41 protein-coding genes and 2 rRNA genes (2 of these 43 only partly in view) are annotated in these 53251 nt (G+C 71.2%); 23 read left to right on the forward strand and 20 right to left on the reverse strand.

Going from position 1 to position 53251, the window contains the following annotated elements; all coding sequences use genetic code 11:
* Nucleotides 1-864, forward strand: partial view of a protein kinase domain-containing protein gene (locus tag ACQEVJ_RS33800; RefSeq protein WP_433108192.1) — the final stretch only. It extends 1374 nt beyond the left edge of the window; the window shows 864 of its 2238 coding nt (coding positions 1375-2238); its start codon lies off the left edge, out of view; it ends in the stop codon at nucleotides 862-864.
* 15 nt (nucleotides 865-879) lie between these two features.
* Here ACQEVJ_RS33800 and ACQEVJ_RS33805 read toward each other — a convergent pair whose 3' ends face one another.
* Complete coding sequence (locus tag ACQEVJ_RS33805; protein WP_433108194.1) at nucleotides 880-3129, reverse strand: MMPL family transporter; 2250 nt, start codon at nucleotides 3127-3129, stop codon at nucleotides 880-882.
* Between the two features lie 107 nt (nucleotides 3130-3236).
* Here ACQEVJ_RS33805 and ACQEVJ_RS33810 point away from each other — a divergent pair, with 107 nt between their 5' ends.
* The 6 genes from ACQEVJ_RS33810 (at nucleotide 3237) to ACQEVJ_RS33835 (ending at nucleotide 12703) form a co-directional block, all read left to right on the forward strand.
* Nucleotides 3237-3776 (forward strand): TetR/AcrR family transcriptional regulator, encoded by a 540-nt coding sequence (locus tag ACQEVJ_RS33810; protein ID WP_433108196.1) that lies wholly within the window; start codon nucleotides 3237-3239, stop codon nucleotides 3774-3776.
* Nucleotides 3777-3895: 119 nt separating this feature from the next.
* Nucleotides 3896-6502 carry an ATP-binding protein gene (locus ACQEVJ_RS33815; RefSeq protein WP_433108198.1) on the forward strand — a complete coding sequence of 869 codons (2607 nt, stop codon included), beginning with the start codon at nucleotides 3896-3898 and terminating at the stop codon, nucleotides 6500-6502.
* Between the two features lie 339 nt (nucleotides 6503-6841).
* Nucleotides 6842-9415, forward strand: a complete 2574-nt coding sequence (locus tag ACQEVJ_RS33820; protein ID WP_433108200.1) for a DUF222 domain-containing protein — start codon at nucleotides 6842-6844, stop codon at nucleotides 9413-9415.
* A gap of 589 nt (nucleotides 9416-10004) precedes the next feature.
* Nucleotides 10005-11327: an alkyl sulfatase dimerization domain-containing protein gene (locus tag ACQEVJ_RS33825; RefSeq protein ID WP_433108202.1), complete on the forward strand. Its 1323-nt coding sequence runs from the start codon at nucleotides 10005-10007 to the stop codon at nucleotides 11325-11327.
* A 123-nt stretch (nucleotides 11328-11450) separates the two neighbouring features.
* A complete protein-coding gene (locus tag ACQEVJ_RS33830) occupies nucleotides 11451-12278 on the forward strand; it encodes a HipA family kinase (protein WP_433108205.1) in 828 nt (275 codons plus the stop codon).
* Nucleotides 12275-12703, forward strand: coding sequence for a DUF3037 domain-containing protein (locus ACQEVJ_RS33835; RefSeq protein ID WP_433108207.1), 429 nt, complete (start codon nucleotides 12275-12277; stop codon nucleotides 12701-12703). Before ACQEVJ_RS33830 ends, ACQEVJ_RS33835 begins: the two co-directional genes overlap by 4 nt.
* Here ACQEVJ_RS33835 and ACQEVJ_RS33840 read toward each other — a convergent pair.
* From ACQEVJ_RS33840 to ispG, 3 genes are all read right to left on the reverse strand, one after another.
* Entirely contained in the window at nucleotides 12684-13526 is an 843-nt protein-coding gene (locus tag ACQEVJ_RS33840; RefSeq protein WP_433113126.1) for a GNAT family N-acetyltransferase, read from the reverse strand. The two genes, ACQEVJ_RS33835 and ACQEVJ_RS33840, sit on opposite strands and share 20 nt — an antisense overlap.
* A 56-nt stretch (nucleotides 13527-13582) precedes the next feature.
* Nucleotides 13583-15244 (reverse strand): alpha/beta hydrolase, encoded by a 1662-nt coding sequence (locus ACQEVJ_RS33845; RefSeq protein ID WP_433108209.1) that lies wholly within the window; start codon nucleotides 15242-15244, stop codon nucleotides 13583-13585.
* A 123-nt stretch (nucleotides 15245-15367) separates the two neighbouring features.
* Complete coding sequence (ispG, locus tag ACQEVJ_RS33850; protein WP_433108211.1) at nucleotides 15368-16534, reverse strand: flavodoxin-dependent (E)-4-hydroxy-3-methylbut-2-enyl-diphosphate synthase; 1167 nt, start codon at nucleotides 16532-16534, stop codon at nucleotides 15368-15370.
* 367 nt (nucleotides 16535-16901) lie between these two features.
* On the opposite strand from ispG, the gene ACQEVJ_RS33855 reads away from it, so the two are divergent.
* Entirely contained in the window at nucleotides 16902-18038 is a 1137-nt protein-coding gene (locus ACQEVJ_RS33855; RefSeq protein WP_433108213.1) for a lytic polysaccharide monooxygenase auxiliary activity family 9 protein, read from the forward strand.
* Between the two features lie 49 nt (nucleotides 18039-18087).
* On the opposite strand, the gene dxr is transcribed toward ACQEVJ_RS33855, so the two are convergent.
* On the reverse strand, nucleotides 18088-19269 hold the full coding sequence (gene dxr, locus ACQEVJ_RS33860; protein ID WP_433108215.1) for a 1-deoxy-D-xylulose-5-phosphate reductoisomerase: 1182 nt from the start codon (nucleotides 19267-19269) through the stop codon (nucleotides 18088-18090).
* A 220-nt stretch (nucleotides 19270-19489) separates the two neighbouring features.
* On the opposite strand from dxr, the gene ACQEVJ_RS33865 reads away from it, so the two are divergent.
* A complete protein-coding gene (locus tag ACQEVJ_RS33865; RefSeq protein WP_433108217.1) occupies nucleotides 19490-20650 on the forward strand; it encodes a trypsin-like serine peptidase in 1161 nt (386 codons plus the stop codon).
* 51 nt (nucleotides 20651-20701) lie between these two features.
* The gene (locus tag ACQEVJ_RS33870; RefSeq protein ID WP_433108219.1) at nucleotides 20702-21778 is read left to right on the forward strand and encodes a trypsin-like serine peptidase; all 1077 of its coding nucleotides are present in this window, start codon (nucleotides 20702-20704) and stop codon (nucleotides 21776-21778) included.
* Between the two features lie 4 nt (nucleotides 21779-21782).
* Here the strand turns inward: ACQEVJ_RS33870 and ppk2 are convergent, their stop codons facing one another.
* Together ppk2 and ACQEVJ_RS33880 are read right to left on the reverse strand one after the other, a co-directional pair.
* The gene (gene ppk2 / locus ACQEVJ_RS33875) at nucleotides 21783-22721 is read right to left on the reverse strand and encodes a polyphosphate kinase 2 (protein ID WP_433108221.1); all 939 of its coding nucleotides are present in this window, start codon (nucleotides 22719-22721) and stop codon (nucleotides 21783-21785) included.
* Nucleotides 22722-22814: 93 nt separating this feature from the next.
* Complete coding sequence (locus tag ACQEVJ_RS33880) at nucleotides 22815-23780, reverse strand: aldo/keto reductase (RefSeq protein ID WP_433108222.1); 966 nt, start codon at nucleotides 23778-23780, stop codon at nucleotides 22815-22817.
* 94 nt (nucleotides 23781-23874) lie between these two features.
* On the opposite strand from ACQEVJ_RS33880, the gene ACQEVJ_RS33885 reads away from it, so the two are divergent.
* The gene (locus tag ACQEVJ_RS33885) at nucleotides 23875-24441 is read left to right on the forward strand and encodes a TetR/AcrR family transcriptional regulator (RefSeq protein WP_433108224.1); all 567 of its coding nucleotides are present in this window, start codon (nucleotides 23875-23877) and stop codon (nucleotides 24439-24441) included.
* A 1-nt stretch (nucleotide 24442) separates the two neighbouring features.
* Here the strand turns inward: ACQEVJ_RS33885 and ACQEVJ_RS33890 are convergent, their stop codons facing one another.
* A complete protein-coding gene (locus ACQEVJ_RS33890; protein ID WP_433108226.1) occupies nucleotides 24443-25531 on the reverse strand; it encodes a sensor histidine kinase in 1089 nt (362 codons plus the stop codon).
* Nucleotides 25528-26181 carry a response regulator transcription factor gene (locus ACQEVJ_RS33895; protein WP_433108228.1) on the reverse strand — a complete coding sequence of 218 codons (654 nt, stop codon included), beginning with the start codon at nucleotides 26179-26181 and terminating at the stop codon, nucleotides 25528-25530. Before ACQEVJ_RS33895 ends, ACQEVJ_RS33890 begins: the two co-directional genes overlap by 4 nt.
* A gap of 88 nt (nucleotides 26182-26269) precedes the next feature.
* Here ACQEVJ_RS33895 and ACQEVJ_RS33900 point away from each other — a divergent pair, with 88 nt between their 5' ends.
* Nucleotides 26270-27649: a S41 family peptidase gene (locus ACQEVJ_RS33900; protein WP_433108230.1), complete on the forward strand. Its 1380-nt coding sequence runs from the start codon at nucleotides 26270-26272 to the stop codon at nucleotides 27647-27649.
* An 87-nt stretch (nucleotides 27650-27736) separates the two neighbouring features.
* Here the strand turns inward: ACQEVJ_RS33900 and ACQEVJ_RS33905 are convergent, their stop codons facing one another.
* Nucleotides 27737-29182, reverse strand: coding sequence for an aldehyde dehydrogenase family protein (locus ACQEVJ_RS33905; protein WP_433108232.1), 1446 nt, complete (start codon nucleotides 29180-29182; stop codon nucleotides 27737-27739).
* A 218-nt stretch (nucleotides 29183-29400) separates the two neighbouring features.
* Here ACQEVJ_RS33905 and ACQEVJ_RS33910 point away from each other — a divergent pair, with 218 nt between their 5' ends.
* Nucleotides 29401-30030 carry a TetR/AcrR family transcriptional regulator gene (locus ACQEVJ_RS33910; protein WP_433108234.1) on the forward strand — a complete coding sequence of 210 codons (630 nt, stop codon included), beginning with the start codon at nucleotides 29401-29403 and terminating at the stop codon, nucleotides 30028-30030.
* 6 nt (nucleotides 30031-30036) lie between these two features.
* Here the strand turns inward: ACQEVJ_RS33910 and ACQEVJ_RS33915 are convergent, their stop codons facing one another.
* Nucleotides 30037-31875: a PucR family transcriptional regulator gene (locus ACQEVJ_RS33915; protein ID WP_433108236.1), complete on the reverse strand. Its 1839-nt coding sequence runs from the start codon at nucleotides 31873-31875 to the stop codon at nucleotides 30037-30039.
* A gap of 108 nt (nucleotides 31876-31983) precedes the next feature.
* On the opposite strand from ACQEVJ_RS33915, the gene gabT reads away from it, so the two are divergent.
* The 3 genes from gabT to ACQEVJ_RS33930 all read left to right on the forward strand — a co-directional run bounded on the left by gabT (nucleotide 31984) and on the right by ACQEVJ_RS33930 (nucleotide 35099).
* Nucleotides 31984-33333, forward strand: coding sequence for a 4-aminobutyrate--2-oxoglutarate transaminase (gene gabT / locus ACQEVJ_RS33920; protein ID WP_433108238.1), 1350 nt, complete (start codon nucleotides 31984-31986; stop codon nucleotides 33331-33333).
* Nucleotides 33334-33503: 170 nt separating this feature from the next.
* The gene (locus ACQEVJ_RS33925) at nucleotides 33504-33752 is read left to right on the forward strand and encodes a hypothetical protein (protein ID WP_139576006.1); all 249 of its coding nucleotides are present in this window, start codon (nucleotides 33504-33506) and stop codon (nucleotides 33750-33752) included.
* 195 nt (nucleotides 33753-33947) lie between these two features.
* The gene (locus tag ACQEVJ_RS33930; RefSeq protein WP_433108240.1) at nucleotides 33948-35099 is read left to right on the forward strand and encodes a hypothetical protein; all 1152 of its coding nucleotides are present in this window, start codon (nucleotides 33948-33950) and stop codon (nucleotides 35097-35099) included.
* Nucleotides 35100-35104: 5 nt separating this feature from the next.
* Here the strand turns inward: ACQEVJ_RS33930 and ACQEVJ_RS33935 are convergent, their stop codons facing one another.
* Nucleotides 35105-35695: a TetR/AcrR family transcriptional regulator gene (locus ACQEVJ_RS33935; RefSeq protein ID WP_433108242.1), complete on the reverse strand. Its 591-nt coding sequence runs from the start codon at nucleotides 35693-35695 to the stop codon at nucleotides 35105-35107.
* Nucleotides 35696-35781: 86 nt separating this feature from the next.
* On the opposite strand from ACQEVJ_RS33935, the gene ACQEVJ_RS33940 reads away from it, so the two are divergent.
* Entirely contained in the window at nucleotides 35782-36393 is a 612-nt protein-coding gene (locus ACQEVJ_RS33940) for a hypothetical protein (RefSeq protein ID WP_433108244.1), read from the forward strand.
* A 95-nt stretch (nucleotides 36394-36488) separates the two neighbouring features.
* Here ACQEVJ_RS33940 and ACQEVJ_RS33945 read toward each other — a convergent pair whose 3' ends face one another.
* The 4 genes from ACQEVJ_RS33945 to ACQEVJ_RS33960 all read right to left on the reverse strand — a co-directional run bounded on the left by ACQEVJ_RS33945 (nucleotide 36489) and on the right by ACQEVJ_RS33960 (nucleotide 42094).
* Nucleotides 36489-37688, reverse strand: a complete 1200-nt coding sequence (locus ACQEVJ_RS33945) for an extracellular solute-binding protein (RefSeq protein WP_433108246.1) — start codon at nucleotides 37686-37688, stop codon at nucleotides 36489-36491.
* Between the two features lie 73 nt (nucleotides 37689-37761).
* Nucleotides 37762-39273 (reverse strand): CoA-acylating methylmalonate-semialdehyde dehydrogenase, encoded by a 1512-nt coding sequence (locus tag ACQEVJ_RS33950; RefSeq protein WP_433108248.1) that lies wholly within the window; start codon nucleotides 39271-39273, stop codon nucleotides 37762-37764.
* Complete coding sequence (locus ACQEVJ_RS33955) at nucleotides 39260-40555, reverse strand: aspartate aminotransferase family protein (RefSeq protein ID WP_433108250.1); 1296 nt, start codon at nucleotides 40553-40555, stop codon at nucleotides 39260-39262. The genes ACQEVJ_RS33950 and ACQEVJ_RS33955 overlap by 14 nt, the downstream gene beginning before the upstream one ends.
* Before the next feature lie 69 nt (nucleotides 40556-40624).
* Nucleotides 40625-42094 carry an MFS transporter gene (locus ACQEVJ_RS33960; protein ID WP_433108252.1) on the reverse strand — a complete coding sequence of 490 codons (1470 nt, stop codon included), beginning with the start codon at nucleotides 42092-42094 and terminating at the stop codon, nucleotides 40625-40627.
* A gap of 83 nt (nucleotides 42095-42177) precedes the next feature.
* Between ACQEVJ_RS33960 and ACQEVJ_RS33965 the strand changes: the two genes are divergently transcribed.
* From ACQEVJ_RS33965 to ACQEVJ_RS33985, 5 genes are all read left to right on the forward strand, one after another.
* Nucleotides 42178-42888: a TetR/AcrR family transcriptional regulator C-terminal domain-containing protein gene (locus ACQEVJ_RS33965; protein WP_433108254.1), complete on the forward strand. Its 711-nt coding sequence runs from the start codon at nucleotides 42178-42180 to the stop codon at nucleotides 42886-42888.
* 73 nt (nucleotides 42889-42961) lie between these two features.
* On the forward strand, nucleotides 42962-44572 hold the full coding sequence (locus ACQEVJ_RS33970; RefSeq protein ID WP_433108256.1) for a PucR family transcriptional regulator: 1611 nt from the start codon (nucleotides 42962-42964) through the stop codon (nucleotides 44570-44572).
* 17 nt (nucleotides 44573-44589) lie between these two features.
* Nucleotides 44590-45663 (forward strand): P1 family peptidase, encoded by a 1074-nt coding sequence (locus ACQEVJ_RS33975; protein ID WP_433108258.1) that lies wholly within the window; start codon nucleotides 44590-44592, stop codon nucleotides 45661-45663.
* Between the two features lie 96 nt (nucleotides 45664-45759).
* Nucleotides 45760-45963 carry a hypothetical protein gene (locus tag ACQEVJ_RS33980; RefSeq protein ID WP_363647822.1) on the forward strand — a complete coding sequence of 68 codons (204 nt, stop codon included), beginning with the start codon at nucleotides 45760-45762 and terminating at the stop codon, nucleotides 45961-45963.
* Between the two features lie 140 nt (nucleotides 45964-46103).
* Entirely contained in the window at nucleotides 46104-47573 is a 1470-nt protein-coding gene (locus tag ACQEVJ_RS33985; protein ID WP_433108261.1) for a phosphodiester glycosidase family protein, read from the forward strand.
* A gap of 6 nt (nucleotides 47574-47579) precedes the next feature.
* Here ACQEVJ_RS33985 and ACQEVJ_RS33990 read toward each other — a convergent pair whose 3' ends face one another.
* Complete coding sequence (locus tag ACQEVJ_RS33990) at nucleotides 47580-48440, reverse strand: phenylalanine 4-monooxygenase (RefSeq protein ID WP_433108263.1); 861 nt, start codon at nucleotides 48438-48440, stop codon at nucleotides 47580-47582.
* Between the two features lie 161 nt (nucleotides 48441-48601).
* Here ACQEVJ_RS33990 and ACQEVJ_RS33995 point away from each other — a divergent pair, with 161 nt between their 5' ends.
* Entirely contained in the window at nucleotides 48602-49075 is a 474-nt protein-coding gene (locus tag ACQEVJ_RS33995) for an Lrp/AsnC family transcriptional regulator (RefSeq protein ID WP_433108265.1), read from the forward strand.
* Between the two features lie 6 nt (nucleotides 49076-49081).
* Here the strand turns inward: ACQEVJ_RS33995 and ACQEVJ_RS34000 are convergent, their stop codons facing one another.
* The 3 genes from ACQEVJ_RS34000 to ACQEVJ_RS34010 all read right to left on the reverse strand — a co-directional run.
* A complete protein-coding gene (locus tag ACQEVJ_RS34000) occupies nucleotides 49082-49732 on the reverse strand; it encodes a formylglycine-generating enzyme family protein (protein WP_433113129.1) in 651 nt (216 codons plus the stop codon).
* 674 nt (nucleotides 49733-50406) lie between these two features.
* Nucleotides 50407-50523 (reverse strand): 5S ribosomal RNA (gene rrf / locus ACQEVJ_RS34005).
* Nucleotides 50524-50594: 71 nt separating this feature from the next.
* Nucleotides 50595-53251, reverse strand: a 23S ribosomal RNA gene (locus tag ACQEVJ_RS34010); it runs 448 nt beyond the window's last position.

Below are 53251 nucleotides of genomic sequence, written 5' to 3' on the forward strand. Positions count from 1 at the left end.
GCGTTCGACGGCCAGGCGGTCACGGTCGACGTGCGGGCGAGCACGGCGGCCCGGGTCCTGCTCACCGCGCGTTTCGCCTCCGGGCCGTCGCCGGACGCGCTCGCCGCCGCGCCGCCGCAGACGATCGCGCTGCGGGGCGCCACGTCCTACCACATGGGCCTGCAGCAGCCCTTCCCCTCCCTGGCCTGCGGGACCACGGCCTACCGGCGGGTCGAGGTGTCCACGGTCCCCGCCGCGCACGGAGGAACCCGTACGCGCACACTGAAACTCACCGGACCGCCCTGCCCGGCGCCCGCCGTCGAGGGCGTGGCGATCGACGATTGGGACGGCAGGACGGCGGCCGTGACGGTGCGGGCCTCGGGCAGGGGCCCGGTCAGGGTCTCCACCGTCTTCGCGCGCGACGGCCGCGAGGCGGCGGCCGACACCCGCACGCTCTCGGGACGCACGTCCTACTCGTTCACCGTGGCCGCCGACCTCGGCGCCGTGGAGTGCGGGAAGAGGGCCGTGCTCGGGGTGCGCGTCACGACCGAGCCGGCCGGTCCGGGCGGGCCGCGCGAGGCCGAGGTACGGGTCGCCGGTCCCCGGTGCCCGAAGCCGCAGGAGTCGCCCTCAGGTCCGACGAAGGAAAGTCCGGGCCCGACGAAGGACCCGGGCCCGGCGACGAGCCCCGAGCCGCCCGAGTCCCGCAGCCCCCAACCGCGCGATCCCGAGCCGCAGAGCCCCGAACCACGCAGCCCCGAACCGCGCAGTCCCGAACCGCGCAGTCCCGAACCGCGCAGTCCCGAGCCGGACAGCCCGGCGCCGGGCGGCCCGGGGACCCAGGACGGTCCGAGGGCACAGGACGGCCCGCCCGTCGTCCGCTGAGCGGCAGGGGCGGAGTCAGGGGCGGGCGTGCCTGCCCGCACCGACCAGTTCGGGCTCCGCCTCGGCGGTCTCGCCGTCCTCCTCGTGGCCCTCGATCGACAGGTTCGGCAGGATCCGGTCGAGCCAGCGCGGGATCCACCAGTTGAGCCGGTCGAGCAGCACCATCGTGGCGGGCACGAGGAAGCCCCTGATCAGGGTCGCGTCGACCGTGATGGCCACGGCCAGCCCGACGCCGAACACCTTGACCAGAGGATCGGGGTAGGCGATGAACGCGGTGAACACGGCCACCATGATCAGGGCGGCCGAGGTGATGACGCGGCCGGTCGACCCCAGTCCCTCGGCCACCGCGCTCCGGTTGTCCCCGCTGCGCGAGTAGGCCTGCCGTACGGAGGTCAGCAGGAAGACCTCGTAGTCCATCGACAGACCGAACAGCACGGCGAACAGTATGAGCGGCACGTACGTGTCGATGGGCACCGAGAAGAACAGCGTGGCGAGGTAGGACCCATCGGCCGAGGGCGGGGGGGCCATGCCGACCAGGCGGCTGCCCAGGCCATGGGAGAACACCACGGCCAGGGCGCCGAAGGCGGCGCCGAGCGAGACGAGGTTCATCACCGCCGCCTTGATCGCGACCAGGGGCGCACGGAAGGCCAGCAGCAGGAGCAGGGCGCTGAGCAGCACGACGATGCCGACGACCAGCGGTGTCCTGCCCATGATGCGGTCGCCCGCGTCCGCCATCCCGGCCACCTCGCCGCCGACGTGGACGTGCGCCCCCGGCACCTCGATGGCCCGCACCCGCTTCACCACGTCGAGGGCCCGCGGGTCGCTTGGCGCGTAATCGGGGACGGCCTGGATGAGCACGGAGCGGCCGTCCTCGTTGACCTTCGGCGGAGCGACGAACGCGACGCCCTCGGTGTGCTCGACCCGCTGCCGCAGCACCTGCACGACCGGGTCGGGCGGCGTCGAGTCGGCGATCTTCTGGTCCAGTTCGGCCACGACGACGAGCCCGCCGTTGGCCCCGGGGCCGAAGCCCGCCTCGATCAGCTCGTACGCCCGGCGGGCCGGGGTGCCCTTGTCGCCGTACCCGTCGTCGAGCGGACCGAGCTTGAGCGTGACCGCGGGGGCGGCCAGCGCCGCAAGCACGACCGCGGTGACGGCGAGCACCCGCCAGGGGCGTCGCGCCACCCAGGCGCCCAGCTTGGCCCAGCCCGTGGCCGGGCCGTCGCGGCGGGCGGTGCGCCCGGAGAACGGCAGCCGCAGCGCGTTGATCCGATGCCCGAGGAGGCCGAGCAGCGCCGGCACCAGCGTGATCGAGGTGAGCACGGCGCACACGACCGAGACGCCGGTGATCCAGCCGAGCGTGCTCAGCAGCGGGAACCCGGTGAACATCAGCGCGCTCAGCGCGATCACGACCGTGCCGCCGGCGAACAGCACGGCCCCGCCCGACGAGGCCGCCGTACGGCGGACCGCCTCCCGCACCGGCACGCCCTCGGCCAGCAGCGTCCGGTGCCGCGACAGCAGGAACAGCGCGTAGTCGATGCCGACGCCGAGGCCGATCATCGTGGCCAGGATCGACGCGGTCGAGGGCACGTCCACGATGTGCCCGAGCAGCCCGATGAGGCCGAGGCCCACACCGATGCTGATCAGCGCGGTGAAGATCGGCACGAGCGCGGCGACCAGCGTCCCGAAGGCGAACAGCAGCACCAGCAGCGCGACGACGACGCCGGCGACCTCGCTGGCACCGGTCTTGATCTGCTTGTCGGCGGGCGTGGAGCTATCGGAGGGGACGACCTCGATGCCCGCCCGCACCGCCGGCGCGGCGGCGGCGGCGAGCTGCTCGGAGGTCTGGGCGATCTTGGTGGTGTCCTGCCCCTTCAGCCGTACGGTGATCATCCCGATCCGGAGGCTGGACGACATTCCGCCCACGCGGTACGGCGTCTCCACCTCGGCGACGTGCGGCATGCGCCGCAGGGCGTCCATCGACTGCTCGACGGCCTGTTTGCGAGACTTGTCGATCAGCGTGCCGTTCGCGGTGTAGAGAACGAGCTGCACCGTCCCGCCGGGGTCGAATCCCGGTCCGAAGCCCTCGCGCATGAGCTCGTGCGCCCGCTGCGCGTCGGTGCCGGGGATCGACACGTTGTTGTTGACCGGCCGGCCCCACACCAAGGTGCCCGCCGTCAGCAGGCCCGCCGCCAGCACCCACAATGTCAGCACGATCCAGCCGTGGCGCGCGCACCATCCGCCGAGTCGCCCCAGAAGCCCGCTCATCGTCGTCCGTCCCGGGTAACATGTCCTACGGCCGTCCTGTACGGCCGTACAAAACGAGAGTAAAAGAGATTGATCGGCGGGCGAGCGGGGCGCCGGAAAATGAGACGATGACCACACTCGACCAGGGCAACGCGACCCGGTCCCGCATCCTGGCCGCGGCCCGCGACCTGTTCGCCGAGCGGGGGTACGCCGCGGTGTCGCTCGCCGACATCGCGGCGGCGGTCGGCCTGACCAAGACAGCGGTCGCCTACCACTTCCATCCCAAGGACCGGCTGGCGGCCGAGATCATCGCCCCGGCGGCCGACGACCTGCTCGCGCTGCTCGGCGCCGAGTTTCCCGGCCATCGGGAGTTCCTGCGCGCGTTCACCGCATTCGCCGTACGGCACCGCGCGGTGATCCGGCTGCTCACCGAGGACATCGGCGGCGCCGACAGCGCCCCTCCCGGATCTCCGGGCGAGGCGATCAGGGAGTTCGGCCGGGAGCTGTTCGCCCGCCTGGCCGGGCCCGACCCCTCCCCCGGCACGCGCGTACGCGCCTGGGCCGCCCTCGGCGCGGTGCAGTCCGGTGTGGTGAAGACCATGGACGTGCCGGCCGAGGTGGTCGAGGAGACGCTGACCGCCGCCGCCGTGGCCATGTTCGAATATTGATATACGGATCCCCTTGCGATCGCCCTCTGAGCGCGTCACATTTCGTGTGAACGTTCAACCTTTCCGCCGCGTCCTAGGACACACCAGCGGGACGGATGCGAAGGGAGTGACGGCCAGCCGTGGACGTACCGGCCGTCAGGGAGGGCCGCGCGGGCACGCTCGGCCAGGTGGTCTCGGCCCTGTCGAAGACACCGCGGACCGTCCTCGTCCTCGGCGAGCCCGGCATCGGGAAGACCCATCTCCTCGGTGAGGCCGCGACCCGGCTGAAGGGCTTCCGCGTGCTGCGCGGCCAGGCCCGCGAACTGGACGGCGGACGCGCCTACGCCCCGCTCGTCGAGGCGCTCGGGGCATTGGGCGGCGAGGCGGCCGACGTCCTGTCCGATCTGCTCGACGCGATGGACCAGGCCGCCCTCGGACACCCGGCCGCCGCGCCCGGCGCGATGGCCGCCCGGCTGCTGGAGTCACTGCCCGGCCCCACCCTCCTCGCCATCGACGACCTGCACCTGGCCGACGCCGACACGCTGAGCGTGCTGCGGGCCCTGCCACGCCGGCACGACGCCGTCGCGATCCTCGGCACCGCCCGCCACCCTCCCCGGCTCGATGTGGACCTGTCGATCCGGCTCCAGCCGCTGACCATGACCGAGGTCGCCGACCTGGTCACCACGCTGCTCGGCCGTACGCCGAGCGACACGGTCCTGCGGCGGATCCACGTCGCGAGCCGGGGCAACCCGTGGTTCGTGCAGGAGGCCGTGCTGGCCCTGGTGCAGGGCGGCGCCGTACGGTCGGCGGATCCGGGGGCGCGGCGCGGCGCGATCCTGAGCCGGCTGTTCCAGCGCGACCGGGGCGGACGCGACCTCGCCCGCGTGCTGGCCGCGTTGTCGCGCACCCGGGAGGCCGCCGATCTCCCCGCGCTCGCCGAACTGGCCGGGCTCGAATCGGCTCAGGCCGAGCGCGCCTTCGACGCGCTGGTCAGGGACGGCGTGGTCACCAGGAACGGCGACGGCTACGCGCTGGCGCACCCGCTGGTGGCCGAGGCGCTCTACGACGACCTCGGCGCCTCCGGCCGGCGCGAGGTGCACCGCCGCATCGCCGACATGCTCGAACACGAGGGGCTGACCGGCACCAGGCGGGTCCTGGAGTGGGCCACCCACCTGGCCGAGGCCGGGCCGCCCGCCGAGGCCCTGCCCGCGGTGCTGCGCGCGGCGGAGCTGACCCGCTGGACCGCGCCGCTGTCGGCCGCGCACTGGTACGGCAAGGCCGCCGAGCTGTCCCCCGAGCCCGGCGAGCTGCTGGCCCGGCAGGCTCTCGCCTATTGGAAGGGCTCGCGGCCCGCCCTCGCCCTGAACTCCGCCCAGCGCGCGATCGCCATGCTGCCCGCCGGGCGCCGCCGCACCCGCGCCGCGTACACCGCGGTCGGCGCGGCCTACGCGATGGGGTGGTACGAGGTGGCCCTCGACGTGGCCCGCCGCCATATCCCCAGGGCCGACGACGCCTCTGCGCTGCTCGCCCAGCAGGCGCTGGTCAGCGCTGAGATGGGCCGCCCCAGCAGGGAGGCCGCCCGGCGGGCCTGGGAGGGCCTGGCCGACTGCCCGCCGCAGGACCGCGCGACCACGGTCGGCTACCTGGCCATCCACGCGCTCGTGCAGGGCGACTGGGCCGAGACGCGGCGGGCGGTCGACGACCTGCTCACCTTCGCGGCCGCGCTGCCGCCGGGCGCCCGGCTCGCGTCGCTGGAGTCGGCGGCGCACGTGCTGGCGATCGCCGGGTTGCGCTCCCGCGCCGTCGAGGTGCTCGACCAGGCCGAGCAGATCCACCGTGGCCTCGGCTGGCACGACATCGCCGGGCAGCACGTACGGACCATGGCCGTGATCCGGCGGATGGGCGGCGAATGGGCACGGGCGCTGGAGGAGATCGCGGTCGCGGGCCGGGCACTGGCCGAGGCGGGCCTGCTGGAGAACCTGGCCCTGCTGCGCAACATGGAGCTGGACATCCTGCTCGACCAGGGCAGGCTGGACGAGGCCGCACGGGTCCTCGCCGAACCTCCGCCCGGCTCCGCGCTGCAGCAGGGCATGCGATGCGTGTTCCGCGCGCGCCTGGCACTCGGCCGGGGCGACATCGCCGCCGCACGGCGCGAACTCGACCGCGCCCTCGCGTACGAGGTGCCCGAGGTGGTGCACCGGGCCCTGGCGGTCAAGGTGCTGGTGACGGGAGCGGCGGGCGACGACGCGGGCTGCCGGGCGGCGGCCTCCCGGCTGGACGATCGGTCGGCGAACGGCACCCCCCGGGCCCGGCTCGCCGCCGACCTCGCGGTGGGCTGGGCGTTCCGGGACCACGCTCGGACGGGCGCGGCGTTGGACCAGGCCCGCGCCGACGGCCTGCCGTTCGAGGAGGCCCGGGCCCGGCTGGTCCTCGGCGCGCTCGGCGACACGACGCAGCTTCCCCGCGCGCACGCGATCTTCACCAGGCTCGGCGCGGCACCCTGGGCCGCGCTGTCCGAACGCCGCCTGCGGGAGGCCGGGCTGGTCCCAGAACCGGCGGGCCGCCTCACCCCCGGCGAGCGCCGCGTCATCGAACTGGTCGCCGACGGGCTGAGCAACCCGCAGATCGCCGAGGAGCTGCACTACAGCCGCAAGACCGTGGAGGTCTATCTCACCCGGGTCTACGCGAAGACCGGCCTGCGGTCGCGCGTCGAACTCGCCCTGGCCGTCGAACGCGGCGAGCTATGACGACGGACCGGTTGTGACTCCACGTTCCCGCAGGTGGGGACTTGGAATCGAGAATGCGTTCGAGATAGGATTGGGGCAGCCGTTACAGGTGAGCCTAGTGGGCGGGCCGTCGCTGGCCGTACGCCGCGTGTTGAGCTGAGTCTGCGTGAAGGAAGTCCCGGTCCGGGCGGCCGGGAGCCGATCAGTCGCCTTCGTCTCCGCTCCCGGGGGTCACGCGCCGTGTCCGCGCCGCCATCGCCGTCCGCTCTCGCGCGGCCGTCTTCTCGTAGTGGAGGCGGAGCGCCGACGGCGATTCCCGAAGGGCTGGCGGCGATACCGCCCGGGGCCGAGCTCGCCCAGATGCTGGCCGGCATCGATGTGGAGCGGGTGTCGGGGTTCGACACCGTCGAGGTGCTCAAGGCCGCCTACCGCCAGTCCTGCCACGACCGGGCGCGGTTCCTGCACGCACTGCTGGAGGTAGGGCTGCGCGAGCAGTTCTCCGGCGACAGCGTGGTCCGACTGGAAGTGCCTGACGAGTTCGCGCCCGATGAAGCGCGGGCGGCGCTGGTGTGGTCCCGCCGCCGGACGGATTCGGCGTTCGACCTGGCGTGGAACCTGCACCGCCGCCTTCCTGTTCTCGGCGAGGCCATGCTCGCGGGGGAGCTGGACGAGCCGCGGGCGATGGCTTTCATCCGGTGGACGAGCGGTTTGACCGACGCCCAGGCCGAGTGGGTCTGCGAGCATCTGATCACTCGCGCCCCGGACTGGACGGTGGGAGAGCTCATCGAGCACATCCAGCGTCTGGTGCTGGCCATCGACCCCGATTGGGCGGAGAAGCGCTATCGGGAGGCGGTGCGCAGGCGCCGCGTGGTCGGCATGCGCAACGACGACGGCACCGCGACGGTTTCGGGTCTGGATCTGCCGCTTGATCGGGCGGTGGCGGGCTGCGAGCGCATCGACGAGCTGGCCCGTGCCTGCAAACGCGCCGGAGACCACCGCCCCGTCGACCACATCCGTGCCGACCTTTTCCTCGGCAGCCTGGACGGCAGCTTCGAGGGCCTGTCCGATCCCGAGATCATCACTCACGTCCGCACCCACCCTTTCGTGGACGCCACCCCCTCCGACACCCCAGCCGGCTCCCCCGATATCCGCCCCACCGACCAGCCCACCGAGCCCGCCGAGCCCGCCGAGCCCGCCGAGCCCGCCGACAAGTCCGATGACACGCCCGACGACGCAGCCGACGACGAGACCCCTGACGAGTCCAGCAGCGCGAGGCACCCTGGGACCCGCAGCGAGACCGGCGACTCGACCGGCAAGGGAACCCGCACCGAGGCGCGCAGCAAAGCGTGCGGTGGGGCGTGCGGTGGGACCGGCGAGGATGCGTCCGGCGAACCCGCCGAGAAGCCCGGCATGTGCACCGACGGTCCAACCGGTGACGAGAACGATGACGAGACCGGTGACGAGAACGGCGAGACCGACGGCCGTTGCCAGGACCCGCTGGACGACCCGCCTGGCAACCGGCTCGGCGATCCCTCACAGGACCGCGCCGGTAGCCACGCCGATGACCGCGCTGGCGACCCTTCCGACAAGGCCGACGACGCGGCCGGCAAGACCCCTGCCGACGAGACCCCTGCCGACGAGACCCCTGCCGACGAGACCCCTGCCGACGACGAGAACGTGCCCGCTGGCACTCGCAACGATCCTCCCAGGCAGGAGGGCGGACAGAATCGCGGACACGAGTCCGGACAGGAGCACCGACAGCAACACGGACACGAGCCCGGGCAGGAACCCTGGCACGACCGGAGACACGAGCACGGTCAGGGACACAGGCACGGGCTGGGGCTGGGGCAGTGGCTTGAGCATGCCGATGGTCGACCACTCGCGGCGCAGGCATCCTCGGCGCAGGCATCCTCGGCGCAGGCATCGCCAGTGTGGGCATCCTCGGTGCGAGCGTCGTTGGTACAGACATGGTTGGCGCAGACATGGTTGGCGCAGACGTGGTCGGTGCCGGAGATACGGGTGGAGCTCACTACCCTGCTCGGCCTCGATGAGCACCCGGCCCACCTGCCCGGCTGGGGCGCGGTCCACGCTGCTCAGGCCCGCCGGATCGTCGCCTCCATGCTCACCGGGCAATGGCGCTATGCCGTCTGTGCCGACAACGGGCATCTGCTGCTGACGGGCATCACCAGCCGGCGCCCCTGCCCTCCCGCGCAACGGCCCGCACGCGATGCGCGACGCGGCGGCATCGTCGAGCTCCAAGTCACCCTCACCCAACTTCGCGAACTGGCCGCCGCGCCCGCCGCCACCGGCGCCTGGGCTCCGCTGATCGCCGACCTGGCCCGCCATGTCCACACCCGGCTGCCCGAGGCCGAGCAGCCGGAAACCGGCCGCCTCGGCACTCATCCACGCGGCGCGCCCGAGTCCGCCGGATCGGCCGATCGGCGGCATGCCGGTGCGGCCTTACGCCGATACGTCCAGATTCGGGGCCGGGTTTGCTCCTGGCCGGGCTGCCGCATGCCCGCCAGCCGGACCGACCAGGACCACATCCATGCCTGGGCCGACGACGGCGCCACCACTGCCGACAACCTGCACCTGGCCTGCCGCCACGATCACCGCGCCCGACACCTCGGCGGCTGGCGGGTCACCTCGGCAGGCCCCCACCTGATCGTCTGGACCAGCCCGCTCGGACACTCCTACCTCAGCCCGCTACCGAAGATCATCCAGCCTGCCCCCGAACCCCGGCCCCGCAACTGGCCCGACGCCCCACCTGGACGCCTGCCCGCCGACCTCCCCGGAGCACCGGAAACGACTATGGCTCCACCAAGCCCTCCTCCCAACCACGCCGACAGACGTCACGGCACAACCAGCGGTGAGACGGACGGCGAAGCCGGAGAAACATCCTTCACGAGCGACCTCGAGGTACCGCCGTTTTGAACGCCACTTGTCTTTGGCGCCGCTTGTCTTTGGCACCGCACCTCGGGACAGCGGTGCCGACGGCTCGGCCCCGTGACCCACCCGGCGCTGCCCGCCCTCCCAGCGCTGCCCCACCCGGCGCTGCCCCACCCGGCGCTGCCCCGGCCTGCGCTGACCCGCACGGCCGGCCGCGAGGGGCGAAGCTCGCAGCGCGGGGGCGGTGCGCGGATGCACCGGGCGTGTTGCGGAACCCGCCAGCGCGCCGGGCGTGTTGCCACGCGCGGGTGCGCTGGGCGTGTTGCCACGCGCGCGGGTGCGCGGGGTGTGTGTTGCGGCGCGCATGGGTGGGCCAGACGGGGTTGCGGGGCAGCGCGGGTGGGGAGCGATGAGGGTCGCAGCGGTGAACGAGCCGGACCACCGACACCGAAACCGCCACCGGCACCGACGCCGAAACCGCCACGGGCACGGGCACGGGCACCGCCACCGCCACGGGCACCGCCACCGCCACGGGCACCGGCACCGGCACCGGCACCGGCACCGGCATGGTCGGCACGGACATTAGGGATCTCCCTACTGTGCACCGTCCGCCCGGAGGATCAGGCTCTTGACCATGGAATCACCGATCCTTTTGTACGCCGACGAGGTCTGGCGTGGTTCGGTGCGGCCCGAGGACGTGCCCTACGCGGAGCTGCGCCGCGACGGAGTGCAGGAGATCGCCTACGGCGTGGCGATGTGGCCGGCGTGCGGCAACGTGTACGTGGTCCGTGGCGAGGACGGGCTGGGTCTCTTCGACACGGGCGACACCCGTGAGGCCGAGCAGTCGTACCGCGCCATCAGGAAGTGGTCGGCCGAACCGCTCAAATACGCGATCTTCTCCCGCAGCAGGGCCGACCGGCTGGCCGGGATGGAGGAGTTCGACGCCGAGCCGGGCCCCCGCCCGCTGGTGGTGGCTCAGGAGGGGCTGGCCCGCAGGCTCGCCCAGCAGGGCAGGACGGCCGGCTACAACGCGGTCGTCGACCTGCGCGAGCAGGGCTTCCCCCGGATGGTCTGGCCGCCGCCGCAACGGCTCCCCGACCTGACCTACCGCGACCGGCTGTCCCTGTCGCTGGGAGACGTCACCTTCCAGCTCACCCACGCTCGCGGCGACACCGACGACGCCACCTGGGCGTTCCTGCCCGAACGGGGCGTGCTGCTGACCGGCGACCTGTTCGCCTGGACGGTCCCGGGGGCGGGCGACCCGCAGCGGATCCAGCGTTATCCGGACGACTGGGCGGTGACGCTGCGGACCATGGCCGCACTCGACGCCGACCTGCTGCTCCCCGGGCGCGGGCTGCCGGTCCGCGGGCCCGCCCGGGTACGCCGGGCGCTCACCGACACCGCCGACTATCTCGACAGCCTGGTGGAGCAGACGCTCGACCTGATGAACGCCGGCGCCCGCCTGGACGAGATCCTGCACTCGGTCAAGCCGCCGCCCACGCTCGCCGGGCGGCCCTACCTGCGCGAGCGCCACGACGAGCCCGAGTTCATCGTCCGCAACATCTGGCGGCTGCACGGCGGCTGGCACGACGGCAACCCCGCCAATCTCAAGCCCGCGCCGGACGCCGTGTTCGCCCGCGCGGTCGCCGAACTGTCGGCGGGCGCGGCGTCGGTCGCGGGCCGGGCCGTCGCCGCGGCGGCCGACGGCGACCTGCGCCTGGCCTGCCAGCTCGCCGAGCTCGCCGCGCAGGCCGAGCCGGAGAACCGGAGGGTGCACGAGATCAGGGCCCTCGTCTACGCGATGCGGGTTCAGCAGGAGCGCGGCTCGATCGCGCGCGGCGTGTACGCGTGGGCCGCCGCCGAGTCACGCAGCAAGACCACCGGCATGGATCTGCTCGACGTCTACCAGGACGTCGCCGAGGGCCGGATGTGGTGGCTGCCGAGCAAGGCCAACTGAGCCGGCCGAACTGAGCTCGCCGAACTGAGCCAGCCAACTGGGTCGGCCGAACGGGGGCCGGCCGAACGGCCGGCGGGCGCGTGGAGGGGAACGCCCGCTGGCCCTGCCGGTAGCCTTCCTCTCGTGCTCGAACAGATCACGGCGACCCGGTACGTCGCGCCCCTGCGCGAGGGCGGGTCGCTGCCCGGAGTCGTCGAAGCCGACGACCTCGGCACGTACGTCGTGAAGTTCCGCGGTGCCGGGCAGGGCCGGCGGGTGCTCGTCGCCGAGATCGTCTGCGCCGAACTCGCCAGGCGGCTCGGCTTCGCCACGCCGGAGCTCAAGGTCATCGACCTCGACCCGCAGCTCGGCGTCCGCGAGCCCGACGAGGAGATCCAGGACCTGCTCACGGCGAGCGCCGGGCACAACCTCGCGATCGACTTCCTGCCCGGAGCGCTCGGCTTCGACCCGCTCGCCTGGGAGCCCGACGCCGAGTTCGCCTCCCGGGTGCTGTGGTTCGACGCGTTCGTCCACAACGTCGACCGGAGCTGGCGCAACCCGAACCTGCTCGTCTGGCACGGCGGGGTGTGGCTGATCGACCACGGCGCGGCCCTGTGGTTCCACCACAACTGGCCGACGGCCGACCCGCGCCGCCGGTTCGACGGCCGCGACCACGTGCTCGCGCCGTTCGCGACGAAGCTGGAGCAGGCCGACGCCGACCTGGCCGAGCTCGTCACCCGCCCACTGCTCGACGAGGTGACCGCGCTGGTGCCGGACGAGTGGCTGGAGGACGAGCCGGGCTTCGCGGACGCGCAGGCCGTACGGCAGGCCTACACCGAGCACCTGCTCGCCCGGGTCGCCGAACCCCGCGACTGGCTGCCGGACCCCACCACCGCCACCGCTTCCGCACAGCGCCAACGAGGCGCGACGATCGGCGGTTTCTGGCGCGCGGCGCGAGAGGGCGGCCGATGAGCGACCTGGACGTCTACGAGTACGCGGTGATCCGCGTGGTGCCCAGCGTGGAGCGGGGCGAACTGGTCAACGCGGGGGTCATCCTCTACTGCCAGCCGCGCGGCTACCTGTGCGCGCGGATCGAGCTGGACGAGGCCCGGCTGCTCGCGCTGGGCACGCCGGTGGACCTGCCCGGCGTACGGCTGGCCCTGGCCGCCTACGAGCGGGCGTGCGGCGAGGAGGCGGGGCCCCTGTGCGGGGAGCCGCTGGGCGCCCGGTTCCGCTGGCTCACCGCGCCGCGCAGCACGGTGGTGCAGACCGGGCCGGTGCACGCCGGGCTGACCGGCGACCCGGCGGCCGAGCTGGACCACCTGCTGACCCGGCTGGTGCGACCGGCGCAGGACCAGAGCGATCGGAACAGCGCGTTCAGAACAGCACGGACATGAACGTGTCGACCTCCTGGAAGCCCACCTTGCGGTAGACGGCCCTGGCCGGGAGGTTGAAGTCGTTCACGTAGAGGGTGACGACGGGGGCGAAGTACTTCAGCGCCTGCTCGACCACGGCGGCCATACCGGCCGCGGCGTGGCCGTGCCCGCGCAGGTCGGGGTGGACCCACACGCCCTGGATCTGGCACGCCTGCGGCGTCACCGCGCCGATCTCGGCCTTGAAGACCACCTGGCCGTCGTCGATGCGCGCGTACGACCGCCCGATGCGGATGAGCTCGGCGACCCTGGACCGATAGAGCGCTCCACCGTCGCCGTTGTCCGGCGAGATGCCCACCTCTTCGGTGAACATCGCCACGCAGGCGGGCAGCAGGATGCCGAACTCCTCGGGACGGACCCTCCGTACGAGCGGGTCCGGCTCGACGGCGGGCGCGGAATTCGTGGCCATGACCGGCTGGGCCCACCGGATCGCCCGGGCGCCGCCCCAGTGCGGCTCCAGCCGCTCCCAGAGCTGTTCCACTGCGCCGGCCGGGCCGACGATGGACGAACAGCGACGGCCCTGCTTGCGTGCCCGGTCGGCGAAGGCGTGTACGGCCTCGCGGGTGGCGTTCACGGGAACCAGGTTTGCGCCCGCGTAGCACAGGGACACCAGCCCTCCGCGTGGACCGTAGCCCCACATCTGACCGCCGAGCCGTGAAGGGCTGAGGCCGACGGCCCTGACCCGGGCCGCTACGAACACATTGGCGACCGGATCGGTGTCGAGGAGAGCCAGCACCTCGTCACGATCGCTGTCGTCGAGCACGCGCGACGCCGATGTTCGCAGCATCACGGGCTTAGCCTACGCGAACGGTTCGCGTTTGGGAGGTATCGGCCCAGCCGGGCTCACCGCCGTACGGCGGAGAGGTGGGACGCCGTTCCCGGCGCACCCGCCGCGACCTTCATCAGCGTGGCACGCGGCTCGGGTTCGCCCGGGCAGGTCGCGTCGGCGCCCCGCTTGCCCTTGCGCTGCGGCAACAGCGCCGCGTCGCGCAGGTAGGCCGCCAGTTGGCGGTCGACGCACGCGTTCCCGGCGAGCGACACGCCGTGGTTGCCACCGCCCGAGGTGAGCAGGCGCGCGGTCGGGAACAGGCGGCGCATGCGCAGCGCCCCCTCGTACGGCGTGGCGGCGTCGCGCTCGGCCTGGATCAGCAGGACGGACGGCAGGTGCGACGTGCCCACCTTGACCGGCGTGCCGCCCTTCTCCGGCCAGAAGGCGCACGGCGCGTTGTAGACGGCGTTGGGCCAGGCCATGAACGGCGCCTCGGTGTGGGCCCGGCGGGTGTCGGCCCGCCAGCGGTCCCAGGATCGGGGCCAGGCCGCGTCCCGGCACTCGACGCCCAGGTAGACCGCGTAGGAGTTCTCCTCCTCCGCGTCGATCTCGGCCTCCAGGTGGAACAGTTTCACCATGACCGAGGGGTCGCCGTCGCGGACGTAGGCGGAGAAGGCGGCGCCCAGGTATGGCCAGAGCCGGTCGCTGTAGGCGCCGTTGGAGAAGACGTCGTCCAGTTCGCTCGGACCCACGACCCCGCCCGCGGGCTTGTCGTGCAGGCGGGAGCGCATGGAGTACCACGCGAAGGACACCGCCGCCTGCGTCGCGCCCAGCTTGTAGACGTCGTCGTGTTCGGCCACCCAGGCGAGGAAGTCGCGGTGCCGCCGGTCGAAGCTGTGGTCCTGGGCGATGTTGGCGTCGTACCAGACGCCGTCGGGGTCCACCACGCTGTCGAGCACCAACCGGCGCACCCGCTGCGGGAACAGGGTGGCGTAGACCGCCCCCAGATAGGTGCCGTACGAGTAGCCGAGGTAGCTGATCTTCTCCTCGCCGAGCGCCGCGCGCACCGCGTCCATGTCCCGTGCGGAGTTCTCCGTGGTCAGGTAGGGCAGGAACCAGGCCCAGCGGTTGCCGCAGCCCTCGGCGTACTGCTTGGCCCGGCCGACCAGCACCTGCTCCTCGGCGTCGTTCCTCGGCACGTTGTCCGGGCGGGGCGCCGCGTAGAAGCGGGCCGGGTCCACGCACGACATGGCGGGCTGGCTGGGTGCCACCCCGCGCGGGGCGAAACCGACGATGTCGAACCGCGCCGCGACGTCCTTGGGCAGCCGTGCCGCGACGTACCTGGCCAGGCTGAGCCCCTCGCCGCCCGGCCCGCCGGGGTTCACCAGCAGCGAGCCGAGGTGGTTGCCGTCACGTGAGGCGCTGCCCTTGATCCGGTTGAGCGCCAGGGTGATCTGCTGGCCGTACGGCTCGCGGTAGTCGAGCGGGACGCGCAGCTCCGCGCACTCCTGCGCCGGTTCCCCCCGGTCGCCCCGGCGGGCCGGCCGGGCCGAGCCGAGGCCGAGCAGGCCGCCGGAGGCCGACTTGGTCTCCGGCGGGCACTGCTTCCATTCGAGCGGACGCTGCGGCGGCCCCCAGTGCCCCGTCCGGTCCGCCCCGGCGGCTACCCCTTCCGGTCCGACCAGCCCGGCGACCAGCGTCGCCACGCCCGCGACCACACCAACGACCCGCTTCACCGGCATTGCTCCTCTGCTTCCTAACAGCAGAGGACAGCTTCGCGATGTGATCGGCCGGGTACGGTCCGTACTACCCGATCATTGCCATTGTGTAGTCAGAGCATTGCTAACTGTAATGCGGGGTCAGCCGACGACGACCTCCGGACCGGCGGCCTCGTCCTCGTCGAGGTCCACGTCGACGCCCATCTCCTCGGCCAGGCGCAGGGCCTCCTCGATGAGGGTCTCGACGATCTGCGACTCGGCGACGGTCTTGATGACCTCGCCCTTCACGAAGATCTGGCCCTTGCCGTTGCCGGAGGCGACGCCGAGGTCGGCCTCCCTGGCCTCGCCGGGACCGTTGACCACACAGCCCATCACGGCCACGCGCAGCGGCACCTTGAGCCCGGTCAGCCCGGCCTGCACCTGCTCGGCGAGGGTGTACACGTCGACCTGGGCGCGGCCGCAGGACGGGCAGGAGACGATCTCCAGGCCCCGCTCGCGCAGGCCCAGCGACTCGAGGATCTGCGTGCCGACCTTGACCTCCTCGACCGGAGGCGCCGACAGCGACACCCGGATGGTGTCGCCGATCCCCTCGGCGAGCAGCGCGCCGAACGCCACCGCGGACTTGATCGTGCCCTGGAAGGCCGGCCCCGCCTCGGTCACGCCGAGGTGCAGCGGGTAGTCGCAGCGCTGGGCGAGCAGCCGGTACGCCTGGACCATGACGACCGGGTCGTTGTGCTTGACCGAGATCTTGATGTCGCGGAAGCCGTGCTCCTCGAACAGGGAGCATTCCCACAGCGCCGACTCGACCAGGGCCTCCGGGGTGGCCTTGCCGTACTTCTGCAGCAGGCGCGGGTCGAGCGAGCCGGCGTTGACGCCGATCCTGATCGGCACGCCGGCGTCGGAGGCGGCGCGGGCGATCTCGCCGACCTTGTCGTCGAACTTCTTGATGTTCCCGGGGTTAACCCGGACGGCCGCGCACCCGGCGTCGATCGCCGCGAAGACGTATTTGGGCTGGAAATGGATGTCGGCGATGACGGGGATCTTGGACTTCCTCGCGATGGCCGGCAGCGCGTCCGCGTCGTCCTGCGAGGGGACCGCGACGCGGACGATCTGGCAGCCCGTCGCGGTGAGCTCGGCGATCTGCTGCAGGGTGGCGTTGACGTCGGCGGTCAGCGTGGTGGTCATGGACTGCACTGAGACCGGCGCGTCCCCGCCGACGGGGACCGAGCCGACCATGATCTGACGTGACACCCGCCGCTTGGCGATCGGCTGGGTCCGTACGGCGGGAATCCCGAGATCAACAGACATTTCTGCACCTTGTGTAATAGGCGACACCCGATGGAGGGGTCCTCCCAGTCTAAGGAGTGCCGAGGGGACGGACGGCCCGAAACCTTTTCACGAGGAATGAAGGTTTCATGACCCGTGGCCGAAGAAGGAGCCGCCACCTGCGCGAACGGCTGCCGCGGCCGCGGACGGGTGGGCAGGGCGCGGGTGCCGACCTAGAGTCCGAATCGCGTGAGCGCTCTCGCACCACCTGGTCGGTAAGTCAACGGCTGTCCCCCCGGGCCGACGTGCTCGCGCCGTCGGCGGTGCCGTGCTGCACCACGAGTGCGGCAGCCATGACCACGCGAAAGGGTAGCCCGTGGGTAGACCACGAAGAAGACCAACGAAGGTGATGATCGGCCTGATCGTCGCCGCGCTGTCCGCCCTCGTCTCCGCCGTCGTGCTCGCCTCCCCGGCGTCCGCGCACGGCGCCCCGATGATGCCCGGCAGCCGCACGTACCTGTGCTGGAAGGACGGCCTGACCCAGAACGGCGCCATCCAGCCGAAGAACCCGGCCTGCGCGGCCGCGGTCGCCCAGAGCGGGACCAACTCGCTGTACAACTGGTTCGCCGTGCTGCGCTCGGACGGCGCGGGCCGGATGTCCGGCTTCATCCCGGACGGCAAGCTGTGCAGCGGCGGCGCGGTCGTCTACGACTTCAGCGGATTCGACCTCGCCCGCAACGACTGGCCGGTCACCCACCTCACTTCGGGGGCGACCATCCAGTACAAGTACAACAAGTGGGCGGCCCACCCCGGCACGTTCCGCTCGTACATCACGAAGGACTCCTGGAGCCCGACCCGTCCGCTGGCGTGGAGCGACCTGGAGTCCACGCCTTTCGACAGCGTGACCGACCCGCCGAGCGTCGGCTCGCCGGGCAACGAGAACGCCTACTACTACTGGAACGCCAAGCTGCCGTCCGGCAAGAGCGGCCGCCACATCGTCTACACCGTGTGGCAGCGCTCGGACAGCAACGAGACGTTCTACAGCTGCTCCGACGTCGTCTTCGACGGCGGCAACGGCGAGGTGACCGGTGTCGGCGACCCGGGCAACCCGCCCACCAGCCCGTCCCCCACCCCGCCCGTCTCCCCGTCGGCCTCGCCCTCCCGTACCCCCAACACCTCGCCCAGCCCGACGCCCAGCCCGTCGCCCAGCCCGTCGCCGAGCCCGACGACGAGCCCGACCGGCGGCCCCGGCGGCTGCTCGGCCACCTACAAGGTCACCAACTCGTGGAGCGGTGGCTTCCAGGGTGAGGTGACGGTGAAGGCCGGCTCCTCGTCCATCGGCGGCTGGACCGTCAAGTGGACCCAGCCGAGCGGCGTCACGATCACGCAGGTCTGGAACGGCACGCTCAGCCAATCCGGCAGCGACATAAGCGTGAAGAACGTGAGCTACAACGGCAGTCTGGGCGCCGGCGCCTCGACCACGTTCGGCTTCCTGGCCAACGGATCGAGCGGCAGCACCCCGACGCTGGCCTGCTCGGCGGCCTGACCCCGCCGGCCCGCGGCGCGACCCGCCTGACCCGGGTCGCGCCACGGGCTCAGCTCGTCAGCTCGGCCGCCCGCGCCCTCGCCCACGCGTCCGCCTCGAGGACCTCCTCGACGGACGCCGCCGGGCCGGGGGCGTGGGCGGCCACCACGCGTTCCACCGTGTCCACGATGCCGAGGAACGGCAGGGCGCCCTTCAGGAACGCCTCCACGCACACCTCGTTCGCCGCGTTGTAGACCGCCGGCGCCGTGCCGCCCAGGGCGCCCACGTGACGGGCCAGCGCGACCGACGGGAACGCCTCGTCGTCGAGCGGCTCGAAGGTCCAGGTGTGGGCCGTGGTCCAGTCGACCGCCCGGGCCGCGCCGGGCACCCGCTCGGGGTAGGCCAGCGCGAGCGAGATCGGCAGCCGCATGTCGGGCGGGCTCGCCTGCGCGATCGTCGAGCCGTCGGCGAACTCCACCATCGAGTGGATGATCGACTGCGGGTGGACCACCACCTCGATCCGGTCGAACCCGATGTCGAACAGCAGATGGGCCTCGATGACCTCCAGGCCCTTGTTCACGAGCGTCGCCGAGTTCACCGTGATGACCGGGCCCATGCTCCAGGTCGGGTGGTTCAGCGCCATCTCCGGCGTCACGTCCGTCAGCTCGGCCCGCTTCCTGCCCCGGAACGGGCCGCCACTCGCCGTCACCACCAGCCGCCGTACAGCGGCCGGGTCGGCCCCGCCCGGCCCGGCCGCCCACAGGCACTGGGCGAGCGCGGAGTGCTCGGAGTCCACCGGGATCATCTGCCCCGGCCCGGCCAGGCGCTTGACCAGCGGGCCGCCCACGATCAGCGACTCCTTGTTGGCCAGCGCGAGCACCCGGCCCGCCTCAAGCGCGGCGAGCGTGGAGGTCAGCCCCAGGGCCCCCGTGATGCCGTTGAGCACGATGTCGCAGGGCGACGCCGCGACCTCCGCCACCCCCTCCGGGCCCGCCAGCACCCTCGCCCGCGCGCCCGCCGCCGCCAGGGCCTCGCGCAGCGCCGGTACGGCCGCGGGGTCGGCGACCGCCACCGCCTCGACTCCGAAGTCGGCCGCCTGCCTCGCCAGCAGGTCGACCCGGCCGCCGCCCGCGGCGAGCGCGGTGACGCGGAACCGTCCGGGGGCGTTGGCGACGACGTCGAGAGCCTGGGTGCCGATGGAGCCGGTCGAACCCAGCACGACGACAGACCGGGGCTGCGGTTGGGAGCTCATTCCCTCATTGTCTCCGAGGCGGCCCGCGGGCCCGCAACGGCACGCGCCGTAGGCGGGACGGCCGGTGCCGAGGAGAAAGGCACTGAGCAGAAAAGGTACTGGGGAGAGACCAGCACATATATGCCCGAATCTGCCCATAACCGTATAGGCGGATTGCGAGAAATCCGGTCGAAGGCGTCGCTACTTTCCCGCGTCAGGACATCCCGACACGGAGGTAGGCATGCACCCCTCGGCACGACGTCTCGCCGTTCTCGCGGTCCCCGTCCTCGCGGCGGCGGGAGCGATGCTCCCCGCCGCGCACAGCGCCGCGGCGACCGCGACAGGAACCGCCACGCGGTCGGCCGCCGCCGGCCCCCGGCCCGCCGTTCACGAGGCGGCCGACACGACGACGGAGCAGCGTACGGTCAAGAAGTTCTGGACCGTCGCGCGGATGGAGGCCGCGGAGCCGCTGGACGCGCCCGGCACCGGCGACCGGCACTTCGCTGCGGCCGACTCCACGGCCGGGACCGCAACCGGGTCCACGGCCGGTTCCGCGCCCGGTTCCGCGCCCGGTTCCGCGCCCGCCGACGCGCCCGCGGCGCGGCCCGCGACCGTCGCCCCCACTCTGACCGCCGCCACCCTGACCGCCGCCACCCTGACCGCCGCCACCGGCACGGCCGCCGCGGCCCGTGTCTCGTCGCGGACCTCCGGCTCGTCCTGGGCGGCGGGCGGGACGGTGACGAAGACGACGGGGAGGGTGTTCTTCACGGTCACGGCGGGATCGGACGCCGGGCGGAACGCCTCCTGCTCGGGCACGGCCGTCACCAGCGCCAACAAGAGCGTGGTCATCACCGCGGGGCACTGCGTGAAGCTGAACGGCGCCTTCCACGCCAACTGGGTCTTCGTCCCGGGCTACGACCAGGGCAACCGGCCCAACGGCACCTGGCCGGCGACCACCCTGCTCACCACCTCGCAGTGGAACTCCGGCGAGAACATGAACTACGACGTCGCCGCCGCCGTCGTCGCACCGCAGGGCGGCAAGAGCCTCACCGACGTCGTCGGCGGCCAGGGCGTCGCGTTCAACCAGCCGCGCGGGCGCCAGACGTACGCCTTCGGCTACCCCGCGGGCGCGCCGTATGACGGGTCGAAGCTGGTCTACTGCAGCGGACGGACGTTCGACGACTTCCTCAGCTCACAGGACCAGGGGCTGAGCTGTGGCATGACCGGCGGTGCCAGCGGCGGCCCGTGGTTCCTCAACTTCAGCGAGAGCACCGGCAGCGGCATGCTCAACTCGGTGAACAGCTTCAAGTACAACTTCGCGTCCTACTGGATGTTCGGCCCCTACTTCGGCCCGGAGGCCGAGGCGGTCTACAACACGGCCCAGAACACGGCCCTCACCTGATTCACCGAAAGTAACCACAAGAACACTTCTCGTGGTCCAGACTCGGGAGCCATGACTCCGAGCCTCCCCTTGCTTGCCGTCACCGCCCTCGTCACCGGACTCCTGGGAGCCCCCGACCGGGAGGTCTCCCCGGTGGCGGACGTCGTGGAGCACGTGGCCGGGCACGCCCCCGGGACCTACTGGACACCGCAGCGGATGGCGCGGGCGGTCCCGATCGGGCTGCTGGGGGACCTGCGGAGGATCACGGCCGCCCGGCCCGGCACCCCATCGATCCTTCCGCCGGCCGCTCCCCCGGAGCCGGCGCTGCCGCTCATCGCCAGGGCTGCCTTGCCCCCCGTCGCCCGGGCCGCCCTGCCGCCGGCCGCCAGGCCGGTCCTCGCGCCCGACCACGCGGCGCGGCGGTCCCCCAGCAGGACACGGCAGGCGGCGGCGATGCCCCCGGCGACCACGAGCGGCACGCGCTGGGCGGCGGGCGGTTCGGTGACGAGGACCACCGGCAGGGTCTTCCTCACGCTGAACGGGGTGGACTTCTCCTGCTCCGCCAGCGCCGTGCGCAGCGCGAACAGGGATCTGGTCGTCACCGCAGGGCACTGCGTCAAGGACGGTGCCGGGGACTGGGCGGAGAACTGGACCTTCGTTCCCGGATACGACGATGGGCAGCAGCCGTACGGCGCCTTCCCCGCGCGGCGGATGTTCGTCGCCGGGCCCTGGTCGCGCTCCGGGAACGACGACTACGACGTGGGCATGGTCGCCGTGGAGGACCTCGCCGGGCAGCACCTGACCGACACGGTGGGCGGGCAGCCCATCTCCTTCGATCCGCCCCGGGGCCACCGGACCTACGGTTTCGGGTTCCCCGCGGATCCCCCGTACGACGGCGAGCGGCTGCTGTACTGCGCGGGCGTCCCCCACGGCGACCCGCAGAGGCAGACCCGCGACCAGGGCCTGCGCTGCGACCTCACGGCGGGGGCCAGCGGCGGGCCCTGGCTCAGCGGCTTCGACCCGGCCTCCGGCCGTGGCACCCTGACGTCCGTCAGCAGCTTCAAGTACAGCAACGACCACCGCACGATGTACGGCCCCTACTTCGGCTCCGCCGTACGCGACCTGTTCCGCACGGCCGAGCGGGCCTGACGGGTCAGAACGGCGACAGCGGCTCGGCGTTGTCCTCGTCCACGATGTCGGCGGCGGACCGGACGATCAAGGGGTCGGGCTCGCCCACCACCGTGGGGTCCTTGTCGTCGTACTCGTACAAGGACAGGACGTAGCGCATCGCCTCCAGCCTGCCGCGCTTCTTGTCGTTGCTCTTGATGATCGTCCAGGGGGCGTCCTCGGTGTCGGTGTTGAGGAACATGTCCTCCTTGGCCCGGGTGTACTCGTCCCACAGGTCCAGCGAGGCGATGTCCATCGGCGACAGCTTCCACTGCCGCACGGGGTCCACCTGGCGGATGACGAACCGGGTGCGCTGCTCGGCCCGCGACACCGAGAACCACAGCTTGACCAGGCGGATGCCGTCGCGCACGAGCATCCGCTCGAACAGCGGCGCCTGGTACATGAACTCCATGTACTCCTCCGGAGTGCAGAAGCCCATGACCCGCTCGACTCCGGCGCGGTTGTACCAGGACCGGTCGAACAGCACGATCTCCCCGGCGGCCGGGAGGTGCTCGACGTACCGCTGGAAGTACCACTGGCCGCGCTCGCGCCCGCTGGGCTTCTCCAGCGCCACCACGGTCGCGCCGCGGGGGTTGAGGTGCTCCATGAAGCGCTTGATGGTGCCGCCCTTGCCGGCCGCGTCCCGTCCCTCGAACAGGATGACCAGGCGACCGCCGGTGTCCTTCAGCCAGTACTGCAGCTTCAGCAGCTCGATCTGCAGCAGCCGCTTGTGCCGGTCGTACTCCTGCCGGGAGATGCGGTGGTCGTACGGGTAGTGCTCGCGCCAGGTGTCCACCGGGCCGCCGTCGGCGCGCACGAGGACGGGATCGTCGTCATCGTCGTCCAGCACCTTCAGCCCCGGCGTACCGCGCAGCAGTTCGACCCCGTCGGGATGCTCCCCTACCTGCGGTGATAATTCCGACATTTCAGGCGTCCCGTTCACTTGGCCAGCATGTCCGCGGACGTCCCGCTGCCCCGCGCCGGGTGTCGTACACCCGGTCACCGCTGTTCGCACCCGTCAGCGGGAGATCTCGTCGAGATGATCGGCGACCTCGGGCGGCAGGTCGAGGCCGAGTCCGGTGAGGTTGCCGCGCAACTGGTCGAGCGTGCGGGGCCCGACGATGACCGAGGTCACCTCCGGCCTGCGCCGCACCCAGGCCAGCGCCACGGCCGCCGGGGCGACGCCGAGCCCCGCGGCGGCGTCGGCGACGTGCTCGGCGATCGTGAGGTTGGGCTCGTTCAGGAAGCCCTCGGCCCAGGCGCGGGCCCGGGGCATGGGCGAGGCCATGAGCCGGCCCAGCCGGGTGCCGGCCCCGGGTGCCTCGCCCCGGCGGTAGCGCCCGGCGAGCACGCCGCCGCCGAGGGGCGACCAGACCAGCGTGCCGAGCCCGTGCCGCCGGCAGGCGGGGAGGATCTCCGCTTCGATGCTCCTGGCCACCAGCGAGTACTGCGGCTGGAGGCTGACGAACGGCGTCCCGCCCGCCCGCTGTGCGGCCCACTGGGCCTCCACGATCTGCGCCGCGGTGAAGTTCGAGCAGCCGGCGTACCGCACCTTGCCTGACCGTACGAAGCCGTCCAGGGTCGCCATGGTCTCCTCTATCGGAGTCGAGTCGTCCCACTGGTGGCACTGGTAGAGGTCGATGTGGTCGGTCCCGAGCCGGCGCAGGCTGCCCTCCAGCGCCCTGGTGAGGTGGGCCCGGGACAGCCCGCGCTCGTTGGGACCGGGCCCCTGCGGCAGGAACGCCTTGGTGGCGAGCACCACCGCGTCCCGCCTGCCCCGCACGGCCCGGCCGACGATCCGCTCCGCCTCGCCGCCGTTGTAGGCGTCGGCCGTGTCGATGACGTTCCCGCCCGCCTCCAGGAAGGCGTCCACGATGCCGGCGGCCTCCGGCTCGTCGCAGCCCCCGGGGGCGCCGAAGTTCATCGTGCCGAGGCACGCCGTGGAGACCCGCAGTCCCGAACGGCCGAGCGTGGCGTACTCCATCACGTGTCCTCCCCTAGTATCAGGAACGCCTGTTCCGGTTGGCTGGAGACGATACGGAACACGTGTTCCGGTTGTCAACGTGACGAGGAGGACGATGACCGGCGAAGCCAGGCCCCGGCGTGCCGACGCGCAGCGCAACCGGGAGCGGATCCTGAAGGCGGCCGAGGCCGTGCTGGCCCGCGACGGGATGTCCGCGTCGGTGCGCGCGGTCGCCCAGGAGGCAGGGGTGGGGCTCGGCACGATCTACCGGCACTTCCCCACACAGGAGGCGCTCTACCAAGCGGTGATCGTCGACCGTACGCGACGGCTCCTGGCGGAGGCGGACACGCCGTCGCCGGATCCGGGCACGGCCTTCTTCACGTTCCTCGATCGCATCGTGGTGGACGCCGCACGGAAGAAGACCGCTGCCGACCTGCTCGCCGGGGCCGGCGTCGATCCCAAGGCCGGGACGGCCGACGTCAGCCGCGACATGCGGCAGGCGATCGAGAGGCTGCTCACGGCCGCGCAGGAGGCGGGCGCGGTGCGGCCCGACCTCCGGATGCCCGAACTGCTGGCCCTGCTGTCCGGGGCGTGCCTGGCGGCCGAGCGCAACCAGTGGAGCGACGAACTGCGCCGTCGTACGCTCGCCGTCCTCTTCGACGGCCTGCGCCCCCGCGACTGACCTACGGGTCCGCCGGGAACGTCACGACGACCTCGAGGCCGCCGCCGGGATTCGGGCGCGCTCGTACGGCGGCCCCGTGCGCCGTCGCGATCGACGCGACGATCGACAGACCGAGCCCCGCGCCCTGCCCGCGCGTCGTGTGCAGGCGCCGGAAGGGCGCGAAGAGGTTGCCGAAGCGTTCGGCCGGCACCTCGGGACCGGTGTTGCGCACCGTCAGCACGCCCCCGGCGAGCGTCACCTCGACGGCGCCGCCGGGGTGGTTGTAGCGCACGGCGTTGTCGACGAGGTTGGTGACGAGCCGGTTCAGCAGGACCGGGTCGCCGTGGACGACGAACGGCTCCATCCGCGCCGTCACGCTCACCTCGCCGGAGTCCGCCTCGGCCAGGACGAGCCGTACGACCTCGTGAAAGGACACGGGAGCCCGCTTCTGCAGGCCGTGCTCGGCCTGCGAGAGGACCAGCAGGGCGTCGATGAGGCTCTCGATGCGGTGGTTGTGCAAAAGGAGTTTGTCGCGGATCTCGCCGACGTCCTCGGGCAGGCCGACCTCGATCGCCGTCCGCTGCACGGCCAGCGGGGTCCGCAGCTCGTGGGACGCGTTCGCGATGAACCGCCGCTGTCCCTCGACGGAGCGCTCCAGCCGGTCGAGCATGGCGTCGAACGTGTCGGCCAGCTCCTTCAGCTCGTCGCGCGGCCCTGAGAGGGCGATCCGCTCGTGCAGGGTGGACAGGGACAGCCGCTGCGCGGTGGCGGTGATCCGGTGGAGGGGCCGCAGGATCCGCCCCGCGATCAGCCATCCCACGACCACCGACACCAGGGTCAGGGCGCCGATCGCCAGCGCGCTCACGTCCCACTGATAGTGGATCACTTCCCGAGCCAGCTCGGACAGCGGCGGGAGCGGCTCCGCCTTCGATCCGGTGAACGCGGCGGCCGGGGCCGGCGGAGCCCCTCCCGCCCCCGGCGCGCGAAAGCTCTCGATCCGCGAGTGCAGCGCCATGCGCAACAGCGTGTTGACGATGACCAGCAGCACGACGGAGGTGAGCAGGAACAGCCCCGAGTAGATCAGCGTGAGCCGTACCCGGACCGTCGTCACAGCACGTATCCCGCGCCGGGGACGGTCTGGATGCACGGCGGGTCGCCCAGCTTCGCGCGCAGGCGGCTGACCACGACCCGCACCACGGTCGTGAACGGGTCGGCGTTCTCGTCCCACGCCTCCTCCAGGAGCCGCTCGGCGCTCACCACCGCGCCCTCCGCCCGCATCAGCACCTCCAGGACCGCGAACTCCTTGAGCGACAGGTGCAGGTGCCGCCCCTCCCTGGACGCCTGGAGCCGGTGCGTGTCGAGCACGATCCCGTGCCGGGTCAGCACGGGGGGCACCTGTTCGCGGCTGCGCCGCCCCAGCGCACGTACTCGCGCGACCAACTCCGTGAAGTCGAAGGGCTTGGGCAGGTAGTCGTCGGCTCCCATGCCGAGGCCGGCGACCCGCTCAGGCACCGACGCCGCCGCCGTCATCATGAGGATCCGCGTACGGCTCCCGCGCCCCACCAGCTCGCGGCACACGAGGTCGCCGTGCAGCTCGGGCAGGTCCCGATCGAGCACGAGGACGTCGTAGTCGCTCACCGCGAGCCGCTCGGCCGCGGCGGCACCGTCGTACACCACGTCGACCGCCATGGCGTGGCGGCGCAGTCCCAACGCGACGAGGTCGGCCAGATCGCGCTCGTCTTCGGCCACGAGTACCCGCATGCCGACGTTCGTAGTCGAAGCGGGGTAACAGCGGCGTTAACGGTTCCGTTCACGACCGCGCAACCCGCCCGTGGCCACGCTGACGGACATGATCAGAACATTCTGCGCCGCCGTCCTGCTGGCAACCGGCACCCTGTCCGCTTCCCTCCCGGCCCCCACCGTGCAGGCTGCCACCGTGCAGGCTGCCACCGCGCAGGCTGCCACCGCGCAGGCTGCCACGGGCGGCGCGTGTGCCCGGATGACCGCGCCGCCGCCCGAGTCCGCGCCGCCCACGTCGGCGAACACGCTCCGGCAGGCGTACGACTGCGTGCTGGACAACTACTACAGCGGGCCCGTGCTGGATTCGAAGGCCCTGCTGCGGGACGCCCTCGCCGCGTACACCCAGGATCTGATGCGGCGCGAAGCCGACACGGCCGGCCTTCGCCTGCCCGCGCTGACGGGAGACCGCGACGCCGACTGGACCGCGTTCGCCGATGTCGTCGGCACCGGCGACCCGGGCGCGCTGCGCGCCGCGATCACCGGCATGGTCGCCGGGCTCCACGACAACCACGCCCGGGTGGAGAGGCCCACTCCGCCGAGGGAGGGCGAGCCGACCGGGACGGGCATCGCGGGCCTGTCGGCCGTGCAGGGCCCGCGGTTCGACCCCGCGGCCCGGCCGCCGCTGTTCGTCACCCGCGTCCTGCCCCGCAGCCCGGCGGACAAGGCCGGCATCCGGCCCGGCGACATCATCCTGAAGGCCGACGGCATACCGGCGTTCATCGGCGACACGGTGAACCAGAGCCTCATCGGCGCGCTCACCTCCGGCACCGTACGGCTCACGCTGAAGCGGCCCACGACGGGACGCGTCAGAACCGTGAAGCTCACGGAGGGTCCCGTCGAAGAGCAGCAACCTGCGGTGACGTCGAAGACGCTCCCCGGCGGCGTCACCTACGTCAAGGTCCCCGGGTTCTTCCAGGGCGCGGCCGACCAGGTGATCGACAGGCTGAAGGACACGTCCAAGGCGGTCGTCCTCGATCTGCGCGGCAACGGCGGCGGGTCGCCGCGCGAGGTGACCCGGCTGCTCGGCGCGTTCGCGCACGGCAGGGTGACCAGCTACTTCTGCCCGCTCAAAGGCGAGTGCGCGGCCAATCGCACCGACGACACCGTCCCCCTGCTCGGGCTGCGCCTGGTCGTGCTCACCGACCGCGCGTGCGCCTCGGCCTGCGAGGACTTCAGCGCGGCCGTGAAGGACAACGGCCTGGGCATCCTCGTCGGAACCCGTACCGCGGGGGCCGTCTCGGGCCCGGCCGAGGCATACCTTCTCGACGACGGGAGCGTGCTGCTGCTGCCCAAGGTCCGGCACCTCGGACCGGCCCGGGAGACCATCGACACGATCGGCGTCCCCGTCGACCACTACGCCCCCATGACGGCCCTCGACCTGGCCACGGGCCGCGACCCCGGCCTCGCCAAGGCGCTGGATCTCCTCTAAGAACGCGGGCCTCCTCTGAAGGCGCGGGCCTCCCACGACGAGGGGCCCGGGGGACGACGGTCCCCCGGGCCCCTCGGACGCGTGGTTCTACAGCGTGAGGCCGGTGAGCACCATGACCTTCTCGTAGGTGAAGTCCTCCATGGCAGAGCGGAGCCCCTCGCGGCCCACACCCGACTCCTTCACTCCGCCGTACGGCATCTGGTCGGCCCGGTAGGACGGCACGTCGCCGATGATGACGCCGCCGACCTCGAGCTCCCGGTTGGCCCGGAAGGCGACGTCCAGGCTGCGGGTGAAGACCCCGGCCTGCAGGCCGTAGCGGGAGTCGTTGACCGCGGCGAACGCCTCGTCGACCGAGGCGACCCGCTGCACGATCATGACCGGCCCGAAGACCTCCTCGCAGGCCACCTTGGTGTCGGCGGGCACGTCGGCAAGCACGGTGGGGGTGACGGTCGCGCCGTCCCTGGTGCCGCCCGCCAGCAGGCGCGCCCCGGCCGAGACGGCCTCGTTGACCCAGCTCTCGACGCGGATCGCGGCGTCCTCGCTGACGAGGGGGCCGACCTGCGTCTTGTCGTCCGCGGGGTCGCCCGTCACGAGCGCGCCGACGGCGGCGACGAGCTTGTCGGTGAACGCGTCGGCGACCCCGTCCTCCACGATCACCCGCTGCACCGCGATGCAGCTCTGACCCGCCTGGTAGTTGGAGAACAGCGCCACGCGGCTCGCCGCCCAGTCGAGGTCGGCGTCGGCCAGCACGACCGCGGCGGCGTTGCCGCCGAGTTCGAGCGTGACGTGCTTGCGCGGCACGCTGTCCATGATCGAGTAGCCGACCGGGCCGGAGCCGGTGAAGGAGACGACGGGCAGCCGTGGGTCCTCCACCAGGGAGGACGCCCGGTCGTTGGGCACCGGCAGCACGGAGAACATGCCCTCCGGCAGGTCGGTCTCGGCCAGGATCTCGCCGAGCACGAGCGCCGACAGCGGGGTCGCGGGGGCGGGCTTGACCACGATGGGCGCGCCCACGGCGATGGCGGGAGCGACCTTGTGCGCCACCAGGTTGAGCGGGAAGTTGAACGGGGTGATCGCCAGCACCGGGCCGTGCGGCACGCGGGAGACGTAGGCGAGCCGTCCCTGGGCCGCGGGCTCGGTGTCGAGCCGCTGCACCTCGCCGCTGAAGCGGCGGGCCTCCTCGGCGCCGAAGCGGAACGTCGAGATCGCGCGGCCCACCTCGCCGCGCGCCCAGAAGATCGGCTTGCCGTTCTCCGCGCTGATCAGGCGGGCGATCTCCTCGGCGCGCTCGGTCAGCCGCCGGGCCACGTGGGCCAGCGCCTCGGCGCGTACGTGGATGGGCAGCGCGGCGGCCTGCTTGCGCACCGCGTCCGCGGCGGCCACGGCCTGCTCGACCTGCTCGGGGGTCGGCACCGAGTGGACGCCGACGACCTGGCCGTCGTGAGGATTGGTCACGGCCTGGTCGGCGTCCCCCGTCGCGGGGCGCCCGGCGAGCCAGAAGGGGCGGGGATCGGAAGTGCGGCCTACGTCCATGTCTTCACGCTATGCCACCTGGTGGGAGCCGGTCGCTACGCCGGACGGGCCAATCACCGTCCCCCGCCGCGCCATCATGGACAACTTCTCACATGTCACAGATGCGCGGCAATTTCATGATGTTTTCTGTTTCACTGCGGTTTGAAAGCCGAGCGGCATGGTTAAGTCATCATCCGGGTCTGTCGCGAGACCCCCAATATGAGAAGGGCTCGTCGCTGATGGGTACGCCGGCGCCGCTCGGTCTTCAGGGTGCCTACGCACGCGGCCATCGCAGCAACTACGACGAGCTGCGCACCCGTCTCCTCGACGTCGCCAACGACCTGCTCGCCAAAGCCGGGCCGGAGAGCCTCACCGTACGCAGGATCGCCGCCGAGGCCGGCTGCTCCACCCAGGTCATCTACACGATGTTCGGCAGCAAGGAGGGACTGGCCGAGGCGCTCTACCTGGAGGGCTTCGAGCGGTTTCGGCGCAGACTGGAGGCCGTGCCGCAGCGCAACGACCCGCTGGAGCACCTGAGCCTGCTCGGTCCCGCGTACCGGGAGGCGGCGCTGGCCGAGCCCGGTTACTACAGCCTCATGTTCGAGCGGGCCATCCCCGGCTTCGTGCCGAGCGAGCGCGCCCGCACGCTCGCGAGGGCCGCGCTCAACATCGTCGACCGGGTGATCGCCGACTGCATCTCCACCGGTCACCTCGTGCCCACCCAGCCCCGGAAGATCGCCGACGCGCTGTGGGCCGCGGCTCAGGGCGCGCTCAGCCTGGAACGTGCCGGGCACCTGCCCGACGGCAAGACGTACGAGATCGTCACCGACGCCACCATCCGCGCTTTCCTCGCCCGCCCCTCGGCCTGACCGGCGTCACAGGCACAGCGCGATCCACAGCTCGGCCCGGACGGCGGGATCGTCCAGGTCGCGCCCGAGCAGCTCGCTCACCCGCTTCATCCGGTATCGCAGTGTGTGCCGGTGCACGCCCAGGCGCTGCGCCGCAGCGTCCCAGTGGCCGTTGCTGGCAAGGTAGGCGCGCAGCGACTCGACCAGATCGGCGCGCGAGCCGTACGAGCGGAGCGGCGCGAGGATCGCCGCCGCGAACGACGCGGCCGCGGCCGGGTCGAGCAGCGACAGCAGCCCGCGCCCGGCGAGCTCGCTGAAGCGCGCCACCGGCGAGGCCGAGACGAGCGCCCGCCGCGCCTGGTCGAGGGCCCGGTCGAGGGCGGCGGCGAGGGCCCGGTCGGGGACACGGTCGGGGACACGATCGGGAGCCCGGTCGGAGACACGGCCGAGCCCGGCGGCGAGATCCGGGCGGGACGCGCCCCGGGCCGCCGATCCGGCGGCAGCTGCATCGGCTTCCGTACGGCTTTCCATACGGCTTTCCATACGGCTTTCCATACGGTCTTCCACACGGCTCTCGAAACGCGCGAGCTCCACACCGGGTGCGCTGACACCCACCCGGCCGTGCCGCGCGGCCAGCGCGACGACCTCGTCGGCGTACGGGTCCGGGGCCAGCACGACGAGCAGCCCTTCCCAGGGCGCGGTGAAACAGGAGGGCACCGCCCGCGACACCTCGGCGGCCGGCGCGCCCTTCGACTTTCCCGTGGCCGCGAAGGCGGCGCGCGGGCCGGGCGCCGCCCCGGTCAGCGCCTCGGTCAGCGCCTGCGGGTCGGGGGTGTCGCAGGCGAGGACCGTCACCGGCTCCCCCGGCAGCCGCATGCCCAGGGCCGCCAGCGTCTCCGCGGCGGCCCGCGTCTCACCGGCCAGCAGCAGCCGGAGCACCGCCGACCGCACGTGCGCCGCCGCCGACCGCTGCTCCCTGCCCTGTTCCAGCGCCAGCGTCAGCAGGGACCCGGCCGCGTTGACGACCGTGTGCGCGATGGGCGAGAACGGCCGCGGCGACCCCACCGCGAAGAATCCCCTGCGGCCCAGCGGCTGGACGACGACGTGCTCGTCCGGGTTGGACAGCGCGAGACTCGCCAGGGACGGCGCGCTCCGCAGCCGGGCGATCTCGGGCTCCAGCGACCGGGCCGTCTCCCGCGCCCAATCCCCCGCCGCACCGTGCTTGCCGCCCGGAGCGACATGCTTGCCGCCCGCTTGCTTGTCACCCGGGCCGGCCTGCTTGTCACCGGCTTGCTTGTCACCCAGGCCGGCGCGGCGGCCGGTCGCGTCCGCGGCATGCCGTACGGCGCCCGCAGGGTCGAGCAGCAGCGCCCAGCCGCCGATCTCCCGGGCCAGCCGGTCCACCACGGCCACCGGCCCCTCCCGCTGGAGGGCGGCGCGGGTGAGCCTGCCCTGCGCGGCGAAGGCACGGCTGATCTCCTCGTACTGCTCCCCCGCGAGCAGGTCGCTGACGGCCTTGCCGATCGCGATGAAGGGCGTGTTTCTCGGCACCTCGACCAGCGGCAGCCCGACGGCCTCGGCCGCCTCGGCGAAGGCGGCCGGCACGGCGTCGTGGCTCAGCCCCACCCCGAACCCCAGCCCGGTGACGCCCCGGGCCACGAGCCGGGAGACGTACGGCACGGCGTCGCCGGCGGACAGGCGCATGCCGGTCGTGAGCACCAGTTCGCCGCCCTCGAGGAACGGCGTTGGGTCCTCCAACTCGCTCACCGCGACCCAGCGGACGTGGCGGTCGAGGCCGTTCCGCCCGGCGAGAACCTCCAGGTGGAGCGGTACGATCGCGGTGATCCGGCGCAGCGTGGGTGCCACTGCTCTTCCCCCCGAACAACCGGCTTGTCCTCACCGGCCAAAAGTACGCCTACATTCTGACATAGCGGCATATCGGCTGGTGGAGGTGGCGGCCGTACCGTCTGAGATATGAGCACTGCCACCACGCACGGCGGCCCCCAGCTCCCGCAGGAGCGCCGCCTCGTCACCGAGATCCCCGGTCCGCGGTCGCGCGAGCTGTTCGCGCGCAAGCAGTCCGCCGTGCCTCCGGGCATCGGCACCACGCTGCCCGTCTTCGTGACCCACGCGGGCGGCGGTGTGATCGTCGACGCGGACGGCAACTCGCTGATCGACTTCGGCTCCGGCATCGCCGTGACCAACGTCGGCAACGCCGCCCCCCGGGTCGTCGAGCGCGTGCAGAAGCAGGTCGCCGACTTCACCCACACCTGTTTCATGGTCGCCCCCTACGAGTCGTACGTCGCGGTGTGCGAGAAGCTCAACGAGCTCACGCCCGGCGACCACGAGAAGCGCACGTTCCTGGTCAACAGCGGCGCGGAGGCCGTCGAGAACGCGGTCAAGGTCGCCCGGCACGCCACCGGACGGCAGGCGGTCGTCGTCTTCGACCACGGCTACCACGGCCGCACGCTGCTGACGATGACGCTGACGGCCAAGAGCATGCCGTACAAGCACGGGTTCGGGCCGTTCGCGCCCGAGGTGTACCGGGTGCCGCTCGCCTACCCGTTCCGCTGGCCGACCGGCCCGGACAACTGCGCCGAAGAGGCCGCGGCCCAGGCGATCGACATGATCAACAAGCAGATCGGCGCGGAGAACGTCGCGGCGGTGCTCATCGAGCCGATCGCGGGCGAGGGCGGCTTCATCGAGCCGGCCCGCGGCTTCCTGCCGAAGATCGTGGAGTTCTGCCGCGCCAACGGCATCGTCTTCATCGCCGACGAGGTGCAGACGGGCTTCGCGCGCACCGGCAACATGTTCGCCTGCGAGGACGAGGGCATCGTCCCGGACATCATCACCACCGCGAAGGGCATCGCCGGCGGCCTTCCGCTGGCGGCCGTGACCGGCAGGGCCGACCTGCTCGACCACGTCCACGGCGGCGGCCTCGGCGGCACGTACGGCGGCAACCCGCTCGCCTGCGAGGCGGCGCTGGGCGTGCTGGAGACCATCGAGCAGGACAAGCTCGTCGAGCGCGCCCAGCACATCGGCGAGATCATGCTGCCCCGTCTGCGCGCCATCCAGGAGCACAACCCGATTGTCGGGGACGTGCGCGGACGCGGCGCGATGATCGCCGTCGAGCTCGTGGTCCCGGGGACCAAGGAGCCCTACCCGGCCGCCGAGATCGCGCGCAGGTGCCACGAGCAGGGCCTGCTCGTGCTCACCGCCGGGACGTACGGCAACGTGCTGCGCTTCCTGCCGCCGCTGGTCATCCCCGACCACCTGCTTGAGGAGGGCCTCTCCATTCTGGAGAAGGCACTCAACGAGGACTAGATCGTTTAAACAACACCAAAAGGGGCACCCGGTCTGTTCCGAGGTGTCCCTTTTGTTGTTGTACGGCTTGCGTTATGCCTCGATTTAACCATCGCTTGGCCCGACTCGCGCCGATCACGAAGGGTAACCGCGTTATAACGGTTCCGATAGGCGATCGAGGGGGGACTTTGATGGGCTGGAACCCAAACGGCGCCGAGCGGCTCATGCTGACGTTCGACCCTGCCGGCCTCACCACCACGCAGCGCGACGGCGACGCCTGCGTCGTCTGCCACAAGAAGTGGCCCCGCCCCCGGGTCAAGGTCGGCATGCTGCCCGACAACGCCCCCGTCCACGCCTGCGACGACTGCGCCGAGGCCCTGCTGCCCGCCCCCGAGGGCAAGGTGCCACTGCCCCGCCGCTCCCGGGCGGCCATGTCCTGACCTCCCGTTTCACCGTGGCTCACCTCGGCGCCGAGGGCGCCGCGAACCCGCCAGGCGGCCGTGCCGGTGCGCGCGCAGTGTCCAGCCGGCACGTTCAGCCGGTAGGGCTGGTCGTCGCAGGTCCAGTCGAGCACGTGGCTCAGGCCGATTTTCGGGCCTTCCCTACCGAGATCACTACGCCCAATAATGCACAATGTGGACAAAATTCGCGGCGCGCTGCCGCTGACTCTGGCCGCGCCGGCCGCGGGATCGGCCGCGATCCACTTCGGCGTGCTCCCCGATCACTTCGCCGCGTCACCCGGACACGGCGTGCTGTTCGCCGTCGCGGGATGCGTGCAACTGGCCTGGGCGGCGGCCCTGCTCCTCCGTCCCACGCAGGTGGTGCTGCTGACCGGAGGGTTCGCCAACCTCGCCCTGGTCGTGATCTGGCTGGTCGGCAGGACGGCAGGACTCCCTCTCGGCCCTGACGCCTGGACCCCCGACCCCGGGGGCGCCCCCGAGGCGCTGGCGGCTCTCCTGGAGACGGTGCTCGCGGCGGCCGCGCCAGCCCTCGTCGCGTACGCGTCGGTCACGGACGACGCGGGCGCCGACTCCCGCCGGCCGATCGGCATCCTCACCGGCGGGGGCCCGCCGGCGGGACGAGCGGGCGCGGCCGCGGTCGCCTGCCTGGTCGCCGCCGCGGTCTCCGCCAGTTTCACCTCCTTGGGCACCACGGCCTTCGACGAAATCCTGGTCGCGCGACCCGCCACGGCCTCGCCGGGACCGCTCGCGGGGCATCACCACCACGGGGCGGCGCAGCCTCCGGCCGCGCCGGACGGCACCGCGTCCTCGGGAGCGAGCACCACCTCCTCGGGTGGGGGCACCACGGCGGCGGCCGCGGGGCCCCTCACGCCGGGCGCGGGCGTGGTGGCGGCCGACGCCGCGACGAGCGCGGCGCAGGCTCTGGCGGGGGCGGTCCGGCGGGAGATCGCCGGTCGTCTGCCGACCGCCGCGGACGCGGAGCGGGCGGGCTACCGGGTCTGGACCGACAACGACGGCGTCCAGCAGCTCGCCAACCCCGCGCTACTGCAGGACGGCCTGGTCCTCGACCCGGCGAAGCCGGAGGTGCTGGTCTACCACGGGGGGAAGACCCTGCTGGGCGCGGTGTTCGTCATGCCGCCCGGGACCAGGGGCCCGGCGATCGGGCCGCTCACGCCGTGGCACTCCCACACCTGCCCCCTCTGCGACCCGCCCGGGGAGACCGACATGCTGCACGTGTGGCTGGTCGACTATCCGGGCGGCGGGTTCGCCGACATCTCGGGGCCGGCCCTCCAGGCCGCGGTCGCGAAGCTTCCCCCGGCCTCGTGACGTCGTCAGGTGGCCAGATCCTCCAGATGGGCGGCCAGCACCGCGCTCATGCGCTCGGGCGGCATCGACTCCGGCCTGGTCAGGACATGGATGGTCAGACCGTCGATGAGGGCGTGTAGCCGCGCCGCCTCGAACTCGGCGTCCCGGTGGCCGGCGAGCTCCCCCTCCTCGGCGAGCGCGCGGACGGCCAGGGTCGCCGCCTCCCCCACGCCGTCGTCCGCGTGGCGCAACCAGTCGGTGGCGGCCGGGTCGCCCTGGGCGCGCGCGGTCAGCTGCAGCCAGACCTCGGCCTCCGCGCGCCGTTCCGCGTCCATGGGCAGCAACTGCTCCAGCAGGCGGCGCACGGCGACGCGGACCGGGCCGTGGAAGTCGGTGTCCGCGATACGCGCGCGGACCCGCGTGATGACGTGCTCCATCGCGAAGGCGAGCAGCTCCGCCTGGGTCGAGAAGTAGTGCCGCAGCGCGCCCGGTGACCAGCCGGCCTCCGCGGCGATGCTGCGGACCGTGGCTGCGGCGACGCCGTCCTTGCGCACGACCCGCCACAGCGCCTCGGCGATCTCCTCCCGCCGCACCTGATGGTCCACGATCTTCGGCACAGCTCCTCCAACCACGCATCCGCTCGTTTTTTATAGCACGATGTATGAGAAAGGTTTGTAGCACACCGTGCGAAAAAGGAGCCGCGATGCTGTTCGGACTGATCGTCGCCTGCGAGGTCGCGTTCTGGGTGCTGCTGGGCGCCGGGCTCGCCGTCCGATACCTCCTGCGCAGGCGGCGGCTCGGCGGCCTGCTGCTGCTCGCCGTCCCCCTGGTGGACCTGGTCCTCCTCGTGGCGAGCGTGGCCGACCTCCGCAACGGCGGGCGGGCGGAGTTCACGCACGGGCTGGCCGCGGCCTACCTGGGGTTCACCATCGCCTTCGGGCACGACATGGTGCGGTGGGCCGACGTCAGGTTCGCCCACCGCTACGCCGGAGGGCCGCCGCCGGACCGGCGCAAGCGGTACGGCAGGGAGCGGGCCCGATACGAATGGCGCGCCTGGGGCAAGGGCATGATCGGCTGGGCCGTCGCCTGCGGCCTGCTGCTGGCCGGCGTCGTGTTCATCGGCGACCTCGAACGCGCGGCGGCGCTCCTGGAATGGGCCGGCCGCCTGACGTTCGCCATGGTGGTCTGGCTGGTGTTCTGGCCGCTCGCCTGCACCGTCTTCCCCACGCGGGCACCGCTGGACACCCGCAGACCCCGGGATGCCCGCGAGTCCCACCACGACCGGGTGCCGCACAACGCCGGCGAACAGAGCTGAGCGGCCACCCGTTCCCGGCGCCGATCAGGACACCGTGCAAGTCAGGAACACGGCGCGAGTAAGGAACACGGCGCGAGTAAGGAACACGGCGCGGATCAGGACACCACGCGCGACCAGCGCTCCACCCACTTGTCGTACGCCTCGGGACGCACCGCGAAGTAGACGCCCCGGAACGCCCGGGACGTTCCGACGCGGTAGTCCGCGCAGATCCGGCGGGCCGCGCCGGTGCACCCCTCGGGGTTGGCCGGGGCGAGGCCCATCCAGGCGGACACCTTGCGCTGCACGTCCGCCGACATCGTGAAGTCGAGCCACTTGTACGCGCACGAGGGATGCGGGGCCTGGGACGACATCATCCACGCGTCGGCCCAGCCGGTCACGGGCCGGTCCATCAGCGCCCTGACCGGCTTGTGCCCCCGCCTGAGCACGTCCAGGTGGTACGACGTGGCCTGCGCGAGCCGTACGGACCGGGTCGCGAAGCCCTGGACGACCTCGACGGGATCGCGCCAGAAGACGCGGCGGCCGTCCTCGTCGGACGTGAACAGCTCGGCGGCGGCGTCGAGCTGGGCGTCGGTGAGGTCGAACGGGTCCTTGATGTCCGCGCCGATGTCCGTGCCTTCGGCCTTGAGCGCCAGCGCCGCGTCGGCCAGCGACAGCGGACGGTCCCGAAACATCACGGGCCCCTTGTCCTTGAAGAGCGACTCCGGGCCGTCGGGACTGACCTTGCCGGCGTCGTAGACGACCTCGTTGGTCGCCCACACGTACGGCACGCCGTACACCCGCTCGCCCCGCGTGACCGACGGCAGCGTGCGCAGCCGCTTGGGGATCTTGTCGTAGCCGTGCAGCTGGGCGGTGTTGAGCGGGGCGGCCTTGCCCTCGTCCATCAGCCGGCCGCTCACCTCGGGCGTCGCCGAGATCACGTCGAACGACGACGGCGGGAAGTCGCCCGGCTTCTCCTCCTGGCGCGGGTCGTAGTAGCGCAGGCTGACCTTGCAGCCCGTCTCCTTCTCGAACGTGCCGACCCACTTGACCTTGGGATCGACGCCGCCCCACTCGGCGTACCCGTCGATCGCGACCACGCTGACCGTCCCCTCACCCGGCCCGAGAGACGCGACGGGGGTGGGCGTGGGGCCGGAGGAGGAGGACGGGCTGTGGCCGGCGCCACCGGAGGCCGTCGTCGCAGCGGCCGCCGAGGTGCCCGGTGTGGCCACCTCCGTCGCGGGCGCGGGGCGGCCGGCGCAGGCGGCGGCGAGCAGTCCCACCGCCGCGACCGTCGCGACCAGGTGTGTACGGCGCACGCACGACCCCCATGAGAGAAGACGGACGCCCCGAGCCTACTGGGCCCTGCTGGCCCGGGGCGTCGCCTACGGCTCAGGCGTTGGTCGGGAAGCCCAGGTTCACGCCGCCGTGGGAGGGATCGAGCCACCGCGAGGTGACGACCTTGCCCCTGGTGTAGAAGTGGACCCCCTCGGTGCCGTGCACGTGGGTGTCGCCGAACAGCGAGTCCTTCCAGCCGCCGAAGCTGTAGAAGGCCATCGGCACCGGGATCGGCACGTTGACGCCGATCATGCCGACCTCGACCTCGTTCTGGAAGCGCCGGGCCGCGCCGCCGTCGTTGGTGAAGATCGCCGTGCCGTTGCCGTACTCGCCGGTGTTGATGAGCTCCAGGCCCTCCTCGTACGAGCGGACGCGCACGATCGACAGCACCGGGCCGAAGATCTCCTCACGGTGGACGCGCGAGTTCGGCGGCACGTGGTCGAGGACGGTCGGGCCGAGCCAGAAGCCGTTCCCCCGCCCGCCGCGCACCGGGGTCTCCCGGCCGTCGACCACCAGCTTGGCACCCTCCTCGACACCGAGGTCGAGGTAGGACGCCACCTTGTCGCGGTGGGCGGCGGTGACGAGCGGGCCCATCTGCGACTCGGGGTCGTTCCCGGGGCCGATCTGGAGGTCCCGCACCCGCGACACGATCTTCTCGACCAGCTCGTCGCCGATCGGGTCGACCGCGAGCACCACGGAGATCGCCATGCACCGCTCCCCCGCCGAGCCGAAGCCCGCCGAGACGGCCGAGTCGGCGACGAGGTCGAGGTCGGCGTCGGGCAGCACGAGCATGTGGTTCTTGGCCCCGCCGAGCGCCTGCACCCGCTTGCCGTGGGCCGTGCCGGTCTCGTAGACGTACCGCGCGATCGGCGTGGAGCCGACGAACGACACGGCCCGTACGTCCGGGTGCTCGAGCAGCCGGTCCACCGCCGCCTTGTCGCCCTGGACCACGTTGAACACACCGTCCGGCAGGCCGGCCCGCTGCCACAGCTCCGCGAGCAGCAGGGACGCCGACGGGTCGCGCTCGGAGGGCTTGAGCACGAACGTGTTCCCGCAGGCGATCGCCACCGGGAACATCCACATCGGGACCATCGCCGGGAAGTTGAACGGCGTGATGCCGGCCACCACGCCGAGCGGCTGGCGAATGGAGTAGGAGTCGACCCGGGTGGAGACGTTCTCCGAGTAGCCGCCCTTGAGCAGGTGGGGGATGCCGCAGGCGAACTCCACGACCTCCAGGCCGCGGGCCACCTCGCCCAGCGCGTCGGAGTGCACCTTGCCGTGCTCGGCGCTGATCAGCGCGGCCACCTCGTCGCGGTGGGCGTCGAGCAGCTCCCGGAATCGGAACAGGATCTGGGTGCGCTTGGTGAGCGAGGCGTCGCGCCAGGCGGGGAAGGCGCGGGCGGCGGCCTCAACCGCCGCGTCGACCTCCTCGACGGCCGCCAGCGACACCTGCCCGCTCACCTCGCCGGTGGCGGGGTCGAACAGGTCGGCCGTGCGGCCGCCCTCGCCCGTGCGCGCGTCCCCGTTCCAGTGGTTGCCGCCGATCCAGTGGTTAACGTGCTTCATCGTTGACGGCCTCCAGAGCGGTGACGAGGATGCCCAGGCCCTCGCGGGCCTCGTCCTCGGTGAGAGTGAGCGGCGGCGCCATGCGCAGCGTGTTGCCGTACAGGCCGCCCTTCCCGGCGAGCAGGCCGAGCTTCTTGGTCTCCTCCATGAAACGGGCGGCCAGCGCGGGGGCGGGCTCGCCGGTCGCGGGGTCGACCAGCTCGACGGCGAACATCAGGCCCCGGCCCCGCACGTCGCCGACGACGGGCAGCCGACCGGCGGCCTCGCGCAGGCCGGACAGGATGATCTCGCCGGTCCGCGCCGCGTTGGCCTGCAGGTCGTGGTCGAGCACGTAGTCGAGCGTCGCGTTGGCCGCCGCCATCGAGATCGGGTTGCCGCCGAAGGTGGACAGCCCCACGGCGTGCGGGCCGTCCATGAGGTCGCCGCGCGCCACGATGCCGCCGACCGCGAAGCCGTTGCCGAGCCCCTTGGCGAAGGTCATCATGTCCGGCGTCACGCCGTGGTTCTGGATCCCGAAGAACGCCGATCCCGTACGGCCCCAGCCGGTCTGCACCTCGTCGGAGATGAACAGGATGCCCTCCTCGTCGAGGACCTCCTTGTACGCGGCGAACAGCCCGTCGGGGGCCATCGTGAAGCCGCCCACGCCCTGGATCGGCTCGGCGATCAGCGCGGCGACGTCCTTGGTGACGGCCGTGGCGAGCACGTGGCGCAGGTCGTCCACGCAGGCGGCGATGTAGTCGGCGTCCGACATGCCGCGGAACTGCGCGAGGTGGCGGTCGGCGCCGTGTAGGAAGTGCACGTTGAGCGGCGACAGCGAGTTGTTCTTCCACGACCGGTTGGAGGTCACGCTGACCGCGCCGAACGACCGGCCGTGGTAGCTCTGCCGCATGGCGAGCACCTGGTCGGACCCGCGGGCGTAGGTGGCCAGCAGCAGAGCCGTCTCGTTGGCCTCCGTGCCGGAGTTGGTGAAGAAGACCTTGGCGTCCGGGATGCCCGACAGGCGGGCGATCTTCTCCGCCAGCTCGACCTGGCTGCGGATGAGGTACAGCGTCGAGGTGTGGACGACGCCGGTGGCGAGCTGACGCTCGACGGCCTCCCGCACCTCGGGCACGTCATACCCGATCATGTTGGTCAGGATCCCGGCGAAGAAGTCCAGGTAACTCTTCCCGTTCGCGTCGACGACGCGGTTCCCCTTGCCGCCGACGATTTCGATGGGCTCGTTGTAGTAGAGGGCCATCCAGTTCGGCATGACCGCGCGATGGCGTGCGAGAAGGTCCGACATGCTCCGAGTATCCCGGCTGACGAGTGACCGGCTCACCCGTCAGCCTGTCTGGGATACCTCGAATTCGGCTTACACAGTGCTGGGTGCCGCGGGCTCCTGCGCGGGAGCCGTTCCGGCGGCCTTCCGGCGCAGGACCAGCAGCGCGACCAGGGCCGCCGCGAGCGAGCAGGCCGCGCCCACCCACGAGCCGACGGACATCGCCGACACGAACGCCTCGCGCCCGGCCGCTGCCACGGCGGCGTCGCCCAGGCTCACCGCGACGCCGATCGACTCGCGCGCCGCCGGCGGCGCCGACTCCGGCATGGCCGCGGTGTACGCCCCGGCGAGCACGCTGCCGAGGACGGCCACGCTCAGCGCCATGCCGACCTGCTGCACGGTGTCGTTCAGCGCGGAGCCGACCCCGGCGCGCTCGGGCGGCACCGCGCCCATCAGCGTCGCGTACGCCGCGGGACCGGCCAGGCCGCCGCCCACCCCCATGACCATCAGGCCGGCGATCAGCGTGCCGTACCCGCCGGTGAGGGTGGACAGCAGCCCGAACCCCGCGGCCATGACGACCAGGCCCGAGACGATGAGCACCCGGTTGCTCACCTTCTTGCCCAGCGCCGCGCCGAGGCCGTTGAATACCATCGCCGCCACCACATAGGGCAGCAGGGCGAAACCGGCCTTCAGCGGGTCGTAGCCCAGGACGAACTGCAGATACTGCGTGATGGCCAGCATCAGCGCGCCCGCGCCGAACGACAGCAGCACGATCGAGAAGCACGCCCCGCTGAACGAGCGGTCCCGGAACAGGCCGAGCGGCAGCATCGAGTGGGGGTTGCGGCGCTCCCACAGCACGAACGCCAGCAGGGCGGCCGCCGAGACCACCACCGCGAGGGGGTTGAGGTGCCCGCCGGGCGCCGAGATGACGGCCCAGACCAGCCCGCCCATCCCGGCCGTGGACAGGATCACCCCGAGCGGGTCTGCCCGCCGCGCCTCGCCGTACGTCTCCGGCATGAGCGCGAAGGCCGCGACGATCGCCAGCACCGCGATCGGCACGTTGATCAGGAAGACCGAGCCCCAGTAGTAGTGCTGGAGCAGGAACCCGCCGACCGTCGGCCCGGCGATCACGCCGACCATGGCGACCGAACTCCAAGCGGCGATGGCCTTGCGCCGCTCGCTCTCGTCGAACACGGTGATCAGGATCGACAGGGTCGACGGCATCACGCAGGAACCGCCGACGCCCATCAGCGCGCGGGCCGCGATGAGCTGCCACGGCTCGGTGGCGAGCGTGGCCGCCAGCGAGGCCCCGCCGAAGAACGCCAGGCCGATCACGAGCATCCGCCGCCTGCCGTACCGGTCGGACAGGCTGCCGGCGGTGAGCAGCAGGCCCGCGAAGACCAGGACGTACGCGTCGATGACCCACTGCACGTCGGATGGCGTGGCGCCGAGGTCGCGCATGAGCGACGGGATCGCCAGGTTGAGGACGGTGTTGTCCACGACCAGGGTCAGCAGGCTCAGACAGAGGACGCCGAGGATCCACCAGCGTCTGGGATGGGACATGAAGGTCACCTCGAACGGTGTGCGAGTAGTATCGGACACTGTACGACTCAATCGAACACCGTGCGAGCGAATATTGTGAGGCCGTGTCAGCGAAGCCGTTCTCCTCTGTCTGGACCCGCGAGCGCAAGGGAGGGCGCGAGCAGGGCCTCAGCCGTGACCAGATCGTCCGGGCGGCCGTGGAGCTGCTCGACGCCGAGGGCCTCGACGCGCTCAGCATGCGCAAGCTCGGCGCCCGGCTCGGCGCGGGGGCGACCAGTCTCTACTGGCATGTCGCCAACAAGGACGAGCTGATCGAGCTCGTGATGGACGAGGTCTACTCGGGCGTCGTGCTGCCCGAGGCGGCCGACTGGCGGGAAGCGGCGAGTGTCTTCGCCTACGCCATGCGCCAGGCGGTCTTCGACCATCCGTGGAGCGCGCGCCTCATCGGCGTGGTCCCCGCGCTCGGGCCGAACGCGCTCACGGCCTCCGACCGGATGATGGGCGCCTTCGTCCGCGCGGGGTTCGACGGCATCGACGTGGACTACGCCATGACAGCCGTCGTGTCGTACACACTGGGCGCCACGATCCCTGAGGCCGCCTTTCTCAGCTCGCTGCAGGCGACGGGCAAGAGCATGACGGAGTTGCAGGCCGCCGTGGATCCGGTCGTGATGAAGCTGGCGGCCGACCGGCCCAACCTGCTGGAGCGCTACCGGTCCTACGCGGGCCAGGACTTCGACCCCCTCGTGGCCCGGCGGCTCGCCTTCGACTTCGGGCTGACGGCCCTCCTCGACGGTCTCGGCACACGCCTGCGGTGAGGGGCGTCAAGACCCCGCATACTGTCAGCTAGTGGGGGGTCATCCTTACATAATGATCAGGTAGCCTCTGAGCATGCTCCCCACGGTCGCCGACGTGCTCGCGCTGGACACCGTCCGGCGTGGCAGTCCCCGGGTGGTGGCGGGCGGCGACCGGCTGGACACCCGGGTGCGGTGGGTCCACGTGGGCGAGGTCCACGACATCGCCCACCTGTTACGCGGCGGCGAGCTGGTCCTCACGACCGGCGTGGCGCTGCCGAGCGAGCCCGACAAGCTGGCCGACTACATCTGCGAGCTGGCCGCCGTCGGCGCCTCGGGCCTGATCGTGGAGCTCGGCCGCCGGTTCGTCCGCGAGCTGCCGAGGGCGGTGGTCAAGGCCGCGGAGGAGCACGGGCTGCCCCTGATCACGCTGGCCCGCGAGACGCCCTTCGTACAGATCACCGAGTCGGTCCACGCGCGGATCATCGACATCCAGCTTCAGGAGCTGCGGGCCTCCGAGCAGCTGCACGAGGTGTTCACCGAGCTGTCAGTCGAGGGCGCGTCCCCGGCGGAGGTGCTCAACCAGGTCACCCGCTTCTCCGGCCGCCCGGTGCTGCTGGAGAACCTGGCCCACCAGGTCCTGGCGTGCGACACCGCCGGGGGCGACACCGGGAGCGTGCTGGCCAACTGGGAGACCAGGTCGCGCGCGGTCATGCCGGCCGAGCGGACCGCCTACGACGCCGCCGCGGGGTGGCTGGTGACCATGGTCGGCGCCCGCGGCCAGGACTGGGGACGGCTCATCCTGCTGTGCGACGGCCCGCCCAGCCCCCGCGACATCGTGCTCGCCGAACGCGCGGCGACCACGCTCGCGCTGAGCCGCCTGCTGGAGCGGCACCAGGAGTCCCTGGAACGGCAGGCACACGGGACCATACTGACCGGCATCCTCACCCACGCGTACGCCGACCCGGACGAGGCCGCCGCCCGCGCCCGCGCCGTCGGCGTCCCGCTCACCGGCCGCAGGCTCGTCAGCGCCGTCATCCGGCTGACCGCGCCCGCCGGCTCCGCGCTGGGCGAGCAGGCCAGGCTGGGCGAGCTCGCCGAGGCCGGCGCCGCCGCCTGCCGCGAGGCCAAGCTGCCCGCCCTGGTCGGGGCGCTGGACCAGAGCCGCGTCGGAGTGCTGCTGCCGCTGCCGCCCCGCATGGCCGCCGAGACCGCGCTCGGCGCGCTGGCCGAGCGCCTGCGGGCGAACTTCGCCACGCCGTTCGTGCTGGCGGCCGGCTCGGTCGTCGAGTCGATCAAGGACGTACGGCGCAGCTTCCTGGAGGCCGAGCAGGTGGCGGAGGTCGCGGTGCGCCAGCCCGACGGGCGGCCGTTCTACCGCCTGCCCGACCTGCGACTGCGCGGCCTGCTGCACCTGCTGCGCGACGACGCCCGGCTGCAGACCTTCGCCGAGCGCGAGCTGGGGGCCCTGCTGGCCTACGACGCCCAGCGGCACGGCGACCTGACCAGGATCCTGCGCATCTACCTCGACGCGGGACGCAACAAGGCGGTGGCCGCGCAGAAGGCCCATCTGTCGCGACCCGCGTTCTACGACCGCCTGCGACGTCTGGAGCGGGTCCTCGAAACCGACCTCGACGACGTCGAGTCGTGCCTGTCGCTGCACGTGGCGCTGCTGGCCCTGGAGACATTCCGCCGCGAGACCACCTGATCGAGAAGGGGCTGTCGTTGAGAGCACGGGATTTCGGCATCGTCATCGGCACCGGAACACCCGGCGAGCACAACGCCATCACCGACGTTCCCGGAGTGAGCGTCGGGCACACCACGCTGGTCAGCGGGAGCGGCCCGCGGGTGGTCGGCGAGGGCCCGGTGCGCACCGGCGTCACCGTGATCGTCCCGCACGAGGGCTCGGCCTTCGACGAGCCCCTCTACGCGGGGCTGCACTGGCTCAACGGCAACGGCGAGATCACCGGGATGGCGTTCCTCCAGGACTTCGGGCTGCTCGCCTCGCCGATCGGGCTGACCAACACCGGCTCGGTGGGCGTGGTCCGCGACGCGCTCGTCGAGATCGAGGTCGGCTCGCTCGGCAAGGGCGGCCGGGCGTGGTCGCTGCCCGTCGTCGGCGAGACCTGGGACGGCATGCTCAACGACATCGACGGCAGGCACGTGAAGGCCGCCCATGTGCGGGAGGCGTACGAGAAGGCGGCGGGCGGGCCGGTCGCGGAGGGCGCGGTCGGCGGCGGCACCGGGATGATCTGCCACGGTTTCAAGGGCGGCATCGGCACGGCCTCCCGCCTGGTGGACGGTTACACGGTGGGCGTGCTCGTCCAGGCCAACCACGGACGGCGGGAGCGGCTGACGGTCAACGGCGTCAACGTGGGCAGGAGCCTCCCGGCCTCGGCGCTGCCCGACGAGGAGGCCGGGTCGATCATCGGGATCGTCGCGACCGACGCTCCCCTGCTGCCGCACCAGTGCCGGAGGGTGGCGCAGCGCGCCGGGCTCGGCGTGGCGCGCACGGGAGGCGCCGGGGAGAACTCCAGCGGCGACGGCTTCCTGTGCTTCTCGACCGGCAACCGGAACCTGCCGGCCAACGCCCTCGACGCCGCCCCTCCGCGCACGTTCCAGGTCACGGTGCTCGCGGACGAATACCTCGATCCGCTCTTCTACGCGGTCATCGAGGCGACCGAGGAGGCCGTCGTCAACGCGCTCGTCGCGGCCGAGACGATGACCGGAGCAGACGATTTGACCGTTAAGGGGCTCGATGGGCGGCTTCTCGCGGAGATGCTGACACCCGGAAAGTAGGTATGTCGTCCCGGGTGTAAGTCCTCTCGCACCTGACTACTTTTCGTATACTCGCGCTCACGGGGTGAATCGTGCTTACCTCGAAACGTGCCCACGATGAGCGAACCCCAAATCAGCCCGACTGTCGTGGTACGGGCCCTGTCCGCGCGTTTCCCCAAATGGACCATCTGGTGGGGCCAGGCCACCACGCACTACTGGGGCATGTCCCGGCGGCGTGACGGACTGCTCGTCCACATCGAGGCCCGGTCCGCGCAGGAGTTCGTCCAGCGGGCCCGGGAGATCGACGCCCGCACTCCCTGACGCGCCGCTTTTATGCACACTTGCCCCTAAATGCCCGATTCGGTGATGGGGAATTTATGCTCTTTGGCGCGTTTCCGTCGTCTCCGTGCATGATTGTCGCCACGATAGTCCCGCAAGGAACATCAATGGGGAGTAATCGCATGAGACGCCGCCTTGTCGCCGGAGCCGCCGCGCTGGCCCTGACGACGACCATCCCTTCGGCCCCGGCCGCCGCCGAGCCCGTCGCCGGACTGCCGACGACGAGCTTCCCCCTCGGCGAGCCCGGGATCCCGAAGTCGGCGGCCAAGAGCCTGGCCCCCGGAGTCAGCTACTTCACCCTTCGTCACGGCGCGCCGCAGGACGGGTACACGGTCAGCGTCGTCGTCAAGGGCAAGGACTTCATGTCGGAGGCCAACGCGCAGGCCCAGGCGACGGCCGTACAGATGGCCGGTCTCGAGCCCGTCATCGTGAAGTTCACCCGGCCCGCCGTGGCGGATTACCCCGCCGGCGACTACTTCATGGTCCGGGTGGGCAGCTGGCCGCTCGACCGGAAGGCCGAGGCCGCCGATGTCGTCAGGCAGCTCAAGGACGCCGGGGTGAGCGCGAAGGTCGACTTCCAGGGCGACGACGGCTTCGTCACCACCGGCCCCTGGGACGTGCGGGTCATCGTCGTCGACCCGCGTACGTTCCGCGGCTCCTACCAGGCCTCGCTGGGCACGAGCGTCGCCAAGCGGGAGAAGGTCTCGGCCATGGCCTCCGCCGCCCAGGCGCTCGCCGCCGTGAACGGCGGTTTCTTCGACATCCACACGCTGCCCGCCTTCCGCGGCGATCCCACCGGCATCTCCGTCGTCGGCGGCAAGCTGCTCAGCGAGGCCGTCGCCGGCCGTGTGGGCCTGGTCCTCCGGGGCCGTACGGCCCGCGTCACCGAGCTGTCGTCCTCGGTCGTCGCCCGTGCGGCCGACGGGACCACGGCCGAGGTGACCGGCCTCAACCGGGTGCCGAAGCCGGACGAGCTGGTCATGTACACCGAGGAACTCGGGCGGGACACCCCCCAGGACGACGGGACCGAGGTGGTGCTCGACGCCTCCGGCAGGGTGACCGCCGTCCGCGGGTCCGGCGGTCCCGTGACGCCGGGGACGCGCGTGCTGCACGGCGTCGGAGCCGCCGCCGACTGGCTCTGGCAGCACGCCGGCGAGGGCACGACCGTCACGGTCACGACCCGGGTCACCGACCTGCGGACGAACAAGGCCATCCCGCTGACCCCGGAGACCAACATCATCGGGGGCGCGATCGGCCTGGTCAGGAACGGCAGAACCTCGATCACCGCGTCGCGGGACGGCATGGCCAACACCAACATGATCCTGCGGCGCCACCCGCGCACGCTCGCCGGCGTCACCCGCAACGGCAAGCTCGTCATCGCGGTCGTCGACGGCCGCGCGCCGGGCAGCACGATCGGCGCGTCGTTCTTCGAGGCGGCCGAGCTCATGCGCTGGCTCGGCGCGCGCGACGCGGTCAACCTGGACGGCGGCGGGTCGAGCACCATGGTCATCGGCAAGAAGGTGGTCAACCATCCGTCCGACGGCGTCGAGCGGGGAGTCGGCGACGCCCTGTTGATCGTCGGCGCGCGCTGAGCCGGCTCACGCCGAAGACGCCGCGAGCAGACGGGTGACCGAATCGTCGTCGCAGGTGTCCCAGAACGTCCCGACCGTGTCTTCGAGGTGGTCGAACGAGGCCGCCTCGAAGAGCACCTCCTGATACTTCGTGATGTCGTAGTGGGTGGTCCCCATGGCGACGAGGTCGAGCGGGCGGACGTCCATCCCGCGGAACTCCTCGATCTCGCCGTACGAGCTGAGGATCCCCGCGCCGTACGCCCTGAGTTCGTCGTCCTCCCGCATGACGCCGAACTCCAGGGTGAACCAGAACACCTTGGACACGAACTCCAGCGCCTCGTCGGTCTCCACCCGGCGCGCCGCCCGGCCCGCGGCCCGGTACAGCGCGGCGAAGCGGGGCGAGGCCAGGGTGTTCGCGTGCCCGATCACCTCGTGGATGACGTCCGGCTCGGGGGTGTAGAAGGGCACGGAATGGTGCCGGATGTACTGGGTGGAGTGGAACAGGCCGTCGGCCAGGACGCCGTAGAACTCACGGAGCGGGACCAGCCCGGCCGCCGGCAGGTAGCGGAACCCGGTCAGTGGCTCCAGAAGGTCGCCGACCTCCTGGAGTTGCGGGATGCGGTCCTCGGGCAGGCCGAGCCGCTTGGTCGCGTCGAGGAACTCGCGCACCGCGTACTTGTGATGCTTGACCGCCAGTTCCTTGGTGACGAGCGCCCACACGTGGTGCTCCTCGTCGGTGTACTCGGCCGTCGGGATGGGATCACCGGGGGTGTGACCGAGCGCCAGCGCCGCGATCGCATTGCGCCGCTGACGGTAGACGGCGTCCGCGAAACCGGGGTGGCTCGTGGCCAACTCGACGACGACGGATCCGTCATCCTTCGTCGCCACGGGAGCGAAATACTGCGCTTCTTCAAACATACTCCCATATGACAGCAAGTAACCGTTTCGCTGGCAAGAGTGACTAGTTGGGGTGTGCGAAACGCACAAATCGGCGTGTTTCTGGTTGGTCACACTGGTCGATTCGCTCAGTGGAGGCGTACCCTCGGCGCATGCTCGACGCCCTCGACAGTCGCCTGCTGACCACCATGCGGGCCAACCCCCGGATCGGGCTCACCGAACTGGCCCGCCGGCTCGGCGTGGCCCGCGGCACCGTGCAGGCACGGCTGGACAAGCTCACCGCGCGCGGCGTCATCAGCGACTTCGGCCCGACGATCACGACAGAGCAGATCGGCTACCCCATCCTCGCCTTCGCGTCCCTGCAGATCGCGCAGGGCCGGCTGACCGAGGCCGTGCGGTGGCTGGCCGGCGTCCCGGAGATCCTCGAGGTGTACGGCACCAGCGGCCAGGCCGACCTGCTGTGCCGCGTGGTCGCCCGCAGCACCCCGCACCTCCAGGAGGTCATCGCCCGGATCCTCGCCTCACCCGCCATCCAGCGAACCGACACGACGATGGCCCTGTCGACCCAGATCCCCTTCCGCATCGACCCCCTCCTGGAGGCCGCGGTCACACCGCCCGCGCCGTAACGCTCCTCAGACGGACCTAGCCAGGCGGAAGCCGAGGTCGTCGATGCGGAGGGTCGGGTGGCTCTTACGGCGGCACGACGCCCGGCATCCCCTGGGCAGGTCATGCGCCCCTCCGCCGCGGAACACCCGGTAGGGGCCGTACACCGTGGCGTCGTAGACGTCCCAGCACCATTCCCACACGTTCCCGATCAGGTCGTACAGGCCCCACGCGTTCGGCGCCTTGGTCCCGACGTCGTGCACCCGCCCGCCGGAGTTCTCCCGGTACCAAGCGATCTCGTCGAGATCCCCGTATCGGACGCCGGTCGTTCCGGCTCGGCAGGCGTACTCCCACTCCGCCTCGGACGGCAGCCGGTACCCGTCGGCATCCCAGTCGCAGACCACGTCCTGCGCGTTGACGTCGTCTCCTATCGAGTAGCAAGGAGTCAGCCCCGCCGCCTCCGAGAGGCGGTTGCAGAACCGGACGGCGTCGTTCCAAGAGACCTCGGTCACCGGCGTCAGCGGTCCCGCCGAGTTTGACGGGGTCTCACTCGTGATGGATCGGTACAGCTCAGAGGTCACGGGATACGGCGCCAGCAGGAAACTCTCGAACTCGGCCACCCAGTTCGTCTGCGTCCCCTCATCCCGAAGGAGAATCCTCCCTGCGGGAATCCGGACCATGTGCTCACCGGTCACCTCGGGCGTCGATCCACGGCTCACCTTTGGGTCCTATCCCTTGCTATTGATCACGCTATTGATCACTGTCAATTCGTACACCGGGCCAAGAGCAGCGCTCACTGTCGGGGCTAGGTCTCAGGGTGGGGCGTGTTGGTCGGGTGGGGTGGGAGGTCCCTGCGCAGGGGGTTGGGTGTTGGTTGGCTGGGTGAGACGTCACCACCTCCGGGGTGGGGGCTCTCGTGAGGAGGTTGGTCGGGTGGGGTGGGACGTCACTGCGCCGGCCGGAAGGTCCGGTCCTCGCGAAGCCCGCTCCGCTGGGCCTTCGCTGCGGTCCTCCCTCCCGCCGCTCCGCTCCTCCCGCTTGCTGCTCGCGCCCACCCACGGCGGCACCACGCCGCCCTGTCATCTCGGCCGGCCGCCTCGCGCCGGCCCAGCCTGTCTCGGCACACGGTCGCACCCAGGAGGACGCCACCACCATCACCAGGACGCCACGGAACACACCACCACACCCCGCGAGCGGAGGGATCACCCCTGGAAATGCGAAAGCCCCGGCCAACCGGCCGGGGCACCCCCACCACACACCATCTCCCACACCCCACCAACGGGGCGACTGAAAACGGTCCCGAAAACGCGGAAGGGCCACCCCAAACCAGGATGGCCCTACCGCATGAAAGATTGTCCGGCGGTGTCCTACTCTCCCACACCGTCCCCGGTGCAGTACCATCGGCGCTGACAGGCTTAACTTCCGGGTTCGGAATGTAACCGGGTGTTTCCCTGCCGCTATGACCGCCGTAACCCCATGAAACACACAACCACCAAGCAATGGTTGCTGTCTCTGAGATCACATAGTGGACGCGAGCATATTATGGTCAAGTCCTCGGCCTATTAGTACCGGTCAGCTCCACGTATTACTACGCTTCCACTTCCGGCCTATCAACCCCATCATCTCTAGGGGGCCTTACCCACTCTCGTGGTGGGAGACCTCATCTTGAGGCGAGCTTCCCGCTTAGATGCTTTCAGCGGTTATCCCTACCGAACGTAGCCAACCAGCCGTGCTCCTGGCGGAACAACTGGCACACCAGAGGTTCGTCCGTCCCGGTCCTCTCGTACTAGGGACAGCCCCTCGCAAGTCTCCTGCGCGCGCAGCGGATAGGGACCGAACTGTCTCGCGACGTTCTAAACCCAGCTCGCGTACCGCTTTAATGGGCGAACAGCCCAACCCTTGGGACCTACTCCAGCCCCAGGATGCGACGAGCCGACATCGAGGTGCCAAACCATCCCGTCGATATGGACTCTTGGGGAAGATCAGCCTGTTATCCCCGGGGTACCTTTTAGCCGTTGAGCGACACCGCTTCCACACGCCGATGCCGGATCACTAGTCCCAGCTTTCGCTCCTGCTCGACCCGTCAGTCTCACAGTCAAGCTCCCTTGTGCACTTACACTCGACACCTGATTGCCAACCAGGCTGAGGGAACCTTTGGGCGCCTCCGTTACCTTTTAGGAGGCAACCGCCCCAGTTAAACTACCCACCAGACACTGTCCCCCACCCGGATTCACGGGCGCGGGTTAGACGTCCAAAACGACCAGAGTGGTATTTCACCAATGACTCCACCCTGACTAGCGTCAGAGCTTCCCAGTCTCCCACCTATCCTACACAAGACGCTCCAAACGCCAATGTCAAGCTGTAGTGAAGGTCCCGGGGTCTTTCCGTCCTGCTGCGCGAAACGAGCATCTTTACTCGTACTGCAATTTCACCGGGCCTGTGGTTGAGACAGCGGGGAAGTCGTTACGCCATTCGTGCAGGTCGGAACTTACCCGACAAGGAATTTCGCTACCTTAGGATGGTTATAGTTACCACCGCCGTTTACCGGCGCTTAAGTTCTCACCTTCGCACCCCGAAGAGTGCTAAGCGGTCCCCTTAACGTTCCGGCACCGGGCAGGCGTCAGTCCGTATACATCGTCTTACGACTTCGCACGGACCTGTGTTTTTAGTAAACAGTCGCTTCCCCCTGGCCACTGCGACCCCCACCAGCTCACGGAGCAAGTCCGATCACCAGTAAAGGTCCCCCTTCTCCCGAAGTTACGGGGGCAATTTGCCGAGTTCCTTAACCACAGTTCACCCGACCGCCTTGGTATTCTCTACCTGACCACCTGAGTCGGTTTCGGGTACGGGCCGCCGCGACACTCACTAGAGGCTTTTCTCGGCAGCATAGGATCACCCACTTCGCCACAATCGGCTCGGCATCACACCTCAGGCACATGAGAGACGGATTTGCCTATCTCTCGCCCTACATGCTTACCCCGGGACAACCACCGCCCGGGCTGGGCTACCTTCCTGCGTCACCCCATCGTTTACCTACTACCAGATCAGGCCAGGCGTTCAGCCTCACCCCAAACCCGAAGGCTCGAAGGGCTTAAGGACCCTTAGTATCACTGGATTCGATATGGGCGCATCACAGCGGGTACGGGAATATCAACCCGTTGTCCATCGACTACGCCTGTCGGCCTCGCCTTAGGTCCCGACTTACCCTGGGCGGACGAACCTGCCCCAGGAACCCTTGGTCATTCGGCGCAGAAGATTCTCACTTCTGACTCGCTACTCATGCCTGCATTCTCACTCGCACGACCTCCACCACACGATCACTCGGCGGCTTCACCGGCTCGCACGACGCTCCCCTACCCACCACCAGCAAATGCCGGCGGTGCCACGACTTCGGCGGTGTACTTGAGCCCCGCTACATTGTCGGCGCAGAATCACTTGACCAGTGAGCTATTACGCACTCTTTCAAGGGTGGCTGCTTCTAAGCCAACCTCCTGGTTGTCACTGCGACTCCACATCCTTTCCCACTTAGCACACGCTTAGGGGCCTTAGTCGGTGATCTGGGCTGTTTCCCTCTCGACCACGGAGCTTATCCCCCGCAGTCTCACTGCCACGCTCAACTTACCGGCATTCGAAGTTTGGCTGACGTCAGTAACCTTGTCGGGCCCATCAGCCATCCAGAGCCCTACCTCCGGCAAGCAACACGCAACGCTGCACCTAAATGCATTTCGGGGAGAACCAGCTATCACGGAGTTTGATTGGCCTTTCACCCCTACACACAGGTCATCCCCCAGGTTTTCAACCCTGGTGGGTTCGGTCCTCCACGCAGTCTTACCCACGCTTCAACCTGCCCATGCGTAGATCACTCCGCTTCGGGTCTACAGCATGCGACTCAAACGCCCTATTCAGACTCGCTTTCGCTACGGCTCCCCCACACGGGTTAACCTCGCCACACACCATAACTCGCAGGCTCATTCTTCAAAAGGCACGCAGTCACATCACAGCCGCCCGAAGACGACTACGCTCCTACGGCTTGTAGGCACACGGTTTCAGGTACTATTTCACGACCCCTCACCGGGGCGCTTTTCACCTTTCCCTCACGGTACTCGTTCACTATCGGTCATCAGGAAGTATTTAGGCTTACCAGGTGGTCCTGGCAGATTCACACAGGATTTCTCGAGCCCCGTGCTACTCGGGAACAC

Source organism: Microbispora sp. CA-102843 (assembly GCF_050936215.1).
GTDB lineage: Bacteria > Actinomycetota > Actinomycetes > Streptosporangiales > Streptosporangiaceae > Microbispora.

Excerpts from the sequence above, each read along its gene's own strand:
- ACQEVJ_RS33805 (WP_433108194.1), bottom strand. The coding sequence starts at position 3,129 with ATGAGCGGGCTTCTGGGGCGACTCGGCGGATGGTGCGCGCGCCACGGC.
- ACQEVJ_RS33810 (WP_433108196.1), top strand. The coding sequence starts at position 3,237 with ATGACCACACTCGACCAGGGCAACGCGACCCGGTCCCGCATCCTGGCC.
- ACQEVJ_RS33820 (WP_433108200.1), top strand. The coding sequence starts at position 6,842 with ATGCTGGCCGGCATCGATGTGGAGCGGGTGTCGGGGTTCGACACCGTC.
- ACQEVJ_RS33825 (WP_433108202.1), top strand. The coding sequence starts at position 10,005 with ATGGAATCACCGATCCTTTTGTACGCCGACGAGGTCTGGCGTGGTTCG.
- ACQEVJ_RS33835 (WP_433108207.1), top strand. The coding sequence starts at position 12,275 with ATGAGCGACCTGGACGTCTACGAGTACGCGGTGATCCGCGTGGTGCCC.
- ACQEVJ_RS33840 (WP_433113126.1), bottom strand. The coding sequence starts at position 13,526 with ATGCTGCGAACATCGGCGTCGCGCGTGCTCGACGACAGCGATCGTGAC.
- ispG (WP_433108211.1), bottom strand. The coding sequence starts at position 16,534 with ATGTCTGTTGATCTCGGGATTCCCGCCGTACGGACCCAGCCGATCGCC.
- ACQEVJ_RS33855 (WP_433108213.1), top strand. The coding sequence starts at position 16,902 with ATGATCGGCCTGATCGTCGCCGCGCTGTCCGCCCTCGTCTCCGCCGTC.
- dxr (WP_433108215.1), bottom strand. The coding sequence starts at position 19,269 with ATGAGCTCCCAACCGCAGCCCCGGTCTGTCGTCGTGCTGGGTTCGACC.
- ACQEVJ_RS33865 (WP_433108217.1), top strand. The coding sequence starts at position 19,490 with ATGCACCCCTCGGCACGACGTCTCGCCGTTCTCGCGGTCCCCGTCCTC.
- ACQEVJ_RS33870 (WP_433108219.1), top strand. The coding sequence starts at position 20,702 with ATGACTCCGAGCCTCCCCTTGCTTGCCGTCACCGCCCTCGTCACCGGA.
- ppk2 (WP_433108221.1), bottom strand. The coding sequence starts at position 22,721 with ATGTCGGAATTATCACCGCAGGTAGGGGAGCATCCCGACGGGGTCGAA.
- ACQEVJ_RS33880 (WP_433108222.1), bottom strand. The coding sequence starts at position 23,780 with ATGGAGTACGCCACGCTCGGCCGTTCGGGACTGCGGGTCTCCACGGCG.
- ACQEVJ_RS33885 (WP_433108224.1), top strand. The coding sequence starts at position 23,875 with ATGACCGGCGAAGCCAGGCCCCGGCGTGCCGACGCGCAGCGCAACCGG.
- ACQEVJ_RS33895 (WP_433108228.1), bottom strand. The coding sequence starts at position 26,181 with ATGCGGGTACTCGTGGCCGAAGACGAGCGCGATCTGGCCGACCTCGTC.
- ACQEVJ_RS33900 (WP_433108230.1), top strand. The coding sequence starts at position 26,270 with ATGATCAGAACATTCTGCGCCGCCGTCCTGCTGGCAACCGGCACCCTG.
- ACQEVJ_RS33905 (WP_433108232.1), bottom strand. The coding sequence starts at position 29,182 with ATGGACGTAGGCCGCACTTCCGATCCCCGCCCCTTCTGGCTCGCCGGG.
- ACQEVJ_RS33910 (WP_433108234.1), top strand. The coding sequence starts at position 29,401 with ATGGGTACGCCGGCGCCGCTCGGTCTTCAGGGTGCCTACGCACGCGGC.
- gabT (WP_433108238.1), top strand. The coding sequence starts at position 31,984 with ATGAGCACTGCCACCACGCACGGCGGCCCCCAGCTCCCGCAGGAGCGC.
- ACQEVJ_RS33925 (WP_139576006.1), top strand. The coding sequence starts at position 33,504 with ATGGGCTGGAACCCAAACGGCGCCGAGCGGCTCATGCTGACGTTCGAC.
- ACQEVJ_RS33940 (WP_433108244.1), top strand. The coding sequence starts at position 35,782 with ATGCTGTTCGGACTGATCGTCGCCTGCGAGGTCGCGTTCTGGGTGCTG.
- ACQEVJ_RS33950 (WP_433108248.1), bottom strand. The coding sequence starts at position 39,273 with ATGAAGCACGTTAACCACTGGATCGGCGGCAACCACTGGAACGGGGAC.
- ACQEVJ_RS33955 (WP_433108250.1), bottom strand. The coding sequence starts at position 40,555 with ATGTCGGACCTTCTCGCACGCCATCGCGCGGTCATGCCGAACTGGATG.
- ACQEVJ_RS33960 (WP_433108252.1), bottom strand. The coding sequence starts at position 42,094 with ATGTCCCATCCCAGACGCTGGTGGATCCTCGGCGTCCTCTGTCTGAGC.
- ACQEVJ_RS33970 (WP_433108256.1), top strand. The coding sequence starts at position 42,962 with ATGCTCCCCACGGTCGCCGACGTGCTCGCGCTGGACACCGTCCGGCGT.
- ACQEVJ_RS33980 (WP_363647822.1), top strand. The coding sequence starts at position 45,760 with ATGAGCGAACCCCAAATCAGCCCGACTGTCGTGGTACGGGCCCTGTCC.
- ACQEVJ_RS33985 (WP_433108261.1), top strand. The coding sequence starts at position 46,104 with ATGAGACGCCGCCTTGTCGCCGGAGCCGCCGCGCTGGCCCTGACGACG.
- ACQEVJ_RS33995 (WP_433108265.1), top strand. The coding sequence starts at position 48,602 with ATGCTCGACGCCCTCGACAGTCGCCTGCTGACCACCATGCGGGCCAAC.
- ACQEVJ_RS34000 (WP_433113129.1), bottom strand. The coding sequence starts at position 49,732 with ATGGTCCGGATTCCCGCAGGGAGGATTCTCCTTCGGGATGAGGGGACG.